Source organism: Rhodococcus sp. C3V (assembly GCF_029269915.1).
In the GTDB taxonomy this organism is placed as follows: domain Bacteria; phylum Actinomycetota; class Actinomycetes; order Mycobacteriales; family Mycobacteriaceae; genus Rhodococcus_F; species Rhodococcus_F qingshengii.
In genome coordinates, this window is record NZ_JARJBE010000010.1 from 57,672 (window position 1) to 114,060 (window position 56,389).

The following is a 56,389-nucleotide window of genomic DNA, read 5'->3' on the forward strand; positions in this document are numbered from 1 at the left end:
CCTCTCCCCCGTCAACGGCCTCTACGGCGTCCAGGATTCGATCACCGGGTTCGTCGACACCGACAACATCGGACGGCTCTTCGGTTCGGTCGGCGTAGTCCTCTTCATCATGGCGCTCGGTGCGTTCATCTCGGTCAGCTTTGCCACCCGCAGTCTCGAAACCGCTGTCTCCCAACTCGCTACCAAGCTCAGCGACAAGGGCTGGTTGCTCATCACCGTCATCATGGTGCTGTTCTCACTGCTCGGTTCGACAATGGGCTTCTCGGTCGAGACGTTCGGCTTCTACGCCCTGCTCATACCGCTGATGACGGCACTGGGCTACGACCGCATGGTCGCGGCCACCATGATCATCCTCGGCGCTCTGGTCGGAAACATGGCGTCGACCGTCAATCCGTTCTCGATCGGCGTCGCCTCCGGTGAGGCAGGCGTCTCCATCGGTGACGGCATCGTGCTGCGCGTGATCCTGTGGATCGTATTGACCGCTGTGGCAGTGGTATTCGTTCTCCGCTACGCCGCAAAGGTGAAGAAGGATCCGTCCAAGTCGCTTGTCGGCTTCGACATCGCGGACGACGAAGACGAAGAGTCGGCCGAGCCGGTGGACATCGACGGCAAGCTCACCGGAACTCAGAAGCTGGTACTGCTCATCACCGGACTCACCTTCGGACTGATGATCTTCTCCGTCATCCCGTGGTCGAGCATCTTCGGCGCCACCACCGGTCCGGCCGAGTACGACGCGTACCACGTCACGGCAACCGAGCCCTACTGGTTCGAGTTGAACTGGTGGTTCCCGCAATTGGCGATGCTGTTCATCCTCGCCGCCGTTCTCGTCGGCATAGTCGCGAAGATGGGTGAGAAGAAGATCGTCTCCCTGATCACGCGTGGAGCCGGCGACATGGTCGGACCGGCGATCGTCATCCTGCTCGCTCGCGGCGTCTCGGTGATCATGACCAACACCGAAACCCTCGACACCATCCTCAACGCGATGGAGCAATTGGTCAGCGGCGCTTCGGCGGGGGTCTTCGCGATCCTGGTGATGCTCGTCAACATCCCGCTGGCGTTCCTGATCCCGTCCAGTTCCGGTCACGCCACCCTGGCGATGCCGCTGCTCGCGCCGCTGGGCGACTTTGCCGGAGTCAGCCGCGCACTCGTCATCACCGCCTTCCAGATGGGCCACGGCCTGATGCTGATGGTTGCCCCGACCAACGTCGTCGTTGTCGGCGGGTTGGCCATGGCGAAGGTCGGCTACGACAAGTTCCTGCGCTTCGTCTGGCCACTGCTACTGATCAACTTCGTGATCGTTGTCGTGGTGATCGGCGCAGCAGCGGTATTCGAGTAGTTCAAGCGTGGTGGGCCTCGCGTGCCGCCGTCTCCAGACGGTCGGTGTACTCGGCCCACCACGCCTCATCACCGGGAGCCAGATTGTTGTCGCCCGCCTTCATCCCAGCGGCGCCGTCGATCAGCTCCCGCACGATGTCCGCGTGGCCGGCGTGCCGATGGATCTCGGTGACAACGTGAACGAGTATCCGGTGCAGTGTGACGTCGCGACGATCCTCCGGCCAGTGCTTCACGAAGCCGGGGGCGTCCAGATCGTGCTCCTCGATCGTGGCGTCGGCGAAAGCCCAGGTGCGGCGATAGGTTTCGACGATGTCGGCAGTGGACTCGTCGGCGCGGGCCCACATGTCGACGTTGAGTTCCTCCGAACGCAACCACGCGGGGAGATCGGGAACCCGACGGCCGAACGTCGGACCGAAATACCCGAGCTCGACGCCGATCATGTGTTTGACCAGACCCAACAAGTTGGTCCCTGTCCGGGTCATCGGGCGCCGAATGTCATACTCCGACAGCCCGTCGAGCTTCCAGACGAGCGCATCACGTGCTGCCTGCAGGTACCGCTGGAGATCTTCCTTTTCCGAGTTGGTGGTCATGAAACCAACCTAAACCGAGTGGAGCAGACATTGACAGCGGTCGAGGATCTGACCGAGGTTGCCTCCCGGGCCGTCGCCGCCGAGCGTGACGCCCGGTCGGTGCGCTGGCACAACCCGGCAGCCGTCCGCAAGGCTGCCGCGGCCGTCCGTGATTCGCTCGACGACGAACGATCAGCGCTGAGCCGACCGTCGTACAGCGGGTTGTCACCGTCGCCGCACATGGCGCGCCAACTCGAACTGATCACGACGTTGCAGCCGCCACTGCCCGCCGACGCCGGCATCGGCACCGCCGCGCAGGCCGAGGCCGACGCCGTCGCCGCGGTGACCACCGCACGGATAGCCTTGCGCGCCGCCCACCTTGCGGTTCTCGAAGCACGCGTCGCCGCGCTCGATGCCGGTGACACCGACACCGTCGCCGCCGCGATCCGCGGTTACGTCCCGCTGAACTCTGGCAACCCCGTCGTCCGCCACGTGCAGGATCTCGGCTCCCGGATCCGTGAGGAAGCACGGCACGTCGTGAGTGGTAAGCCTCGGTCGATCGCGTTTCGGCTGGGGCTGAGCCTCGGAATGGGCTTGGCGTACCTGGCATTCATTCGCCTCTTCCAGTGGGACACCAAGGAAGATCGACTGCCTTACCTTGCGCTGTATGCACTCTCGGGTGTGGTCGGAAGCGTCGTGTGCACCAATGCGCTCAGCTTCGACGCCGGCCGCGTGCGCGCTGCGTTGTCCGGTGGAACCAGGCTCTGGCACGTGCTCGTCGCGAAAAACGCGGTGATGCTGCTCCTCGTCGGCAGCGCCGGGTTCCTGCTCAGCGCCGTCCTCGCGTGGCGCTCCGGAAGCAGTGCTGACCTGGTGAAGGCGTGCGGCCAGGTGCTGACCATGATCCTGCTCTGGTTGGGGGTCGCGAACGTGATGTCGGTGAGCTTGCCGCTGCGGGCAGAACCGATGACGGCGCGGCGCCACGACGGCACGTGGAAGCAGTTCCTGCTGTCCTTCGTCATCTCGTACGGTGTCGGACTGATCGTCAATCTGATGCTCTACTGGCGCGTCTGGGCAAAGACGACGCTGCTCGAGCAGATGGGCGGTCCGTGGATTCCGGTCCTGCTGCTCCTCGCGAGCGCGGCCGCGACGTGGCTGTTGCTGACCGTGCTGGCCGTACTCCTGGCCGAGCAACCGCGCTTCCGGCGCGCCTTGCACCGGGAGATGGTGGTCTACCGCGAAGAAACCAACCACTTGCAGGCGACCATTCAGCACAATTCCGGCTAATGTAGCCGTGCGTGGCTGATCCGGGCACGTCGCGAGTACACGCAGTGTCGAGGAAGGCGTGACCCATCATGTCCGTAAAGCCTGGCGCGGCCGCCACAACGGCCGCCGTGAGCACCGCCTCCTGGCTACCACTCATCGTGGTGGTCCTCACCCAGATTCAGGCGTCGTTCGCCGTCAACGCCCTGACCGTCTCGATGGCCGGCATCACCACCGATCTCGACACGCCCGCAACAAGTGTCGGCACCGCGATCACCGCGGGCACCTTCGCCATGGCTGCCTTCATTCTGTTGGGGGCCAAGATCGGCGCCCGTTACGGAACGCGTCTGGTCTTCCAGATTGCCGTCGCGATTCACGGCCTAGCAATGGCCGCGGTCGCCCTGAGTCAGAGCCCGGCAATGCTGTTCGTGGCGCAAGCTGCATCCGGCGCCGTGATCGCCCTCATCGCTCCCGCGTTGACGGTCTTCATCGCCACGAACTTCAGTGGCGATCAGCAGGCAAAGGCCATCGGTTACCTGGCAGCAGCAATCCCGGCGGCCGGTGTGCTGGCGCTGCTCATCGCCGGTTCCTTCGCGACGACGATCGGGTGGCGATACTCGTTCGCCCTCGTCGTGGCTCTCGCGGTGGTCAACCTGATCCTGAGCTTCCGGGTCAAACCTGTTCCCCCGCAGAAGGACATCACCATCGACTGGGCCGGCGCCGCCATTGCTGCCGTTGCCGTCATCCTGCTCAGCTTCGGTTTCAGCGGCCTGAACTCGTGGGGCGTCATCCTGGCCACCGACGCTGCGCCGTTCTCGGTCATCGGTGTTTCACCCGCGGCCATCCTGATCGTCCTCGGCACCATCTGCGCGCAGGGATTCTTCCAGTGGACGCGAAGCCGCAAGGCGCAGAACAAGCCTCAGCTCTTCAACCTCGACGTCCTCAAGACCGGCGCCGAGCGCGCCACCACGATCTGCATGGCGACGATGATGTTCGTGGGAACCGCGGCCAACTTCCTCATTCCGCTGTACATGCAGATCATCCAGGGCCGCAGCAGCTTGCAGACGTCGTTCTCGATCATCCCGTACACACTTTCGATCTTCATCGCGAGTACCGTCGTCGCGCGTCTGTACAAGACGTACTCCCCGCGTCTGATCGCACGAGCCGGGTTCGTCGTTGTTGCCGCTGGACTCATCTTGTTGGCCTTCACCATTCGTGGCGACTGGCATCAGATCTTTGTCGTCATCGGACTGATCACCCTCGGCCTCGGGCAGGGCGCCATCGTTGCGCTGGTGTTCAACACCCTCCTCACCGCAGCCCCCAAGGAACTGGCCGGCGACGTCGGTGCCTGGCGGGGACTGGTACACAACATGTCCGGCAGCGTCGGCATCGCGGTGGCCAGCGTGTTCGCCGTCGGAATCCTGGGTACCCTCGTCAGCTCGCAGCTGATCGACAACCCCACCATCCCGGCATCGCTCAAGGTCGAGTCAGGGATCAATCTCGACCAGGTCAACTTCGTCCCCAACGATCAACTCGTCGTGACGCTCGAAAACACCTCCGCGACACAGGCACAGATCGACGAAGCCATCCGGATCAACACCGAAGCGCGCTTGCGCGCCCTGCGAACCTCGCTACTCGTCCTCGCCGGACTCTCCCTGCTCGCCATCATTCCGGCCGGCCGCATGCCCGACGAAGTACCTGCTCTGGAAGAACCGCAACCCACGAAGGGCAAGAAGTAACCGATGTCCAACCAAGACCAATTCGGTCCGATCGAATACGTTGCCGTCGAGTTTCCCGGCGGTGCACCGACCTCCGCAGGATTCGAGCAGCTGCTCACTCTCGTCGACTCCGGCGTGATCCGCATCCTCGACCTCGAGTTCGTCACCAAAGCCGCCGATGGATCAGTGGCCGTCGTACCGGCATCGACCTTCGAACTCGCAGATTTCGATCTGGCGCAGTTCGACGGCGCAGCCTCCGGACTGCTCGACGCCGGCGACATCGCCGCCGTTGGTGACGAGTTGGCCACCGGTAGTGTTGCCGCCGTGCTCGTTTACGAGGAACTGGCCATACTGCCGGTGATCGACGCGTGGACACGCAGCGGCGCAAAGATTGTCACCGAAGGTCACCTGAGCTTGGACGAACTTGCCACCGCACTCGACAACACCGCACCAGGCAATACGGAGAAGGACGCATGAGTTTCTTGAGGCGAGCCGGCCGGGTAGCCGTCGCAAGCTCCATTCACGGCAATGTTCAGCGCCGTCAGCGGACCCGTTGGGCCGCCGAAGATCAGGCTCGCGCAGCGCAGGCCCAGCCGGTGCCGCCGATTCCCGATCTACCACCCCTGCCACCGCAGGCAGCTCCGGCAGCATCGATGGACTTGAAGCTCGAACAGCTCACCAAGCTGGGCGAACTCAAGAATGCGGGAGTATTGACCGAGGCCGAGTTCGAGACCCAGAAGGCACGTATTCTCGCCTGACCTAGCTGCGCCTCCCGAGTGCAAAAGCCATGACGGGAAGCTGCGTCGTCGCGAGATTCAACAGAGATGCCACTCGCGTATCCGTGAATCCTGCGATGGCGCAGCCCGCAAGTCCCATCGCCTCGGTCACGAGGTACAGATTCTGAACCAGCACACCGGCATCCACGTGCATCGTGCGGTAGTGCCGCATCGCGTACTTCTCGAGCGGAGCTTCGACGTCGGCGACCACAAACAAAAGAACCGGGAACACGTCGACGAACTCGGGTTGGAGAAGGCTCGCTCGAAGGTGCTCTCGCACGTCGCCTGGCCGGACAGCTTCGGCACGGCCTCGGGCATATCGGTATACCCCGGCTCCGAGCTCGTCTCCGGGTCGGCTGAGAACAAACGACAGCGTCAGTTCGCGCATCCCGCCCGCCGTCGGGCTGCTGACAACACTGTGGTGCAACACGTTTGACAGCTCGCCTGCTCGGAGTGCCGTCTGTGCGGGGTCGTAGCGGCTCCGCCGTGCCTGCAAGACGTCCGCGAACCCGCAGGCCGGCAGTGGCGTCGCGGCCGGCAGTTCCACGGATTCACACGTCACCGGCGGCAGTGCGTGCTCGTCGAACGGTAGCTCCGACGGACTCACCGTCCGGTCCAACACTGCATGCAGTGATACGACGGCCTCGATTCGCTCGAGTGCGGTCACGAACCCGGGTGCAGCAGGCGAGACACCTCGCCGGCCCCGTCGATCGAGACCAACTCGCCGGCGAACCACGCCTCCGGAACGGCAAAGATCGCATTCGACGCCGCGGCGGGGGTTCCGGCAAATGCCGTCCGCGCAGCATCCAGGGTGGATTCCCGAGCCGACTCGGTGGAGTAGACGACGAGGACAGCCTTCGGCGACTTCGCGAGCACCGATTCCGTGGCTACCTGGCCGAAGTACTTTCCGTCGGGAAGGTCGTTCTCGAAAAGATTGCTTCCCCCGGCGGCCTCGAGCACACTGCTGTAGAGGCCCCTGGCCAGAGCATAGGACTGTCCCTCCGAAACCTGAACCATCACAGTGGGAACCGGCTCCTGCCCGGCGACAGATGCCTCGGTTGCTGCGAGGGACTTCTTGCCGTCGGTCAGGAGGGTTGCTGCCGCGTCACTTGTTCCGGTCAAGGCGCCGAGACCGTCGAGGTCGGACCAGACGTCGTCGATCCGCCCCTCGGTGACGGCCTTGTGGCAGTAGCCGCTGTTCACGAAGATCGGGATGCCGAGGTCACGCAATTCGTCCATGGTCTGCAATCGGTCACCGTCGAACCAGTATTCCCCGTCGGAGACGATCAGATCCGGACGGGCGTCGAGCAATGCTTCTTTCGCGGGAACTCCGGTGCTCAGTACCGGCACGGCCGCGAACTGATCAGCGAGTTCGGGGCTGGGAGGAGAGAGGTCGGTATTCGATTGTCCGACAATGCGGTCGGCGGCGCCGAGCTGAATGAGAAGTTCCGTCATCGACGGATACAGCGAGACAATCCGCTCCGCCGTCTTGGGCACCGTGACCTCGCGATCACAATTGGTGACGGTGATCTTCTCGGACGCCGACGCCGCCGAATCCGCCGTGGAGTTTCCGCATGCGGCCAGTACTGCAGTGGCGGTAACGGCCGAGCACATCAGCGCGGCAGTACGTATCGAGGATTTCAAGACACTGCTTCTTTCGTGTGTAGGAGCGGAGGTGCGAACGAGAGCAGGGGGCGCCCGGTCAACGGATGAGTGCCGAGATGCACCTGAACCCCGAATACTTCGGACAGCAGGTCCTCGGTGAGGACCTCGGCCGTTGGTCCTGTCGCGACAACTACCCCGCCGGAGAGCAGACAGACGTAGTCGCAATACGCTGCGGCCAAAGCGAGTTCATGGATCGCGACAATCGTCGTGGTACCGAGTTCGGCGACCAATTCCATCAATTCGAGTTGAGCACGGATGTCGAGGTGGTTGGTGGGCTCGTCCAGGACCAGCACCGACGGTTGTTGAGCGATCGCCCGGGCCAACATCACACGCTGTTTTTCTCCGCCGGACAGTTCGGCGAAGAGACGTGATCCAAAGCCCTGCATGCCGGTTCGCACCAGTGCGGCGCTGACGATGTCTCGGTCGATCTCGCCGATTCGAGAGAACGCGCTGTGATGCGGCGTCCGACCCGTTGCAACCACCTCGCGGACACTGAACGAGAAATCGGATGAATGCTCCTGCCCCACAACACCGATGATGCGTGCCGCCGATCGAGGCGAGAGATCGTCCCAAACATTCACCTCGTCCACCTTCACGATTCCGCTTCGAGGCTTCATCGAGCGATACAACGCGCGCAGGAGGGAGGACTTTCCACTGCCGTTCGGTCCGACGAGTCCGACCACGCTTCCCTCGGGCGCTTCGAGGTCTACACCCGAAACCACGAGGCGTCCGCCCCGAACGACGTGAATTCCGCTGGCCGACAATCTCATGACTGCGCACCGCCGTCCCGTCGAAGCAACCAGAGGAAGAACGGTGCACCCAATCCGGCGGTGATGATCCCGAGTGGTAATTCGTTGGGCGCATCCAACATCCGAGCCGCAAGATCGACGATCACCAGGAAGGTGGCACCAACCAACGCGGTCGCGGGGAGCAGCTTGCCGTGATCGGAACCGACCAGAAGTCGTACGGCGTGCGGCACGAGCAGCCCCACGAAACCGATTCCCCCGGCGACGGATACGACAACCGCGGTCAGCAACGACGCGATCACCAGTAGTAGCAACCTGGTACGGCGCACGTCCACGCCGACCGATTGCGCGCTCTCGTCTCCCATGGCCAACGCGTTGAGTTGGCGCGATTGTGTCAACAGAATTGCCGCACAGACGGTGATCACCGCGGCGGGCACACCGAGATCCGACCAACTGGCCCCGCTCACCGAGCCCAGCAACCAGAAGAGCACTCCCGAAAGCTGACTCGGATCGGCGCGCAACTGCACAAAACTTGTTGCAGCCGAGAGCAGATAGCCGATGGCAACTCCGGCCAGGACCATGCGCAGCGGGACGAGCATTCCCTCTCGCCGACCCAGTACGAGAACCGCGATCAGGGAGACCATGGCCCCCAGGAAGGCTGCCACCGGAACACCGATAGACAGGCTGGTTCCGATGCCGGTCGTCATGATCAGTACTGCACCGAAGGATGCTCCGGAACCCACGCCCAGAATGTACGGATCGGCAATCGGGTTGCGCACCAACGCTTGCAGCACGGCGCCGGCCAGCGACAGCCCGGCGCCCGCCAATGCCGCAATCAGAATGCGCGGTACCCGCAATCCCCACACGATCCGATCGAGCAACGGGTCGACCGGCGGACCGCCGACGTGTGCGTACAACACCGCGAACACGTCGGCAAAGGACACCGACGCGGCACCCGACCACACCGCGACGGTGGAGACCGCGACAAGCACAACCGCCGTGGCCAACAGAAACGGGACGTACCCGCGCACGCCGACGGGATGTGGACGCGACGGCACTCGTGGTGCTGCCTCGCTGGTCAGCGTCATCGCACTCCTGAGTCGGTGGGGTTCGCAGTCATGAACAGGTGGATCTAACCATAACGACAGTCGTTTTCATTAATAGTCACATGCTCATTTGTGCGGATAGGGGTCGGTCCGCAGCGCGCTCGCCCACGCGAAGAGCGCCCCGACCAGCGCAAAGATGCACGCAACGAAGTAGGCGGTGCCGATGTCCCAGCGTCCTGCGATTGCCCCGGCAATCAAGGCGCCGACCGGCGAACCACCCCAGGCGACCATCCTCGCCGTGGTGTTCACGCGCCCCTGCAGACGATCCGGAGTCAGGCGCTGACGTGCACCGATGCCATTGAGGATGGTGACGGTCGCACAGCCGGAGTAGACGACGAGCGCCGTGATCGCGGCGCCGGTGTTGCCGGTTGTCGCAACGACGAACAGCACCACCGGGGCGATGGTCAGCGCCCCGACAGTGATCGCCCCGACCGGCCACTGCGCCGGTAGGCGTGGAAGCACGAGCGCCCCGACCACTCCACCCACGGAGACGGCCGTCCACACGGCGCCGATCATCGGACTCGACGTCGAAATCCCAAGCCTCTCGGATGCGTACACCACCAGGAGCGCCGTAACAGCACCCTGCGTCAGCGAATTGACGAAGCCGACGCCGGTCAAGGCCCGCAGAAGCGGCGACTGCCAGAGGAAGTTGAGGCCTTCGCGTATGTCACGCGCAATTCCGGTTCCCGACTTCTTCGGCGCCGCAGGAGTAATCGAAAACGAGGCTCCGATCGAGGCCATGGCCAGCCCGGCCAGTACGTAAGCCAGTGCATCAGCACCCAATGCGTAGGCCGGGCCGATCGAGGCCACAAGCACGCCGGCTATCGCCGGAAAGACAACATCGATCAGCGTGCTGGACGTCCACAGCGCGCTGTTGGCCGCCGGTATCCTCTGCCGACCGACCAGAGCAGGCAGCGCTCCGAAAGCAGCGGCGTCGAACCACACGAAACACGTTCCGATGCAGATCGATACGCCGACGGCATGCCACGCCGTCAATACGCCGAGTGCCTGCGCTGCCGGAATACTCGCCAAAGCAAGTGCAGCTACGGCCTGCGCACACAGGATGACCGTCCGCCGGTTGACTCGGTCTGCCACGGCGCCGGCGAACAAGCCGAACACGAGATACGGCAGAACCGTCCCCGCAGCCGCGAGTGAGGTGAGAAACGGAGACCGGCTGATGTCGAACACCAGGATCGGCATGGCCACTCCGGTGACCGCCGCACCGGCTACGGCAATCGTACGAGCCGTGAAGAACAATCGAAACGATCTGTCCCGAAAGACATGTGGTTGCGCTTCGACGGATCCCCTCGTCGGGGTCTCGCTCATGTATGCACTCTCTTGTACCTGTTGCTCTCCGTGGCGATCTTTCGTACGGTGGCATCGTAATGGAAATGGTTTCCATTACGGAAGGGATGACAATGAGCAACATTTCGTTCGACAGCATCTCCAACTCGGCTCCGACCAATGCACTCCAGGGCGTCGGCACCAACGCTCTCGTCGACAACCCGTTCACCTTCGAGCCGGTTGCCGAGGCAACGTCCGCACACGCTCTGCAGGGTGTGGGCACCAACGCCCTCGTCGACAACCCGTTCAGCTTCCAGAGCTGAAACCTCCCCTGATCCAGACTGTTTCGACAGTCTGATCTGCCGATGACCCCGCCCGCATCCGACTCGTCGGGTGCGGGCACCGACAAGGAGATCCGTGTACGCCCTCGCCGACGGACACCAGCTGTATCCGACCCCGGACGGTGTTTGGCATTACCTGACACCGGACGAGAACGCGGTCACGATCGGCGCGCCGGCCGAAGACCTCGCGGAACTCGACAACTTTCTCAGGCGCTCTGGTTCGGTGCTCGGCCCGGGAGCTATCGAGATCGCCGACGCCCTCGTCTCTCGCGGCGTGCTGGCTGTTCCAGGTCAAGTGCCAGAGATTCCGCGCCCACAGCGTGTGCTGATGGACGGGATCGGGCCCGTTGCCGATGCTTGCATCGCCCTGCTCTCCAAGGCTCTTCCGCATCTCGAGGTCGTATCCACTACTGCGCCAATCGAAGACGACGTTGCGTCGTCGGACCTCGTACTGTCGGTTGCCGGTGCTCCTCCTCACGACGAGTGGTCGGAACTCGATACCTGGTGCCGCCGAAACCAAACACCGTGGCAACGCGTCCACGCGGAGCTGGGTGAGATCTGCATCGGTCCCTTCTTCGACGGCATCGACAGCGCGAGCTACCGGGACGTCTGCGGTCGGCGGCTAGCCGCGTCACGTGTACCTGATCACCTGCTGGCTCTGTGGAACCACCTCGCCGGCAGCGAAAGTCGTCCGCTTGGACTTTCACCCACCGCAGCCGCAATGGCCAGTGCGCTTGCATGTTCGGCCGTCGTGGCTGGTGTACGTGGCGCACCGCCATCACACCTTCACCACCAGATCCGGATGAATCCGCGAACCCTCATGATGACTCGCCATCCCGTGCTACCACTGCCCGGCGGCGTTCTCGAACCCGCGCCGACGCTCCGGTGATCTCACTCGGCGTGAAGATCCCGGCAGCAGACGGTTCTTCGCTGGCTACGGATGTGCTTCTCCCACCGGGTTCTTCACCGCGCGGACTGATCGTGATCCGCACCCCGTACGGGCGTGGATGGCATCTGGCGGAGGGGATCGAATGGCGATCGCGAGGAATTGCATTCATCTCGCAGGACGTACGCGGACGGCACGATTCCACCGGCTCTTGGGAACCGCACGTCCACGAGCGCGAGGACAGCGCCGCCCTGGCCGAGTGGCTGCAGGATCAGCCGTGGACACCGGAGTGCGTCATCGCGAGCGGGGCTTCGTATGCGGCAGGAACCGCCTGGGCATTTGCTGCCGAGACCAACAGCGCCGATCGGTCATTTCGTGTAGACGGCGTCGTCTCCAAGGTGCCGACCATCGGAAGCGACCGCGTCAAACGTGATCCCTCGGGGATCCTTCTCCTCGCCGAGCATCTGGCGTGGTGGGGCGAGCACGGAGATTCGTCTTCCTCTCGTGAGGGTTTCATCCCTGCCCTGATGCGCTCGGATTCGTCTTTGCTGGAACATCTCCCGGTGCAGTCGATGATCGAGAAAGTCGGTCTGACCTCCGATTCACCAGGTTGGAGGACGCCGATCAGCCGGGCTCGTGAACGCGAACCGTACGGCAGCGACGATCTCGTCTCCGCGGACGAACTGTCCGAGCTCGATGTCGCCGGACTGCACGTCGGCGGTTGGGATGATGCGATGATCCGGGAGACGCTTCGGCACTTCACGTCCGTGGGGCGCGGGCCGCAGAGTTTGATCGTGGGCCCCTGGGCGCACGACCTCCGCCCTGGAATGGTCGGCGAGACAAGTTTCGGCCGCCTTCAGGTCGAGTGGATGGAATCGGTATTCGCTGCGCGGCCCCTGACCATCAACCGGGTATTCGACCGGGGTGTCGGCGAATGGTCGACCGAACCGTTTGTCACGGGTGCGAATCGCGTTCATCTCGAACCAGATCGCAAGGATGCGGCTTACAGCTTCCTGTATGACGCCTCAAGGGCCCGAAACGACTGTGTTTTCTGGACTTTCGATATCAAGCACGACTCCGTACTCTCCGGAACACCATCGATAGAGCTGAAAGTGCACTCGCCCGAGGGCGAAGCCGATTGGATCGTCGAGCTGAGCGTCGTAGATGCCGCTGGAGTCACCAGGTCGATCGCACGGGGCGCGGGCGTCAGCGTGCAGCCGACGATGGTGACCATCGATCTGGATCCCGTGTTGCACACAGTGCGCGCGGGTGATGTCGTGTCGCTGCGGATCGCCGGCTCGGACTTCCCCCGCCTCGCACGCAATCTCGGAGACGGTGATCGCTATCGAGGAACACGCAGTACCGCACTGCACCAATCATTTTCCGGGTCGTTGACCCTGCCGATACTCGGAGGAACTGACAGTGGATGACTTGCTGGTCGACGCCCGGAGCGGCGTGCTGACCTCACTGGAACCACACATTCGCTCGGACATGCCGACGGGCTGGGTCGGTTGGGCCGCGAGGGTGGCCGACACCAGAAACTTCGGTGTCAGCGGTTCACTGTTTCGCGCGGACCCTTACGGATTCGGGGCTTCGATACGCGACGATGCAGCAGCTCGCGGGGCGGCGACCGGTGAGGCCGTCGAAAGATATTGCGGCAACGTGGTCCCCGAGGATCTGGTCCGCAGCAGTGCGTCAGCGCTGGAACTGGCCGGCTCACGGGTCGTCGATCCCGCTGAATTTGCGTTGTACAGCGAGGATCAGTACCGCCTTCCCGGATTCCCCTTTGTTCCCTTCACCTCTGATCTGAACATTCGCTGGGCACTCGGTCACACCATGGACGAAAAGGTGCCCACCTACGTGCCTGCGGCCCTGACTTATCTCGGGTACTACACAGGCACCCGTCGCTGCGAGCCACCGATCGCGTCGTTGCAGTACGCCGGAATCGCAGCGGGACGCTCACGCGACGAGGCCGAGATGTCAGCTCTGCTGGAACTTCTCGAACGCGATGCCACCGCGCTGTGGTGGTGCGGGGACCGGTCACAGCCGGCGATCGAGCTTTCCGACTGGGAGCGGTTGCCTGCGCACCGCCAACTCGGGGATCTGGAGAGCCAGACCCGGAGCGTTCGAGTGCTGCTGCTTCCCTCCCCCTTCGGCATTCCCGTCGCCGCAGCGTGGATCCGCGATGACCGACGTGGACTGGTCGCGCTGGGCACAGCTTGTCGACCGACGGTGGAGGCGGCAGTCTCGAAGGCGCTTGTCGAGGCGTATGCCGTACTTGCCATCACGATCGACCTCGCCGACCCCGACGGGCCGACCTGGCGCAGCGTGGCGGACGGAACGCTGCCGGCGCACCTGTACAAACCCTTTCGGGCCGACCGTCGTTACCGGAACGAGTTCGATCCGCAATGGAAAGACGTCGTCGATCTGCCGACCGTCGCCCAACTTTATCTTGATCCCACGATGGCTCTGGCCGCAGAGGAACATCTCTTCGACTACACCGAAACACTTTCGGTATCAAAGATTCCCGACGAAGCGCCGTTGGATCTGGCTTCTCTCGTAGCGTTTCTGACGTCACGGGGACACCAGCCGATTTCCGTCGATCTCACCACCGGCGACATCTCGATTGCCGGGTTGCACGTCGTCCGCGTCCTGACTCCGGGCCTGTACAACAACGCCCCGGCAGCCTTTCCCCTTCTTGGAGGTAGCAGATTGACCAGCGCATCGACCACCCATCTGCATCTGCCGGTCCCCCTCGCATGACATCTTCGCTCGTCGACCGCCGAACTGGGATCATTCGAGAGCTGGTCGACGCCGTTGTTCCCCAGCACTTTCCGCCCGAGTTCAAGCTGATTCACTCGTATGTCAGTGATTCAGCACGCTTTTCACCCTGGTCCAGTGACTCGGCCGGCGCCGGATATTGCTTCGATCTGGGCAACCGTGCACGGCCTACCGCAGCTGCGATAGGCGAAGCGGTGGAACGATATTGCGGCAACATCGTCGCCAAACCGATCGTCCGCGGGTCGGCCGATGCCTTGATCGGAGCAAGCATCGACCTGTCACAACTCGCGCGTTTCGACGCCGCCCAGTACGCGCGGCCACAGTTCCCGTTCGTCGAACCAACCGACGATCTGGAGATGGACTGGACTCGCGGAGCCGACCTGATCACGGGTTCGGATATCTGGGTACCGGCCGAACTCGTCTGGGGTTCGTATCCTCATTTCGTCGCCCGGACGGGTCCGGCGATCTCTCCGGTAGCTCAGGCGGGTCTCGCCGCCGGACCCTCGGTGAAGTTCGCAATCGACAATGCCTTGCGCGAGATAGTCGAACGAGACGCGATGACGCTGTCCTGGACCGGGCGGCGTGGTGTTCGGGTCGTCACCGGCATGCCCGAGGCGCTTCTTCGACTGGGCAATCACGACAGCCTCTCGACCAGGTGGATTTCATTCGAGAGTGATTTTGAGATCCCCGTCCTGGGCGCCCTGGTTTGCGACCGACTGACCGGATACTCGACCATCGGTACCGCCTGCCACGAAGAAGCGCAGACGGCTGCGTTCAAGTCACTCGGCGAAGCGCTTCAGCTGCAGCTGCTTTCCGCCGACTACGACAACCCGCAGAGCGGCATCGGTCGAGCCGCGGCCTCCCCGACCAGTCCGCTTGCGCCTTGGCGAGCTGACCGAAGCTATGCAGGCGCCTACCGATCGGATTTTGCCGACGTGATGGACTACGGATGCCACTTGCAACTTCACCTGGACCCGGAGATCCAAGCACGATTCGAGAGTGAGCTGGTCGGTGCCGTCGTCGGCGAGGTGGGACTCGACTCTCTGACATCAGCCGCCGGCACCGAAAGCGCTCTGACGGCAGCCGGTTTCCGGCCGGCATGGGTCGATCTCACCACAACTGATGTTCTCCACGCCGGCCTGCACGTCGTCCGCGTCGTCGTACCCGGTTGTCTCACCAATGCGGCCGCCGGATTGCCGTTTCTCGGCTCGCCCCGACTAGTGGACAGTCTTGCCGGACGATCGGCTCGCACCATCCCATTGCCGCACTGACAGTTCGGGAACCGCCGCTTGCAACGACTCGGTGGTTTCCACCGCGTGGAACCACGTCGGCTTCGAGATCGCGGCATCCCGAATCACCTGCACGGCGCGCGCGGCGATAGCTGCCGTCGCGACCGACTGGCTACGCCCCGAAACCCACAGCGCCGGGCCGGTATCCGCTCGGGCCATCGCTACCCAACGATCCGAGCCCCACAGCTTCTTCGGCACGACCTTCTGTAGCGCGGGTGCCCACGTCATGGCCGCAAGTCCGAGCGTCGCGGTGGACGTGTCCAATCGCAGGTACGTCCTGACCGGAACACCGAGGTCTCGCGTCAACGCATGCTGGTCCGAAAAGTCGGCCCGCACAGCAGGACCGGTGCGGTAGCCGGTCGCATCGGCCGGTATTCGAAACGTCTTCATCCCGGTGTAGTTGCGAATCGATCGTCCGTCGGGATCAGGAAACCTCGTGCCCAACATCCCGTACGTCCACGCCGTTGCGGCCGGCCCGTGTAGTTCTCCACCGCCGAGGCCGATCAGGATGTCCACGGGTCCGTCGCCGAGTCGATGCGCCTCGGTTGCAAGGACACTGGTCAATCCCGGCGCCAACCCGACGCCCATCAGAACGGGTCCGTCGACCGCTTCCAATTCTTCGCAGTAGCTCGAGGTCGCCGTGATGTCGACGAATGCCGCCCCACCGCGTACCGCTTCGTCGGCCAGGCGAACATCCTCGAAACCCGACGCATTCACCACGACATCGAAGTCTCGAACCACAGTCGAATACGCGCCTGGTTCTTTAAGATCAACGACGACGTCCGCGCGGGCAGGGTCACGGCCGGCGGAGTACGCGGAGATTTCGGGGACCTTCGCGAGTTGTTTCATCAGGGGAATCCCGACGGCACCGTAGCCACCGAGTACAAGAACCTTCGTCATTACTTCGCCTCCCGAGTCGCTAGAGTTCGACTCTAGAGTTAGACTCTAATCATGACTGAGGTTCTTCGGGAAGACACGTCGGCGCGGCGCAAGATCATCGAGGCAGCGCGTGAGGTTTTTGTCGATCCCGGCTACGCGGCCGCCACGATCAAGCAGCTTGCCGCGGCGGCGGGCGTGTCGGTGCAGAGTGTCTATTTCGTGTTCGGCAACAAGCCGAGCGTGCTGTCAGCACTGCTCGACGTGGCCGTTGCGGGCGACGAGGAAAAGACGGCAACTCTCGACCGTCCGTGGGTGGCGGCAGCACTAGGCGCCCCACATCCACTCGGGCAACTCCGGATTCAGGTTCACCACGGACGGCTCATTCTGGAGCGCACCGCAGACATCCTGTTGGCGCTGCGGGCTGCCGCTTCCGCCGACGAGGACGCCGCCCGCCTGTGGCAAATCAACCGCACTCAGCGACGCACGGTGCAGGAACATCTGATGGTCGGCATCGTCGAAAAAGCGCCGGCCGTCGACCTCGAAACAGCCGTGAACGTCGCACTCACGCTGCTCAGTCCCGAGACCTATACAGACCTCGTGGTCGGCGCGGGTTGGACCGGCCAACAGTACGAAGAATGGGTGGTCAACACCCTTGCCGCCACCCTCGGCCTGGACCGAACCGTCAAATCCCGAAAGTAGCTGGGATTACTTGGTGGGCTTGTCGTCGATGTGCCGTGGGTTGTTCCACAGGCGCTCCGTCAGATCGTGGAGGACGGCAAGGGTGATCGTGTCGTCGTCCCGTCGGAGCAGAGACTGACTGACCGTCGCGCGCACCAACGTGGAGTCGGAGTGCACGAACTCCTTGACCGAGCCCGGCTCGGAACTCAGTTCACGATGGGCCTGCTCTGCACTGACGTCGTCGGCATCCTTGTCGTAGAGGATGTCCTGCAAACGCAACGCCGAGACGGCCTTCTTGGGATATCCCAGCATGTCAGCGAAAGACGGGTTGGCAAAAACGATGCTGCCATCGCGGTGAACGGCCATGACCGGCACCGGAAGCCTGTCGAGGAGAATCAGGGCAGGCATCTGCTCCAGATCCGCAATCGGCGATTGTGGCGGCTGCGCAACGTTGCGGCGGCGTTCCATAACACGTCCTCTCAAGTTGCCCGAGTCGACAACAGTCTAACTGCCCAGCAAATCGCGGGTTGACTTCCCGCCCGGATGCAGTGACGAATGCCCGAATCGTGCCCGCCTGAGTCACGCCGCGAGCGCCTCCTGATCCTCCGCCAAGGAACCGTCAACAACACGATAGACAGTATCCATCCGAGACAGGTGACTTCGGTCGTGTGTCACGAGAAGGGTTGCCGCCTCGCGTTCCCGCACCACCCCGATGATCAGATCCATGACAGCGGCACCGCGCTCCTGATCGAGCGCACTCGTGGGCTCGTCGACCACGAGAAGCTGCGGATCGTTCATCAATGCTCGCGCGAGATTGACGCGCTGTCGCTGCCCTCCCGACAGCTGGGACGGCCGTTTTCCGCTCTGATCCGCGAGCCCGACAGCGTCCAGCAAATCCATCGCTTTTGATTTCACGGCCTTGCGACGGGCCCGTGACGTGAACACGGACTGCCCCAGATGCGCCATCACCTCGAGCTGCTCCAGTGCAGTCAGCGAAGACACGAGGTTCGACTGTTGGAAGACGATGCCGATCGACGAGCGTCGCAGCTCCGACGCCGCCCGCCGACTCAGCGCAGCGATGTCGGTGCTGCCTTCCGGCGTCCGGAGATAGACGTGCCCGGAATCCGGACGGATCAGCGTCGACGCCACCGCCAACAGGCTGGACTTGCCCGAACCCGAAGGCCCGGTGATCGCGGCGATCTCGCCGCGGTGCAGTCGCAGAGACACGTCGTCCAGCGCCGTCACCCGCGATTGCCCATCGGGAAACGTCAGATCGACGTTCTGGATGTCGAGAACTGTGGTGCCGGTTGTCATGGTCATCGTGCGCTCCCCAATGCTGTGAGTGGATCGGTGGTCGAGAGGAATCGAAGTGCAAAGGCCGCGCCGAGCAGACCGAGCCCGATCAATGCCACGGCAGGTACGACGGTGGTGGATGCGTCCAGGACAAACGGCATGGCGTCACCGATCAGCGATCCGGCCACGGCCGTCAGCCCGATTCCGACGGTGACACCGGCAATCAGAACGATGAGCGCCTGACCCAGTGCGTCGCGCACCAGCGAACCGGTAGTCGCACCGAGCGCTTTCAGCGTCGCGATGTCCGGAGTTCGCTGGATCGTCCACACCGTGAAGAACGCACCGATCACCAGGGCTGAGATCGCGAACAACATGAGCGTCATCAACGTCAACGACCCGTTCTCCGACTTGTACGAACCGATCGCGTCGAGCGAACCGCTGACCGTCGTCGACGTCGTCGCAGCCGCCTTGTCCGTTGCGGAAGCGTCAGAGGCTCCGGTGACAGCCAGTACTGTCGCAACTCCGCCGCGTGGATTGGCCGCCTGCCAGTCGTCGAGCGTCATCCAGACGACGGGCGAATGGCTGTACCAGTCGTCACCGCGAACGGCGCTGACGGTGAACTGCTTCGTACCGACGCTCACCTGATCGCCGGCGCCCGCCCCCAGTTCGCGGGCGGCACCTTCGCTCAACACCACAGTGCCTGACGCCGACGGCGTCACGTCACCGAAACCGCCATCAGCGCCGAACAGGGCCACCGACTTCTGATTTCCGTCGGCCAATCCCGCTTTCCCGCGACCGATTCCGATGGGATCGACGTCCTTCGACGTGGAGGTCCAAGCGTTGACCTGGTCCTGCGTGAGCGCCGACTCGTCGAACGACGCCCCGGCTCCGGTGTCGGCGAACACCACCGTGTCGGCATTCATGGCCTCGATGGCCGACACGCTCTGATGGCGAAGTCCTGCAGTCAACCCGCTGAGAAAACTGACCAGAAGTGCAACCAACAGAACCACGACGGAGATCAGCGCGAAACGACCTCGCGCTGCCCGTAAGTCCCTCATTGCGACAAACACTGTGAATTCCTTTCCTGTGCTTGCCTCTACGCTCTCGCGGATGCAGACTCTTTCCATCGCACCTCGGATCGACATTCCAGCGCTCGAAAGAACCATCCCGGTTTACAACTTTTGATGGATGAACCAGGCCCGAACCTCGCTAAGCTGGGCGAGATGCACCGATCGCCGCTCACGCCTGTCTTCGCCGGCCTACAACTGGGCCTGCATGTCCTTGTCATGGCGCTGGCCGGTGTGGTGTTTCTTCGAGCGCTGATCGACGAATCCGACCTGACCGCAACAATCATCGCGTTGGCCGTGATCTTTGTTGCCGTCTATCTTTTCGGGGTCGCCAAAAGGCTGCGCGGCAACGCTGCCCGCTGGTGGCTGGCCGTGCTGACCCTCGTCTGGATCGCGACGATGGCGGTATCCGCCGACGCCGCCTACCTCGCGTTCGGACTCTTCTTCCTCTATCTCCATATTCTGCGACGCCCCTGGAGTCTTCTCGCCGTCACCGCGGCAACGGCTGTCGCCGTGGTCGGCACCGGCCTGCATCGTGGATGGACGATTGCCGGCGCCGTCGGCCCGATCATCGGCGCTGCCGTAGCGGTTGCAATCGGCCTCGGATATCAAGCGCTGTACCGCGAGGCAGCCGAGCGCGGTCGTCTCATCGACGAGTTGATGAATACTCGTGAAGAATTGGCGTCGACGTCTCGCGATGCCGGAAAATTCGCGGAACGTGAAAGACTCGCCGCCGAGATTCACGACACCGTGGCCCAGGGACTTTCGAGCATCCAGATGCTCCTTCACGCTGCCGAACGCGCCGATCCGGACAGCCCGGCCATCCGTCAGATCAGCCTCGCACGGGAAACTGCCGCGGACAGTCTTGCCGAAACCCGCCAACTCATAGCCGAATTGACGCCCGCGGCCTTGGACGGTCAGTCGCTCGCCGACGCGCTTCGTCGAATCTGCGAACGCGCGAGCAGTCCTGAACTGGAAGCGCGCTCCGTGGTCGAAGGCGAGGCAGTGCGGCTGCCGATGCCCCTCGAAGCAACATTGGTACGCATCGCTCAGGGCGCGGTGTCCAATGTTCTCCGCCATGCCGATGCAACCAGAATGGCTGTGACACTGACCTATTCCGATGACACCGTCAGCCTCGACGTGGTCGACAACGGTCGCGGTTTCGACGTGGCAGTTCTCGAACGTGGCCCGGCGGAATCTTTCGGCCTCAATGCAATTCGCCGGCGCGTCGAACTTCAGGGCGGGACTTTCTCCATCGAGTCCGAGCCGGGACACACGGCCGTCGCAGTGACGTTTCCTCTCGAAGTCGGCGAACCGTGATCCGCCTGCTGCTCGCCGACGATCACGCGATCGTGCGCGCCGGGCTACGAGCGCTGCTCGAAAGCGAAGCCGACATCGAGGTAGTCGGCGAAGCGGGCACCGCCGAGGAAGCCATAGCCTTCTGCGCCACCACGCCGGTCGACCTCGTGCTCATGGACCTGCGATTCGGCCCCGGCAAGACGGGCGTCGACGCCACCCGCGCGGTGTGCGCGCTGCCGAATCCGCCGCACGTACTCGTCGTGACCAACTACGACACGGATGCAGACATCTTGAGCGCTGTCGAGGCCGGGGCCAGCGGGTACCTACTCAAGGACACACCACCGGTCGAGTTGCTGTCAGCCGTCCGCGCCGCTGCGAGCGGGGACAGCGTTCTCTCCCCCGCCATCGCGTCGAAGCTCATGACTCGGGTACGCAAACCCGAAACCAGCCTCAGCCCAAGGGAAATCGAAGTTCTGAAGTTGGTAGCGGCGGGTCGCTCCAACCGAGAGATCGGCAAAGAACTGTTCCTGAGTGAGACCACGGTCAAGTCGCACCTGGTTCACATCTTCGGCAAGTTGGGAGTGAAGTCGCGGACGTCGGCGGTAGCTCGTGCGCGGGAGCTGGGTTCGATCTGACATTTGCCCGAATTGTCGAAAGTAGCTGGACAGCAGCAATTTTCGCCTGCGATTCTCTTGTGTTCGAAACTTTGTTCGATTAGACTTTGAGCATGGACAGTCGGGAAGCGTGGCAGCTGGATGGCGAGGACCTCAAGAGTGAGGTTCTGGATCTGGCGCGCGCCCGGCACGAGTTGCAGTCACGGATGGTGTTGTTGATCGTGGAGATGTTTTCCCGTGAGGTTCTCGGCGGGAAGGGTTTTCGGGCGATCGCGCAGTGGTTGCATGGTTCGACGAATCTGGAGATCGGTGAGTGCAGTCTGCTGGTCGGGTTGGCGCGGTTGTTGATGCTCGAACCCGTTGTCGGCGATGCGTTTCACCGTGGTGACGTGGACGCGTTGAAAGCCCGTCAGGTGGCGTCGTTTTGTCAGCATCCGCCGAAGAACATGACCCTGGCGGATGTGGACAAGGCCCGCGGGATTCTGTTGGGGTTGGCGTCGAAGAACATCGCCGATTGTGATGCGGTGCGGGCAGCGATCCGGCGGATCGAGAAGCAGTACGGCAAGCGTGAGGACGGCGTTCCGGTGGGTGAGGATTCGGAGCGTAACGAGTTCTACGCCTCGAAAGGCTTGTACGGGCGGGTGTCGGTGAAGGGTGATTTGGATGCGGTGAACGGGGCGCGTCTGCTCACGTTGTTGTCGAGTCTGTCGGCTCCGACGCCGGAGAAGGACGGCGTGAAGGACACGCGTACTCCGGCGCTGCGGCGGGCGGACGGGTTCTGCGAATTGTTGCGCCGGTATGAGCGGTCGGGGTTGGGTCCGATCGAGGGCGGGGTGAAACCGCACATCACGGTGACCGCGTCCGCGAAAGACATGACGGACCTTAGAGCCTTGAAAGACCTCCTGCCGTCCACGGAGGAACTCGGGTTCGCATGGACGGACTGGGTGGGCCCGATCAGTATCGACACCGCACGGATGCTCGCCTGCGACTGCACCGTGACGCGGATCTTGTTGGACGAGAATGGTGTTCCGCTCGACTGCGGTAAGGAAGCGAGAACAGCAACGGTGCCGCAGCGGCGGGCGTTGGCAGTTCGCGATGGCGGTTGCGCGTTCCCAGGGTGCGGAACACCATCCGGGTGGTGCGATGCCCACCATATTGTTCACTGGAACGACGGCGGCCCAACAGATCTCGACAATCTGATCTTGTTGTGCGGTCATCACCACCGGACGCTGCACCACACGGAGTGGCGGGTGGAGATCGGTCCCGACCGAAAAACAGTGTTCTACCCACCCATGTCGATCGATCCGTATCAACAGCCGATCGGCGGGAACAGCCCACCGACAGCGGCGTGAACCGACATAACTGAAAAGGCCAGCGTGTGCACCGGGGAAGAATCATGCCCCGGGGCATACGCTGGCCTTTTCGGCTGCGCTCGATGTCCGTCTTGCGACAGCATCTGTCTCCACTTCGACACGCCGGACCCATAGGGTCGAGGCATGTCTTTCTGCGAACCCGCCCGCGTTGTCACCGTCACGTCCCTGACCCCGCACATGCGGCGAATCAGCATCGAGGCAGAAGGCGACTGGCACTGGCCGACCGGCGGACAAGGCGACGAGCGCATCGACCTCGCGTTCCCGAAACCCGGTGAAACAGAAGCAGAATACGACTACTTCAACAATCCCGACTACGGCAAGGCCGATCTCGGAACCGAGCCACCGTGGCGGCACTACACCGTGCGCAAGGTGCACGACGGCGGCCGACGTCTGGACATCGACTTCGTCGTGCACCCTGGCGGTATTGCAGCGGATTGGGCCCTGCGGGCCGAACCAGGTCACCTACTAGGCGTCTTCTGGTCGGACAGTTCGCGGTCCCACTACCAAGCACCGGCGGGTCCTCGCTGGCAGCTGCTGGTCGCAGACGCCACGGGTCTCCCCGGACTGGGCAGGATTGTCGAAGAACTTCGTGAAGGCGATGTCGCACAGGCGATCATCGAGGTCGAAACCGAAGAGGATCGACAGGAATTTGTCACTCGCGGCGACGTCACGTACACGTGGCTCGTGGGGAGTGGCCTCGGAAAGGCGCCGAGCGCGCTGTTCGAAGCTGTGGAGAAGGTCGAGTTTCCCGAATCCGAATCGGCCGACATCTACGCGTGGGTGGCGTGCGAAAGCGCAACAAGCCGTCGCATTCGTAAGCATCTGAGGGAAGTTCGAGGAATTGCTCGCGACAAGCACAATGTTGTCGGGTACTGGCGAGAGGGCGCCGACGGCCACGTTTCCGGCATGAACAGCGAGGAAGTCACCGTCGGCGCCTGAGCGCCGTGATCACTCTGCCGGCAGCGTGTCGGTAGATTCTGTGTGAGCCTGCTGCGCGTCAGCCGACTTTTCCGCCAGCATCTCGAACAGTGCTCGGCGCGCCTCGGCGAGAATTGCCTCGGCCTTGGCTACCTGCTCAGCGGTCCCACCTGCGGCTACCGCGACAGCGGCACCTCGGAGTAGGCCCATCGCGGGACGGAGCGCTGCGCCTGCTTCACCGAAGTGAGGCCGACCGTGTCCGCGCTGGTCAAGTCGACCGCGCCGGCCTTCGGGGCGTCCTTCTGCTCGGTCTTCGAAGCGACCCTCGGGTCGCTCGCCCTCGAATCCTCGACGGAAACCGTGTCCACGATGCGGGCCTCGGCGGCCATGCTCGCGACGTTCTTGCATTTCTGGGTTGTTGTGTGGGGCGTACATGTTGTCCTCCTGGACTGTCTGTGTTTGTTTGACGTATCGACGATATATCGACAATAGATCGAACGCAAGGGTTCGTAGAATAATTCCCGCACCCTCGTCCGGATACGCTGAAGCCGTGAACACGGATCTACAAGCCCAGGCCGCGGACGTCCTACGCCGCCTCGCACTCGACGAATCCCTGAAAGAACGCACCATGGCGGACGCCGCGACGGCAGCACTCGCACGGAAAGTCGCCGCTCGCTACATCGGCGGCGAAACCATCGACGACGCTTTCGACCGACTCCCCTCGATCTTCGCGCGAGGACACAAGGCGAGCATCGAATACACCGGAGAAAGCGTCCGGGATCCCGAACTCGCGAACGCCGAAACCGATGTGTTCGTGGAATTGGCGGAACGGATCGGCACCTCGGGCGTCGACAGCACCGTGTCGTTCGACCTCTCGCACATCGGCTTGGTCATCGATCCGGAGCAGTGCTTTCGCAATGTCGTGCGCCTGGCCGAGACCACGGAACGCGCCGGTGCCGAGCTGATCATCTCCGCCGAAGCGTCCGACCGCACCGACCTGGTCCTCGACATGCACGCGCGACTGGCCGAGCGGTTCACTCACGTGGGGATCACCGTTCAGGCCCGACTGCACCGGACCGCAAAGGATCTCGCCGCTCTGCTGGACCGACCCGGCCGCATCCGTCTCGTGAAGGGCGCCTTCCTCGAAGCCGAATCCGTCGCCTACCCGCGCGGTAGTGCCGAACTGCGAAGCGCGTATCTCGACTACGCAGCCCGAATCGTCGAATCGGGTCACCAGGTTTCCATCGCGACACATGACCGCGACATCCTCGAAGCACTACGCGCCGAGCATGATTCGAAGCTCAGAGGCGAGCACGTCGAGTTCGAGATGCTGCTCGGCCTCGGCACCGAGCAACTGGACGCACTCCGAGGAGCAGGCTTCACCACACGCGAATACGTCATCTTCGGAACACAGTGGTGGCTGTACGTACTCAATCGCATCGCCGAAGAACCGGAGCGTGTCTACACCGCGCTCATCGACGCTGCGCTCATCAGCACTGCAAACTAGATCTCCAACAACAGAAGTGGGGCCACACTCGAATCGAGTGCAGCCCCACTTGTGTCAGTTTCTAGCTCTCCAGAAACGCCTTGATGCGCGCCAGAGTAGTTTCCATTCCGGTCTGCATCAGCTGATCTCGACCCCGACCGAGTAGGCCGCTACCCGACATCATGCGCACGTAAAGCGCAGGCGTCGCATAGATCTCACGAGTCTCGGTAAGCACGGTGCCCGTTCCCGAAGGCTCGAGCACAAAGGTCCACCGCGCTTTCGGCTCGTCCGATTCGAAGGAGAACCTCCGGCAGTCGACCACGTCGACCACCGTGCAGTGCGTGCTCCACCGAATCAGACCATGCTTGTTGGTGCCCTTGAACTTTGCACCCACAGTGCCCGGAGTTCCGGAAGTCCATGTTCCACCGGTGTTTTCAGGACTGAAGCGACCCATACCTTCGATGTCGCTGACAACCTTCCACACCGATACCGGCGTTGCCTCGATGTACGCGCTGGCGGTTTCCACCCGTTACCGGCCCGGAACCCAGGACATGATCTTGATGGCGTGAGGCATGAGCTTTGCCCACACCTTGGCCGGAAGTCCGCGCGGTCCACCGAGATTCATGACGCGAGTGGTGGCAACGGTCTGCGGTTCGGTGTACTTGATCAGACCCTCCGCGCCGTGACGACGACCGACGCCCGAGACACCCATGCCACCCATCGGTGCTGCGGTGCTGCCCCAGGTGGGTGCGTAACCCTCGTCGACGTTGACGGTGCCGGCGTGGATGCGCGCTGCGATGGCTTCACCGGCAGCCTTGCTTCCCGCCCACACACTGGCGTTGAGGCCGTACTCGGTGTCGTTGGCCGCAGCGATGGCCTCTTCGACGTCCTTGACGGGGTAGATCGAGACGAGCGGCCCGAAGGTCTCGTCGCGGTAGCACTCGGCGTCTTCGGGAACCCCGGTGAGCAGGGTGGGCTCGTAGAACAGCGGTCCGATGTCCGGGCGGGCCTTGCCACCGGCAATGACGGTGGCGCCCTTGACCACTGCGTCGTCGACATGAGCGGAGATTGCCTTGACCTGCGCCTCGGAGACGAGGCTGCCCATCTCGATTCCGAATTCGTATCCGGCGGCGAGGTTCATCTTCTTGACGCGGTCACCGAACATGCGGATGAACTCGGGTGCGATGGACTCTTCGACGTAGATGCGCTCGATGGAGATGCACAGCTGACCGGAGTTGGAGAAGCACGCACGCACAGCGGCGTCGGTGACCTCGCGCAGGTCTGCGCCGGCCGCGACGATCATCGGGTTCTTGCCACCGAGTTCGGCGGAGAAGCCGATCAGTCGACGGCCGGCCTGCTCGGCGAGGAGCTGACCGGTCGCGGTGGAACCGGTGAACATGAGGTAGTCGGTGTTCTCGACCAGGGCGGTGCCGACGACGGAGCCCGGCCCGGGAACCACGGCGAAGAGGTCGCGAGGCAGACCCGCCTTGTAGAGCAGTTCGACGCAGGCGAGCGCGCAGTACGGCGTCTGGCTGTCCGGCTTGAGGACAACGGCGTTACCGGCGAGCAGCGCGGCGATGGCGTCGGACACGGCCAGCGTCATCGGGTAGTTCCACGGCGAGATGACGCCGACGACACCCTTGGGCTGGTAGCGGACGACGGTCTTCGTCAGGCCCGGGAGCATGCCGGAGACGCGACGCGGGCGCAGCAGCTTCGGCGCCACACGTGCGTAGTGACGCGACGTCATCGAGATGTCGAGGACTTCTTCCTGAGCTGCGGTACGCGACTTTCCGGTCTCGGCCTGAGCCATGTCCATGAGGGCGTCGCGGTTCTCGAGGATGAGATCGCGGTAGCGGTGGAAGACGGCAGCGCGGTCGAGGACGGAGCGCTTGGCCCATTCCTTCTGGGCGACGCGGGCACGGGCGATGGCCGCAAGTGCGTCGTCGGCGGTGCCAACGGGGATGGCCGCCAGCTCCTTGCCGGTGAACACCTCGGTGATGGACTTCGTCGGGCGATCGGCAACATTGTCGATGGCGATCAGATCGGCGAGCCGCGAGAAGGTCGCAGCGGACGGAGCAGGCATTTCAGTACCCCTACTGGTGAGTAGTTCTTGGAGTTACACACAACTTACCCCGTCGGTGGTACCGATCACAGTGCCGAATCAGACAGAGTCAACCAATACTGCCTCTTTCGGACGTTTTGCGATCAACAACGACATGACTGCAGCGATCGCGCAGAGCGCGCCGGCCACCAAGAAGGCAGCGTCGTACGAGCCGATCTGATCACGAACGAGACCGGCCAAGAAGGCCACCAGACCCGCACCGATCTGGTGCGATGCCAGCACCCAACCGAACACGATGGGGGCGTCGGCGCCGAAGTGTTGACGGCACAGCGCGACGGTCGGCGGAACCGTCGCCACCCAATCGAGCCCGTAGAAGATGACAAACGCGATCATCGGCGGATTCACGGTGTTGGCGAGCAGCAGCGGCAGGAAGAGCAGCGAGATTCCGCGGAACAGGTAGTAGATGCCGAGAAGTTTTCGCGAGTCCATGCGGTCGGTGAACCAACCCGAAGCAATGGTGCCGACCATGTCGAGGATTCCGATCAACGCCAACAGGGACGCGGCAGTCGTGATCGGCATTCCGTGGTCGTGCGACGCCGGGACGAAGTGCGTGCCGATCAGGCCGTTGGTGCTCGCGCCGCAGATCGCGAAGGTACCGGCGAGAAGCCAGAACACCTTGGTCTTCGACGCCATCACCAGCACCGAGATCGCCCGGCCTCCGGCACCGCCGCGCTGGTAGACAGGCTTGGCTGGTGGGGCGTAATCGGCGGGCGCGCCGTACGGCGTAGTACCCACGTCTGACGGATAGTTACGCAGGAACAGCAGAACGAACGGCACAACGGCCAGTGCGGCAAACGAAACTGTGAAGGCGACGCTCTTCCAGTCGTACGTTTCGGCGATCTTCGCCAGGACCGGAAGGAACACCAGCTGACCGGCAGCACCACCGGCCGTCAGGATGCCGGTCACGAGACCACGCTTCTCGACGAACCAGCGATCGACGACGGTGGCGACAAACGCCAGCGCCATCGAACCGGTACCGAGACCGACGAAGACACCCCACAGCAGAATGAGCTGCCAACTCGAGGTCATGAAGATCGTGAGACCACTGCCGAGCGAGATGAGCGCCAACGCCGAAGTGACAACCGCCCGGATGCCGAACCTTTCCGTCAGGGCAGCAGCGAACGGCGAGGTCAACCCGTACAGGATCAGGTTGACCGAGACGGCGGCCGAGATGCTGGCGCGCGACCACCCGAAATCCTCGTGCAGTGGATCGATCAGCACGGATGGGGCAGCGCGGAAGCTCGCCGCTCCGACCAACGCCAGAAATGCCACGATCGCGACGGACCACGCGCGGTGAAAGCGCGGCGGGCTCACCTGCTGTTGGCCTGATTCGGGGAGAGCGGTCTCAGAAGTCACAGAGAGAATTCTGCAGTTCGGATTCGATCGAGAACAGTGGCCAGATTGCCAATATATGAAAGGATCGAGCCATGTCTGGTCCGCATCGCGTCGTCGTACTGGCTCTTAACGGAGTCATACCCTTCGAACTCGGGATCCCCGCGCGCATCTTCGGGCGTGCCCTCGACGTCGAGGATCGGCCGCTGTACGAGATCCTGACGTGCACAATCGACGGCAATCCCGTGCGGACCGACGCTGACTTCAGCATTTCGGTCGACCATGGGAGCGAGTTGCTCGCCACCGCCGACACCGTCGTCATCCCCGCGTCGTACGAGTTGGGTCCGGCCTACGAAGACGGCTACCTCTCCCCCGAGTTGGCCGCAGCTTTCCAACACATCCGGCCGGGCACTCGGCTGGTCTCGATCTGCACCGGGTCGTACATCCTCGCCGCGGCGGGTTTGCTCGACGGACTCCGCGCCACGACGCACTGGCGCAACACCGACCATTTCCAGCGTGTCTATCCCAAGGTGAACGTGGATCCGGACGTGCTGTTCGTCGACGAAGGCCACATCCTGACCTCGGCCGGGGTGGCGTCGGGAGTTGACCTCTGCCTGCATATCGTCAGGCGTGACCACGGCATGGAAGTGGCGAACACCGTCGCGAGGCGTTGCGTCGTACCGCCGTGGCGCGACGGTGGCCAAGCTCAGTACATCCGACGCCCCCTGGCCGACAAGCCTTCGGAATCGACTGCCGACGCTCGGCACTGGGCCCTCGAACATCTCGACGACCCGATCACCCTGGCGGACCTGGCGACGCGCGCCAACATGAGCGTCCGCACGTTCAGCCGTCGATTCCGCGACGAAGTCGGAACCACACCGAACCGCTGGTTGACCAGCAGACGCGTCGATCGGGCGCGGGAACTACTGGAGGAATCCGATCTGTCGATCGATGCGATTGCTGCTCGAACCGGCTTCGGGACTGCGACATCCATGCGTCAACACATGAACGAGGCCCTCGGCGTTTCACCGAGCGCCTACCGACGCACGTTCAAGGCACCGGTGTAAGCGGCAGTACCAGGCACTATCCTGGATGCCATGGCCGAACAGACTCGCCCGAACTTTCCTCAGTACTGCGGATACCTCCTGGGGAAGACGCTCCCCGACCGGTATCAGGACTGGGTACGGAACGATCTCGTCGGCCCGGGCGCCCAGGCCCGCTACATCATCCGCTTCACCGTGCCGGCGACGCTGATCCTTCTGCTGTTCCTCTTGATCCCGGGACCGATCTGGATTCCCTTGGCCATGATGGCCTTGTTGCTCATCCCGCTCGCGTACTTCGTCGTGGCGCTCGGGACCATCTACCGCCGTCACCGCCTGCTGAGCCACGGACTCGATCCCGAACTGCTCGACGAGAAGGCCCAGCGCCGTGCCGATCGCACTCGCGAGGACTACGAGAAGCGGCACGGTCGCTGAGCACCCCTCAGCGGAACATCGTCACTGCGGCCTTGGCGAGGACCTTCGGATCCTTCTCATAGTGATGCATCTTGGTGAGCTTGTCTTCCGGAATCCCCAGGAACTTGTAGACGGCTACCTGAGCACAGCGCACCGAGTACTGCTCGGTGAACACCATGTCGAACGGCAGCTCCGCGAACTGACTGATGAACGCCAGGTTCTTGGAGTGCTTCGGCACCACCAGCGGCCGGTCGCCGACGGCGCGCCGATTGAACAGCGCACTGGCGTAAGGCATATGGCTGGGAATCGAATTCACGACGCTGTCCATAATCTCTTGTCGACGCGCGGCGAGCGCACCGCTCTCGTCGAGCGCCTCGAGGTGTCCGAGCGTCTCTTCCAGCATTTCCCGCCCGGTCATCTCGATGAACGGCTTCTTCACGTAGTCGCCGTCCTTGCGCGGGAACAGACAGTAACCCCAGAAGACTCCTTCGTTCTCCTTCTGCGCGTGGTAGTGCGGCTGATGGTGGACCACGATCGAGAGAAGCACGTTCGAGTCCACGAATGTGTTGAGCGCATTTCCGGGGAGCTGCTTGGTGATTCGGGAAATCTCGTTGATGAGCTCGTGTGACGAAGTGGTGACGGTGAAGCTGGTCCACTCACTCTGCTCCCGGTCCCCGAAGAACTTGTCGGGATTCCCGAGATCGTAGAAATGCTCGGTGGCCTGCTTCCACAGCAGCGCACTCGGTGCGTATCTCATGTCTTCGACGATCGGGGTATCCAGATCGCCGATCGAAGAACTGTCGGTGATGCTGCCGTTGGTGTCGAAGACGAAATCGCCCTCCGCCACGTCGATTCGGCCCTTCTCACCGGTGCGGACGTTTTCGTAATCGAGTCCCGTCACGATGATCTCGTCTCGTAGCGGGGTGTCCTTGAACACGAACTCCGTGATCTTCAGTTCGTTGACGAACTTCACGCCCTTGCCTTCGAGGAAGGCCCGCATCGGCAAGATGATGCTCTCGTACTGGTTGTACGGGGATCTGGTGACACCGGCAAGAGTTTGAATGCGACTGAACTCGAGAATCATTCGGTTCATGTACCGGCGCAGCTCCATCGCCGAACTCACCCGCTTGAAAGCAAATGTGGTCTCCCACATGTACCAGAAGTTGGTGGTGAAGAAGTGCGGAGTGTCCTCGAACCACTGCTCGATACTGATGTCGTCGAGTTTTGCCTCGTCCGACTCCGGCATCGTCATCAGCTTCGTCAACAAGTACCGATCCTTGTTGTCGAATTGCATGTGCTTGTAGTCGTTTTCACCCTTGTTGCGAATGCCGTCGCGATCGATCAATCGTGCGACGTCGTGCGTTGGATGCGCGTGGTCGAAATCGAGAATGTCATCCGTCACCGATTTTCCCGGGTTGTCCAGCGACGGAACCACACTCAGCACGTCCCAGAGGTTCTCATAGGTCTCCTCGTTGAGCATGCGACCGCCACGATTGATGAAGCCCGCGTCGTTGCCCAGCTCGCGATGACCGTACTGGTGCTGGAAGGTAGCGGCAGATTCGCCGTCGTTCGCTCCATGCATGTCCAGCCCCATGATGGTGATGTCCTCACCGCTCCACTCACCGTCTCGAATCAAATAGACGGCAGCCGAGAGGTTTCCGATGCCGGCACCGATCATGTAGGCCTTGTGAGACAGCTTGGAAGACATTGGGTTTCGTTCCTTACTCGAGTCGCGGTACGGATACCTTCCAAGCATGGACCCCTTTGCCCGCTGGCGCATCACCCGAACCGGATGACGTCCGTCACGGTCGCTGAAGGCGCACCAGATCCAGTGCAAAACGCGCGTAGTCGCGTGCAATTTCCTCGGGCGTTTGTGGTCCGCTCGGCCGATACCATTGCGCGACAGAGACACACATCACGACGATTGCACGCGCGGCCTGTCGCGGCCGATCCGTCCCGAACACACCGGCAGCGATTCCGTCGTCGACCTGCTTCGTCATCAACCATTGCTGGTAGTTGCGTGATTCCGTGATGCGCAACCTGTTCTCGGCTGTGAGACTGCGCATTTCGCTGGCGCCGAGGAATCCTTGATCACGCCGATAGATATGGAACAAGGTCACACATTCGACGAGGAAAGCCAGCCTTTCGGAGGGACTTTCGCCCTCGTCGATAGCCGCCAACGATCTCGTGTTCAGTTCAGCCATGGTGAGGTCGAGAATTTCGGCCAACATCTGTTGCTTGCTGGAATAGTGGTGATACAGACCCGGAACACTCATCTGCGCACGTTTGGCGATCTCACGCATCGCAGCGCCGTGATATCCGGTCTTCACCATCTCCGCGAGCGCGGCCGCCAACACCGGATCGAACGAACTCGGGCCGAACCTTCGCCACTCGTTCGGGCGAAAATGTGCGTTCGGGTCGGCGTCGTCGCCTCCCCATCGTGGCTGTTCTGGCGGACGCACTATCGCAGCCGGGAGCAGAGCGTCGAAACGCACTCCGAGAATCCCGCCGATTGCCGCCAACCTGTCGACGCTGACTCTGGTCTTTCCGGTCTCGACGGCGCTGAGGGTAGCTGCGCTGACGCCGAGACGCCTGGCCAATTCGCGCAGCGAGAGCCCACGGTGACGCCGGGCTTGCCGGATCGACGCTCCGATCAGGACGGCATTCTCGAATTCGGTCACAGTGTTCAGTATTCCCGAACATTGGATTTCCAACAATGCGATGACCACGGCAATCGGTGAACCTGTTGACTACTGATTATCGGCCTGAACATGATGTGGATCACAAAGACCCAGGTCCGCCCGAGCGATCGTTCGGTGTCGGTAGCGAGAGGATCGAATCACCATGACCGAGGCGCCATATCTTGGAGAACTCCTGCGCGACGCACCCAGCAACTGGGGCAAGTGGGGAGAGTCCGACGAGGTCGGTTCACTGAACTACCTCGACGCCGGACAGGTGCTTCGTGGCGTCGGAACCATCAAGCAGGGTTCCGTGTTCACACTCCAACGTCTTATCGGCGATCCCAAGGGTGATCCGGTGTGGCCGGGACGCAGCCCTGCCGAGCGCACACAGATCTTCGACGAGAGCAGCTGGGACGGCGACGACGCCCCCAACTTCCCCGGTGGCCTGCATTACGCGGACGACAAGATCGACGCGTTCCTGCAGGGTTCGACGCAGTACGACGCGCTCGGCCACGTCTGGTACGACGGCGCGCTGTGGAACGGATACTCCGCTGACACCACTGTCGGCGGCCTGGAGAAGGCCAGCGTCGAACCGATTGCCGACCGTGGCGTCGTCGGACGCGCAGTACTTCTCGACATGGCAAAGTTCCGCGGCAAGGAAAACCTCGACAAGGCCGAAACCTTCACGCACCATGATCTTTTGGCCTGTGCCGAAGCGCAGGGGGTCACCATCGAGAAGCGTGACATCCTCGTCATCCGCACCAACTTCCTCAAGCTGTTCTTCGACCAGGGCGAAGCCTTCTACGAGGGCTTCTGCGAGCCCGGCCTGATCTACAGCCCCGAACTCGTCCAGTGGTTCCAGGACATGGAGATCCCCAACCTTGTCACTGACACCATTGCCAACGAGGTCACCACCGACCCCGAAAACGGTGTGGCACTGGTTCTCCACAACGCATTGATGCGCAACCTCGGAGTGGTGTTCACCGAGATCTGCGATCTGGAGAAGTTGGCCGCGGACTGCGCGGCCGACGGCCAGTACACGTTCCTGTACGTCGCCGCGCCACTCAAGGTCGCAAAGGCCAGCGGCTCTCCCGTGAATCCGGTTGCCATCAAATGACATACGAAGATCGCCCTTGGTTGGCGTTGTACCGCAACGACGTTCCCCCCGACATCGACGTCGAACACCCCACGATGCTCGAAATGTTGGCAGCGGCGGTCCGCTCTGATCCGGACGCCACGGCTGTGAAGTACTTCGACGGTCAACTCAGTTACGCCGAACTGGATCAGCAGAGTGACGCGCTGGCCCGAGCACTCCGAGCCGGTGGACTGGTGAAGGGTGACCGCGTCGCTCTGTTCCTCCAGAACGTTCCGCAGTTCGTGCTTGCGCTCGCCGGAATCTGGAAAGCCGGCGGCGTCGCAGTCTCGATCAATCCCATGAGCCGTGAACGAGAACTGGGATACCAACTCGAAGATTCCGGAGCAGCGGTTCTGATCGCTCTCGAGGGGCTCTACGAGTCCGTCGGCCGCAATGTCGTCTCCGACTCGCCGGTCAGGCGAGTTATCACCACCTCGGAACTCGAGTATCAAAGTCGCAACGATCCGAGGATTTTCGACGGAATCGTCAAGAAGGATCTCGGTACCGACGATCTTGCGACGCTGATCGACGAACATCGTCTCGGCGATCCGATCACCACTGACGCTGCACCGGAAGACATTGCGGTACTGACGTATACGTCGGGAACCACGGGTCCGCCGAAGGGAGCGATGACCTCTCACGCGAATATGACCTTCAACGCCCAGGTCTACCGGGACTGGCTGGGGCTCACCCCGAAAGACACGGTTCTCGGAGTTGCACCGCTCTTCCACATCACGGGGTTGATCGGTCACATCGCGGTGTCCGTCCTGGCGAGAATGCCGCTGGTGCTGGCCTATCGCTTCCACCCCGAGGTGATGCTCGACGCGATTCGTGAGCACCAACCGACATTCACAGTCGGCGCCATCACTGCGTTCACCGCACTGCTCAACACTCCGGGATGCGCGCCCGAAGACTTCACCTCCATGCGGTTGCTCTACTCCGGCGGCGCACCCATCTCGCCGACTGCCGCCGAGGCCGTCCGCGCCATGACCGGTGCTGCGCTGCACAACATCTACGGGCTGACCGAGACCACGTCGCCGACCCATGCCGTTCCCGTTGGTGCGGATACGCCGGTCGACCCCACATCCGGAGCGCTGTCTGTCGGCGTTCCCGTACCCAACACCGTGGTCCGCATCGAAGACGAGGGCGGTGCGGTCCTGCCGATCGGAGAGATCGGCGAACTGGTCGTCCGAGGTCCACAGGTGGTGCGCGGTTACTGGAACAAGCCGGAGGAGAGTGCGTCGGCCATTCGCGACGGGTGGTTCCACACCGGCGACGTGGGGTTCATGGACGAAGCCGGCTGGTTCTACGTCGTCGACCGTAAGAAGGACATGATCATCGCGTCCGGCTACAAGGTGTGGCCACGCGAGGTCGAGGACGTTCTTGCCGAGCACCCCGCAGTCCGTGAGGCGGCAGTCGTCGGGATCGCCGACGAATACCGCGGTGAGACGGTGAAGGCGTTTGTCAGCCTCGTCGCGGGGGCGTCCGTCACCCCGGAAGATCTGATCGATCACTGCAAGCAGCGGATGGCGGCGTACAAGTACCCACGCTCCGTGGTGCTGGTGGAGGAACTGCCCAAGACCGTCACGGGCAAGATCTTGCGACGGGAGCTGCGCACGACCTCCTGATCACAGGGCAGCGGGCGGACTTCACGGTCCGCCTGCTGTCTGATCGCGCACAGTTTTAGGTCGACCACGCAATCGGGGTAATGGAACAGTAATATGTGCTGAGTACCCACGGACAAACGGGAGACTTCAGTGAGCAAGTTCGGACGTAAGAAGCAGCCCACGCCCAAGAGTTACCAGTGGCTGGCCATGACCCTCATCGCGTTGTCGCTCTCCGTGTCGATCGGGATTGCCGCCAAACCCTCCTGAGCTCCGCGAATCCGAAACTTGTAACCCCGCGTCCATCTGCACATGGGCAAATAGGAGCAATTCGGACGCTCAGCTGTTCTAACTTTCCTTCCGTCGTGTCACCTCGGCACCGACGGAGAGGATCAACTCACCATGCGAAGCTCACGCTTCGGCGTGCTGGCCGCTGCCGGCGCTGTCGGACTAGTGCTTGTCACCAGCAGCGTCCAGTCCATCGCCACGGCGTCACCGTTCGGTTCGCTCGACGCCGGTTCGAGCTCCGGTTCGACAGAGATACCAACCGTCAGCGACGGCGGCTTCACGTCCAAGACGCCCTACACTCCCGGCCAGCGCATCGCCGACTATCAGGCGCCGCCGACGGGATACTCCCCCGTGTACACGGAAAGTGTTGCGCGCCATGGTTCCAGAGCACTGTCGAGCCTGAAGTACGACGACCTGAGCCTGCAGCTGTGGGAAATCGCCGAAGCCGAGAACGCATTGACTCCCGTCGGCAAGGAATTCGGCCCGGCCCTCCGTGATCTCATGGCCGCCAACAAGAAGCTGGGGTACGGCAACCTCAGCGGACGCGGGATCACCGAACACAGACAGCTCGGCGCGCGGGTCACTGAACGCCTCCCCCAACTGTTCGACGCCATCGCAGCGCAACAGGGCACCATCACCTTGACCTCGTCGGGTGTGGACCGTGCCGTGGACAGCGCCGAGAACTTCGCGCAAGGGCTGACCGGTGCGTTTCCAGCCGTCGCCGGCGATGTTGCACCGGTGACCACGGATGCCGACCTTCTCTACTTCCACGACTCGGATGCAAACGCCGACTACAAGGACTACGAAGAGTCCGATCCTCGACTGAAAGCCGTCGACGACCAGATCGCCGATCTTCCCCGCACCCGCGAGGTCTCGCGGCACATGATGCTCAGGCTCTACTCGGAGGACTTCGTGAACCGGCTGAGTGCGGGCGAGTTCTCACTCGTCGACCGTGGCAAGGGTTCCAGCACGATCGACAACGAAGTCGACGCCGCGTACATGCTGTACAACACGTACATCATCACTCCGGGCATGGCCGAAGAAGGCAAGTGGAATTTCGAGCGGTTCATCGAACCTGCTGACGCGCAGTGGCTCGCATACACGAACGATGCCGAGGACTTCTACGCCAAGGGCCCGGGCTTCACCGGTGAAGACGTCACCTACCGGATGGCAACTGTCCTGCGCGACGAGTTCCTGCGCGGCCTGCAGAAACATACCGGCGACGACGCCGTCCCGGGAGCGGATTTCCGGTTTGCACACGCAGAAACGATCATCCCCTTCGCAGCACTCTTGAAACTGCCGGGAAGCACCGCCTCGCAGGCGGAGGGCGACCTCTACACCTATGCGAACAACCCCTGGCGCGGATCACAGGTCAGCCCGATGGCTGCGAACGTGCAGTGGGACGTCTACGCCGGACCGGAGGGTAAGCGTCTGGTCCGAATGCTTTACAACGAGCGCGAGACAGCATTTGCTGCCCCGTGCGCTCCGGTGAGCGCCGGGAGTTTCTTCTACACGCCGGACGAACTGGCCCGCTGCCTGCCGGAGATTTCACCGGCAGCCTGAGATCCGGCAACTCGGGATCCAGCCAGCGGTCGACGAGGGCGCGCCCATACCTGGTGCAATGCCAGCATGCGCGCCTTCTCGTCGTCTTCCATCAACAAGGCGTCGCAGATCCTCACGATGACCGGAGCCGAAACACCAACGGACGTACCCTGTTCCAGCCGCTGATAGTGATTGAAACTGATGTCGGCAATCTGCGCGACATCGCGCCGACTGAGGCCGTGCATTCGGCGAGCACCCTCGCAGCGCATGCCGACCATTTCGGGCGCAAGACTGTTTCGTTTTTCGACGAGCATCTGGCTCATCAACTGACGCGCGCTCGACCCGTTCACGTCGCCACCTTTTCCATCCCTGAAATATGCTTTCACCTAACATGTTTCAGAATATGGGATGGGACGGACCCGGCGGTATCTCCGAGATGACAGATAATCACGCGATACCGCCAACCCTGTGCCCGTCCAGGCTGTGACGATCAGGCTCAAGATCAGGCTATGAACCTGCCGATCGTCGGATTCGACTGGCAGATGGGACTACTGCCCCAGTTGATCGAACCGAACGCCGTCGCAACGACATTGCCGACGCCGGTGTTCACCGTCGCGGACAGGTACGGATAGGTACCGACCAGGTCGACGATTCCGGACTTGCCCGTGTCGGTGTTGACCCACGCAACAGTCACCTGACCCGCCGCCGGGATGGGTGCAGCGGCCGGGAACGAATCGAAGCGAATGTCACCCTTGGCGATGGGCGGATTGGATTCTGGCCCGGACTGGCCGGTGAGCCCGGTCAACGAGGCCAGCGACCCCTGATTCGGACACCCGATAGTGACGGCGGCGCCGCCGAAAGGGTGGGGCGGATCAGCCGAGGCGACTCCGGCGAACATGACGCTCGCGGCAATCGGTAGTCCGATGGCCGCAAAAACCCCGGCCGTGCGTGTGACGCTCATAGCTGCTCCTCGGGTCGACAACACTTTCCGGATACCCCTGGTACAACGCCCGAAACGAAGGAAAGACGACTATTCACACCCCCTAGACAACGCGTGTTGTCAGAACTACAGTCGGTGGTGCAGCTCACACCTATCTCTGCCGCGCGCAGACCAGTCCCAGGGAGTGTTCAGATGAAGCGCTACGACCTCCGCAGTCGCACGGATCAACTCGATCCCGAAACCGATTACGAAGAGATGTCGCGCATTCTCGCGGCGCAAGAGTTTCCCTGGGACATCAATCAGGCGCTCAGCTTCGCACTGTTTCGTACATACGCTGTCCCCTCGATCGGCAAGCTCCTCTTCTCCACGGGCGAGTTCACCGACAAGGTTCAGAAGCGCTACGACGACACCAGCCTGATCCTCGACGCCATCCTCGAGCACGGCCTCAGCAGCACCGAAGGCCGCAAGAGCGTGCGTCGAATGAATCAGATGCACGGCTCGTACGACATCTCCAACGACGACATGCTCTATGTCCTGGCCACCTTCGTCGTCACGCCGGTCAGATGGCTCGACGAGTACGGCTGGCGGAAGATGACCGACAACGAGATCGTCGGGTCGACGAATTATTACCGCCACCTGGGTCGGTACATGAACATCAAAGACACGCCGGACACCTACGAGGGCTTCGTCAAACTTCTCGACGACTATGAGCGCGAACACTTTTCATTCGATCCCGGCGCCCGAGCCGTCGCTGATTCCACCCTCGACCTGATGTGCACCTTCCCGCCCAACAACCTGGCACCGAAGGCTCTGGTCAAGGGATTCGCCTTCGCTCTCATGGACGATCACCTACTCGACGCCTTCCACTACAGGCACCCGAGCACTGCGATGCGCGTCGTCTCACGCGGTGCGCTGAAGGTCCGCGCGCGCCTGCTGCGGTTCTTCCCCGTGCGTACGAAGCGGAAATTCGCCCGTGAGCTGCCCAACATCCGCAGCTACCCGAACGGTTACAAGGTCGAAGACCTCGGCACCTTCCCCACGGGATGCCCGGTCAAGCACCTGCAGGCAGACCAGCAGGCCCAAGCGTAAGCACCTGGGATACTTGCACGGTGGCGCAACTCTGGATGCTCGAGGATCTCGAACCGTGGCGCGACACCCCCATGCCTGGCGATACTTGCGAACCGACGACCTATTGGGCCAGTCCCGAAATGTTGGACCTTCCCGCCGAGGTCTGCTGCGAAATCGATGCACGCATCGCGACCGTGACAATCGACGGCCGCACTGAGCACATAGCCCATCTCAGAAACGGATTTACGACACTGATCGGCGACGATGTCGGAGCCGTCGGCAAGACGCGGTTGAGAGGCTGCCTGGTGTGGGATCGCTACCTCTGGACTCGATACCGCACTCAGCCCACCGGGCGCGTGCGGGTGAAAGAGCGGCCCGGCCACCTCGTTCAACACGAAACACTCTTGACGACAATTCATCCCGGTCTCTTCAACGTCGTCTTCGACGGGCCGACGGTGTACTGCGAGACGAGTTGGGTACCTACCGATTTCGGCGTCCGCTGGAACACGCTGGTAGTCGAACTCGAGACTTGGAAGTGATCGGGCGTCAGTGCCAATACGGCGGATCGATATCCGGGTCGTCGAGCACGGCGTCGATCCGCGAATCAGCCACAATTCGAATGATGGCCTCCTCGGGGGCCGCAATGGTCGCGAAATGTGGATCGACATCATTGGTTATGCACCAGGAATGATCAGCCGGCCAGATGAAGGCCGGATCAGGGGAAGAACCCCACGGCCAACGAGCTGAGTTTTCCACGCTCCAATCGGCGTAGTCGGCAAGCGTTCCACGAAAGAGCCAGTAGTCACGATTGGGGATCTCGAACCGCGGAACGTCATCACCGACTGCCGACCCCCACCCGGTCCACATGCAGAAATAGCACTCGTCGGGTGTGGTTGTGTAACTGGACAACACATCCAGGGCGAAGCCGATCAGCACTTTCTCTTCCGGCCCGGTTTGATCGAAGTCGACATCATTGGATTTCTGACCGGGAAAGCTCGGATCGGGGATGAACCGTAAGCGCGCATACTTCGGAAATCCGATCGGGCCGCGCCCCGCCAACTGATACCAAGGAAGATCCTGATCGACCAGCCAATCGGTAGCCGCCAGATCTGTGCACAATGTCAGGCCCGTGCTGGGCTGATCCGTAATTCTCATGCCTGGGAAAGGGAAGAGCCTCGACCCGCGCGACGCAGGGTGATCAATTCATGGTTCGTCTCGGCGTCGTGTCGACGCCCCTCTTCTTCGAACTCCATCAGCGCATAGAACCTGCGGGCGCGATCGTTGAGCGTGTAGACCTCCAGTGTCACCTCGCCGTGCATGGTTGTGGCGTGTTCGACCAACGCCCGCCCGACGCCCAACCCTTGTGACGCCGGCGCGACGAACAGTCCCCCGATTTCGGAGCCGATCATTCCCAACAGTCCAACGACAGCGGAGTTGTGCTCAGCGACCCAATTGTCGGCCTGAATCAGATAGACCTCTCGCATCTTCTGCTCGCGTTCGCCCGTCCCCTCACCCGCAAGGAACGGATGGGCTTCACGGGCAGCGCGCGACCACAGGTCGACGACCACGTCCTCATCCGAGGGCTGGTAGCGGCGAATGATCAGATCCTGGTTCACAATCCGACCATACCCTCAGACATTAGAGGACTGGCTGGCGCCGAAAATGTTCAATTCGCGGATCTACGCACGACGACCCCGACGTATATCAGTGGACGATTCCGTTCGTTGCCGCTCCGCAGTTACTGCGGTGTGCAAGGGTTGTCCGATGACTGACGGTGATCCGGTAACTAAGCGCGGAGGTCCGGCATCCTGGTGGAAGGTGACAGCGATTGTCACCGCAGTGCTTGTCACTCTCACATGCGGCGTCATCGTGTGGTCCTTCATGCCGCCGGTTGTGTACTTTCCGTTCTTTGCGCTCGCAGCCTCAGTACTGCTCGGTTTGGGCGGAGTGTGGTTGATACTCAGCCTGATTGGCTGGATGAAGTACAAAACTCTGCGTTTGAGCACGATCGCGCCGGTGATCGTGCTCGTCACCGGTGCGCTCGTGACCTTGTCCGTCCCTTCGCGTGCTGCGTTTGCATTGTCGAAAGATTCGCTCGAAGCAGTGGCCGCGGATTGCCAGAAGTCGATGGACAACCAAACAATTGGCGTCTACCGGGTCCTGCAGGTCTGGCCCGTCGGCAACGGGTGCCGCTTCCACATCGAGGGTGGTCTAATCGATTCGATCGGATTGGCGTACTTACCTGACGGCGCACCATATCTCGGCAAGCCCCGCCGCGACGGCGAGATCGGATACCAGGAGTTCGACGGCGACTGGTACTCGTTCGTTCAAGCGTTTTAGCAGCGAGAAACTAGCCGACCAGCTTGGCCTTCAGAAGCGCGATCGTGTCCGCAGTGAGTCCGAGACCTTCGGTGAGATAACCGTCGACGGTTCCGTAATCGCTGGCTACCTGCGCGAGTCCAGCTTCCAGGTACGAAGCGTCGACACCGAGGGCCGGCTCGAGATTGGTCGCCACCTGCGGGCTCAGGGCCTGAGAGATCTGCGCAAGGATCTTCTCGTTGGTCGCCTGAAGGTAGGTGTTGCTCAACAGATAGTCGTCCATGATCGTCTGGGCGGGGACACCGGCGATGGACTGCAGCAACATCGCGGTCCAACCCGTGCGGTCCTTGCCTGAGGTGCAATGGAACAACTGCACCCCGTCACTCGCAGCGATGTCCGAGAGGACCTGCTTGAAGCCGGCACGGCGAACGGGATCGGTGACAAAACTGCGGTTGGTGTCGACCAAGAACTGCTTGGCCTCTTCCGGCGACTTGATAGTTGTGGCGAGCTGAGTGAGATCCTTGAACTCGATGGGGATGTTCGTGTGCGTCACACCGTCCGGGAGTTTGTCCGCGCCACCGATGAACGGGTTGGAGATCTCGGTTGCGCCGCGCAGGTCATAGGCGTCGGCAAGTCCGAGGCCGGTGAGTGTCGTCTTGTCTGCGTCGGTGGTCGCGGTCAGCGCATTGGACCGGTAGATGACGCCGCGCTTGAGGTGTGAGCCGTCGACGGTGGCGTATCCCCTACCGTCGTTGCCGGCGACGTCGCGAAAGTTGGCCACGGAGGCCAAGTTCGGTGTCGGCGCGAGGACAGGATCGAGCGAGCCGAGATCGACCGCTCCAAGCGAGCCTGTGTTGAGAGAGCCCAGGTCGAGCGGGATTGCCGTGGCGGGAGCAGCAAACATCAGACCACCTGTAACAACTAATGCGGCGGCCTTTGCAGTGCGAGCGAACAACATTCGTGTGCGTGTGGACATGTGGCAGTGCCTCTCTCTGCAGTTTGGGATTTGTGGTGTGGTGATCTGGAGTTACGGAGCGACATCACCGATGCCGGTAAATCCGTATCGCTGGTGAGGTCCGATGACTGCTACCTCGAACAGGCCTGTCCCGGTGCGGGTTACGCCGTCCTCGACGAGGGTGAACCGAGCCAAGCTGTCGACCGGGCACAGCATCTTCTTCCACGGTTCGATGTCCGAAACCTTCTCTCGCAGGCCCTGAACCACCAGTTCTCCCTGCCACATCCCGTGGCGCCAATCCTGCTCGAGTCCGTAGCCCGTACCGACACCGATGTAGTTGGGCAGAATCGGTTCGCAGGTTATCTCCAGGATGTGGTCGGATTCGCCTGGTGCACCGGGACGCCGGAAGTACAGAGTTCCGCTCTTCACCTCGCGAGTACCGGAAATGAACGTGAGCTGGTGGTCCGGTCGACCCAACCACTCCGGCTCGCGCGAGCGGTCCGCCCAGACGCGAGTCGCATCTTCGAGGATTCGGCGTCCATGCTGATCTTCTTGGACGATCGTGACGATGGTGAAGTCGCCGAATTGCATGATCGAGTAAATCCAGAAGAAGTTCTGACTGCCGGCTATCGCCGGATCTGCCTTGCGTCCAGGCGGTTCCGCTTCGCCGACCGGTCGCACACCCCAGGACCGATCGCGATTACCCCGCCACGTCTCCGGGGTGACCGGGATGACGTCGCCGTCGACGGTCAAGGATCCGGACCATGTTCCGGTCTGCACGAATCGTTGCGTGTCGAAGGTGACTCGTTCGAGCTGGCGATGGAAATGTCTGGCCTCGAGATTGGCGGGGCCGTCGGACTCGAAGGTGAGGTCGAAGCTCAGGTCCGGCGCTTCGGGACTCGGGTCCAACACCACACGTAGGCGGTGCAGACCCTCGATGATTTCGATTCGCAGCGGGCCTACTGACAGGTCCATACGATCGTCACCCAAGGCTCGGGATGCCCGGAAGACTATGTGGTCATCGCCGCGCCGAAGAACCGCAAAGCCGTCGCATACACCAAGATTGGGGTACTGACCGAGACCGATGATGAGAAACAGTGGCTCGGTGTCGCCGTCGACGCCTGCATGGCAGTTGAAGTAGTAACGGTCGTAGAAGTTTCGATCCGAGGTGCCCACGTGGCGGATGGTCTCGGCGATCTGATGTACCGGGTAGTCGTCGAGCGGGGACAGTGTCATCGTGCATCTCCTGTTGTGAGCGGGGATGTTGCGAGCGACTCCCAGTAGGTGCCGTCGAGCATGGCTTCGAGTGTTTTGTGGTGCAGGATCATCTCGTCCGGGTTGTCGGGGAATTCGGCCTGACCGAAAGCCACTGCGCGACTTTGGACTCGGAACATGATCACCGCGTGCCGCAGCGCGGCGTAAAGGATGTAGAAATCTAGATCCACAACCTGGTGGCCCGAAAGCGAGCGGTAGGCATCTGCCACGTCCTCGCGACGAAGGAAGTCCGGCATTCCGGGGAGTCCGGCCATGGCAGCGAGATCCTCGAAGAACCTGTGCTGGAAGATCATCCAGCCGAGGTCCAGCTCACGCGGCCCCAGTGTGGCCATCTCCCAGTCGAGGACCGCCGCCGGCTCGAAGTCGCGGTAGATGACATTTCCGATCCGCGAGTCACCCCAGCAGAGCACTGCGGAACCGGCATCGGCGGGGAAGTTCGCTTCGATCCAGTCGAAACCGCGCTCGATCAACGGAGATCCTGGTCCGTCGGCTGTTGCCCACTCGTAATAGCGCCGCTGGTCGTCAAGGTGCGCGCGAAGTGCTTCTGCCCCAGTCGGTTCGGCACCATCGCGGCACAACTCGGGGAGTGCGAGGTGCGGATCGGCCATAGCGTGTAGCTCGGCGAGCACCCGGACCGATGACTGCTGGAGTCGAGAACAGTCGTCGGCCGAAGCTTCCGAGAGCCAGGATCCGAACGTGTACGGCATGACATCGGGCGGGATTTCGCCCTCACGCCGTTCCATCACGAAGAACTCGCCGCCGAGCGCGTCCGGGTTGCTCTCGGACCAGTACACCCGCGGGATCGGCACCGACGTGTGAGCGGCGACGGCGCTCATGACCCGAAACTGCTGGTCCAGGTTGTAAGACGGAAAGATCGGTACCGCACTGTCCCGCGGGGCGATACGGGCGACCAAGCGATGCTCGGCTCGAATCCCGTCCTCGATCCACGTCGCATCGAAAAGCACAGTTTCGTTGGACATGCCGTTCGCGGCCGGCACCTCGACCGAGGTCACGGAAGGTTTCGAGCCTCGCCACAGCACGGTCGCGAGCCAGCCTTCGAGGCTGCGCCGCATCTCTGCCGGGTCGTTGCGGGATTCGCCGGGCCTGGCAAATTCGGCGTAGTCGGGATCTTCGCCGGAGTTTTCGGTTTCGGTTCGAAGGTTCATCACCACTCCTCGTGGTTCGGTGGCGCCGATGCGCACGTGCCGATTGTCGATACAATATGTATCGACTAAAGCCGTGACAGAATGTAACGGCCATCACAGCGATACCGCAAGGGATTTGCCCAAAATGTCCAAAGATTCCGAAACTCAGCACCGCCTGGGCCCGCAGCGAAACCCTGCAATCGACGACGCAGTACTGGACGCGACCAGGCAACTGTTGGAAGAAAAGGGGTACGCGGGCACGTCCATCGACGCCATAGCCACGCGTGCGGGAGTAGGACGTCCAGCCATCTACCGTCGGTGGCCGTCGAAGGCACACATCGTCAACGACGCGATCTATCCCGTACTCGACGTCGAACAGGGCGCGGACATCGACACCGAACTCGGCACCGAGGGCACGATCACGGATCAGATCCGCGCGCTGGTGCACGGCGCGGTTGCTCTGTTCGCAGCTCCCGCCACACGAGCCGCTGCTCCCGGATTGATGAGCGAAGTGCGAACAAACGCGGAATTACGCGACGTTCTCGTGGTGCGGCAACTGGCCGGAGTCCGCGTCGAGCTGAACCGTCGACTCGAGGCGGCGAGAGAGCGCGGCGACATCCGAAGCGGCGTCGACGCCGACGCTCTTCTCGACATCATGGCTGGCGCGGCCATCTTCGCGCTGTCGGTCCGTGACGTCTCGGACCCGGGACCGTTTGCCGATTCTCTTGCCGACATAGTGCTGAACGGCATACTCCCCGACGACAACTAGGCCCGAGCCCCGCCGACTATCCTGTGGGGCATGACCGAGCCTGTAGCGACCGCTGACCTTGCCGACGAGATCGGACCCGACATCCGTAGCTGCGACACGCAGTTCACCCAGTTCGGTGGACGTGAAGTCTTTGCCGGCCCCATCACCACCATCAAGTGCTTCCAGGACAACCTGCTCGTGAAGCAGACCCTCAGTGAACCGGGCAACGGCGGAGTCCTCGTCGTCGACGGTGACGCGAGCATCCACACCGCCCTGGTCGGCGACATCATTGCCGGCCGCGGCGTCGACAACGGCTGGGCCGGCGTCATCGTCAACGGAGCCGTCCGCGACTCCGCGATCCTGCGCACCCTCGACATCGGCGTCAAGGCTTTGGGCACCAACCCGCGCAAGAGCACGCAAACCGGTTCGGGCGAGAAGAACGTGCCGATCGAAATCGGCGGAGTCACCTTCAACCCCGGCGAGATCGTTTACAGCGACCAGGACGGCGTCGTCGTTCGCGAAAGCTAGTCAGAAGTCGCGGGATCAGGCGGGGGCTTCCACTTTGGCGGCCATCCCGCCGATCTCGACGACATCGCCGTCACGAAGCTGACGGCCACGGCGATCTTCGACCTCACCGTTGACCGAAACCATGCCGTCGGCGATCACTTCCTTGGCCTCCGCGCCCGATTCGATGAGGTTCGCGAGCTTGAGAAACTGACCGAGCCGAATCATTTCGTCGCGGATGGGTACTGCTGGAATGTTGTCGGTCATGTCAATCATCTTCCTCCTCCCACAAAACTGGACACGACAGACCACACTTAGCGTGAGGATCTGATCGACCGGTAGGAGAGGAAGCTCGATGGCACCATTGACCGAGGTATCGGACACCACTGCAGAGTTGGTGGAATCGCCACCCGAAAATCCGCGCCAGGCGCGTCGATTCCGCAAAGGGCGGTTCAGCCAGGTTCCCCATATCTCGGGACTGATCCTCGGAGTCTTCTCCGTACTGGTGTTCCTGTGGAGCATCTCGCCGGTACTGCGGCATATCCTCCGCGTCCCACGCGAATACATCGACAGCTACTACTTCGACGCACCGGATACGAGCCTGTCGTGGGCGCTCGTCGTCGCCCTGCTCGCCGCCGCCCTCGCGAGCCGCAAGCGCATCGCCTGGTGGCTGCTGACGATCTACCTGTCACTGATCACCCTCACCAACATCGCCTCCGCGATCGTCGACAAGAACCCGAACAACGCCGTGGCCGTTGTCGTTTTGCTTGTCGTGATCGGAATCCTCATCGCGGCGAGGCCCGAGTTCTACACACGCGTACGGCGCGGCGCCGGCTGGAAAGCACTCGGCGTGCTGATCGGCGGCATGGCTGTAGCGACCGTGATCGGTTGGGGCCTTGTCGAACTCTTCCCAGGTGACCTACCGCAGAACCAGCGATTCCTGTGGGCCCTGAACCGCGTCACCGCGGCGGCTTCGGTCGACAACGAGGTGTTCGACGGCCACCCGCGTGTCTTCGTCAACACGGTCCTCGGTCTCCTCGGTGCCATCGCGCTACTCGCCGCCGTCATGACGCTCTTCCGCGCGCAACGCTCCAACAACGCCCTCACCGGAAATGACGAGTCCGCGATCCGCGGGTTGATCCAGAACTTCGGTGCCGACGACTCTCTCGCTTACTTCGCCACCCGCCGCGACAAGGCGGTCATCTTCGCGCCGAGCGGCAAGGCCGCGATCACGTACCGCGTCGAGATCGGCGTCTGCCTCGCCAGTGGTGATCCCATCGGTGATCCTGAAGCGTGGCCGCACGCCATCGAAGCGTGGCAGGGGCTCGCGTCGCAGTACGGCTGGGCGACGGCCGTCATGGGCGCCAGCGAAACCGGGGCGACGGCATACAAGAAGGCGGGCCTGAGCGTCCTGCAGCTCGGCGACGAAGCGATCCTGCGCACCCGCGAGTTCAATCTCAACGGACGCGACATGCGCCCGGTGCGCCAGGCGGTCACCCGCGTGAGGCGTCACGGCGTCACCGTGCGGATGCGACGCCATCGCGACATCCCGCCCGAGGACATGGCAGCCGTCATCATCCGCGCCGACGACTGGCGCGACACCGACACCGAGCGCGGCTTCTCCATGGCGCTCGGCCGACTGGGCGATCACCTCGACGGCGATTGCCTCCTCGTCGAAGCCGTCATGGGTGAAGGCACCGAGGACGAAAGCGTCGTCGGCATGCTCTCGCTCGTGCCGTGGGGACCGAACGGTGTTTCGCTCGACCTGATGCGCCGTAAGCCGACGGCGCCCAACGGTGTCGTCGAATTGATGGTCTCGGAGTTGGCCACACGTTCGGACGAGATCGGCGTCGTGCGAGTTTCGCTCAACTTCGCCGTGTTCCGCTCGGTGTTCGAGGAAGGTTCGCGCATCGGCGCGGGCCCGATCCTCCGCATCTGGCGCTCGGTGCTCGTCTTCTTCTCCCGCTGGTGGCAGCTCGAAGCGCTGTACCGCTCGAACGTGAAATACCAGCCGGATTGGGCGCCGCGCTTCCTCTGCTTCGAGGACAACCGCGAACTGCCGCGCGTCGGATTCGCGTCGGCCATCGCCGAAGGCTTTGTGGTGCTGCCCAGTTTCGGGCGCAAGTCCAGCCAGGTCGTCAAGCACACCGGTACGCATGCGGCGGTGCCGGCAGCTCTGGTGACGTCCGAAGGACTGCATGCCGACGGCAGCCCGCCGGACTCGGCGCCGACGGTCACGACCAACGGTCCGCGTCGACCCGAGCAGGTCCGCGTGCGCATGAACAAGCTCGCGCAACTGGCCGACGAAGGGATCGCCGCGTACCCCGTCGCCTATCCGCCGACCCACACGATTGCCGCCGCAGCGAAGTCACCGGAGGGCACCCGCGTGCGAATCGCGGGACGCCTCCTGCGGGTCCGCGACTACGGCGGAGTGGTGTTCACGGACGTGCGCGACTGGTCCGGCGACATCCAGGTTCTGGTCGACCAGGACAACGTCGGCCGCGAGAAGTTGGCGGAGTTCGCTGCCGAGTTCGATCTCGGTGACCTGATCGAAGTCAGCGGAACCATCGGGCGCAGCCGCAAGGGCGAGCTGTCGCTCATCGCCGTCGAGTGGCGCATGAACGGCAAGTGCCTGCACCCGCTGCCGGACAAGTGGAAGGGCCTCTCGGATCCCGAGACCCGCGTCCGCCAGCGGTACCTCGACATCGCCCTCAACCCGAAGGCCCGCGAACTGCTCGAGGCTCGAAGCGCCGTCGTGAAGTCGCTGCGCGATTCACTCGGTGGTCGCGGATACCTCGAAGTCGAGACCCCGATTCTGCAGCAGGTGCATGGCGGCGCGAATGCCGCTCCGTTCCTGACACACATCAACGCGTACAACCTCGACCTCTATCTCCGCATCGCACCCGAGCTGTACCTGAAGCGGTTGTGCGTCGCCGGTATGGAGAAGGTGTTCGAGATCGGCCGCGTGTTCCGCAACGAGGGCGTCGACTTCAAACACAATCCCGAGTTCACGATCCTCGAGGCCTACGAAGCCCACAGCGACTACGAGGGCATGATGCGGATGTGCCGCGAGCTGATCCAGGCGGCGGCCGTCGCAGCATTCGGTCGCGAGATCATCATGCGTCCCGGCCCGGACGGCGAACTGGTCGAGGTCGACATCTCCGGTGAGTGGCCGGTGAAGACGATGCACGGCGCCGTCGCCGAAAAACTTGGTGTCGACGTCTCCCCCGAGACAAGTCTCGAAGACCTGCAGAAGTTGTGCGACGCCAATGAGATCCCGTACCAGTCCAGCTGGGATACCGGCGCCATCGCGCAGGAAATGTACGAGCATCTGGTCGAGGACTACACGGAGTTTCCGACGTTCTACACCAACTTCCCCACCTCGATGTCGCCGCTCACCCGGCCGCACCGCAGCATCCCCGGCGTCGCCGAGAAGTGGGACCTGGTGGCGTGGGGCGTCGAACTCGGAACCGCATACAGCGAGCTGACCGACCCTGTGGATCAGCGCAACCGGCTCACCGAGCAGTCGATGCTCGCGGCCGGCGGCGACCCGGAAGCGATGGAATTGGACGAAGACTTCCTCCAAGCCCTCGAACACGCGATGCCGCCGACGGGTGGTCTCGGGATGGGCGTCGACCGAATCGTCATGCTGATCACGGGTGGCAGCATCCGCGAGACGCTGGCCTTCCCCCTCGCGAAACCGCGTCAGTAGTCCGGATTCTCGCGTGCCGGAATTGTTCCACGTGAAACCACCGGGCGAGATCTTGCAGGTCGGCGAGAGCCGACTGCATGTTCTTGCCGAGGGCGACGGCCCCGTCGTCGTCCTGTGCGGTGGGCTGGCGGGCAATTGGTTCGACTGGGATGACTGCGCGCGTCATCTTCAGTCGGACCACACCGTCGTCCGCTTCGATCGCCCGGGCTTCGGGCTCAGCGAGCCTACTTCCGAAGTTCCGACCGTCCGCGGCGAAGCTCAGCGGATCCGCGACGTGCTCGACACTCTGGGACTGAGTGGTCCGGCCGTGGTGGTCGGCCACTCCATCGCCGGCTTCTACGTCGAAGGCTTCGCGCGCCTGTTCCCCGATCGGGCGGCGGGGATGCTCCTCCTCGATTCCAGTGCCGAGAAGGAGCCGAAACGTCTTTTCCCCCGCGACCTGCTGCTGATCGCCTCCCGAGCCGCCGCGGCTTCGTTCAGCACCACCGGGCTCCAACGACTCCTCGGTACGACGACGCGCAAGATCCTCAACCAGTCCGTGCCGCCGAGTGGGTCGTCCGAAGCCACTCTCGAATGGGTCCGGAAGATCTACCGCGAGCCTCATTATCTGGAAGCGGCGATGATCGAATACGTCGCGTACACCGATATGGCGCTGGAGCTCACCGCTTTACGACGCTCGAGCAAGCATCCACTGCCCGACATCGACCTCAGCGTCGTAGCCGCACACACTGGCCACACCACTCCCTGGTCCATCGCCTGGATGGCAAAGCAGCAGAAACTCGCCACCTACCTCGGTGGGAGTTTTCACGTCCTGCGCCCGGCGCATCACCACGCGATGATCGACCAACCCGAGGAGTTGGCGAACTTGATTCGGCGCCTCACGCAGCCGAACCGTCGGGGATGACACTTAAAGTTACAACTCGGACAGTAGCCGGATCATTGCTAGTCTCGGACAGCTTCTGCTTTCTACGACAGGCTGACCATGGACCGTTCGACACGTCGGGTGCGCTCGTGCCTGATTTTCGTGGCGATCCTCGTTGTCGCCCTGGCGGGCATCGCCGCCCGTCCGCCCGGTTTTCTGTCGACCTTCTGGCCCGCCAACGCGATCCTTCTGGGCATTCTCCTCCGTAACCCGCGCTCGTTTGCGCCGATCGGACTCGCTGTCGGCGGCGCCGCGCTGCTGACGGCGGATCTTGCGACCGGAAGCCCCGTGCAGAGGGCCTTCGAACTGAATGCGATCAATCTGGTCGGCGTCACGACAGGATTGATCGCCGCGAACTTGCTCGGCTGCTTTCCGCGGCGAATCTCCGAGACGAAGTACACGGCCAGAATCTTCCTCATCTCGGTTCTGGCGTCGTTCACGGCCGGGTCCGCCAGCGCACTACGCACTCAACTCCACGAAGGAAGCGGTGCGGCAACGGAATTGGTGGGGTGGTTCTTCGCCGACCTGTGTACGTATCTGATCGTGCTGCCGATCGTTCTGTCGGCACCGACGCTCGAACACATTCGAAGAACCTGCGGGCCGTCCGTGCGGCAGAGTCTGCGCTTGAGGCGGCTCGCACAGATCCTGGCGCCTCTGGCCGCTCTCCTGGCCTGTCTGCCACTCGCCCTGGAGGTTCAGGGAGCCCTTGCGCTGCTGCTGCCGATGCCGGCGCTCCTGTGGTGCGCAATGCGTGTCTCACTGTTCAGCACTTCACTCCTGGCAGCCGGATGGAGCGCGTGGGCACTGGTCATGGCGGGTAAGGGACGTCTGGCACTGGCAGATCCGGTGCACCTACTCAGTGAGGGGGTGACCACCCGGATCTCCGTCATCTTGATGGCACTCTCCCCCATCGCCGTAGCCGTCGCCACTGGCGCACAGCGGCGCGCTGAGCGAGAACTCCAACGCATCGCCGAATGCGACGCCCTCACCGGAACGCTGAGTCGCCACGCGTTCTGGACCCAATCGCAGGAACTCCTCGACGCCCAGCACGCGGCACAACGACCGATCGCCGTCATGATGCTCGATCTCGACCACTTCAAATCGATCAACGACAACCTCGGTCACCTCACCGGCGATTCGGTCCTCGAACAGTTCGGAAACACCCTCCTCGCCGCTACCGAAGGGCTGGGACTCTCCGGCCGACTGGGTGGTGAAGAATTTGCCGTCGCCGCCGCCGACTGCACCTTCGAGGAAGCCATCCACCTCGCGGAGCGCATCAGAGAGGCGCAAGAGGCCCACGCGCGATCCATTCGCGGTTTCGCGGGAACGGTCAGTATCGGCGTCGCCTGGGCCGATCGCGCGATGCCGGGCATGGAGACTCTGCTCGATATCGCCGACAACGCGATGTACCAGGCAAAACGCGACGGCCGAAACCTCGTGGTGGCGTTCGATCTCTACATGGCAAGGTGACGTAGGTGCAACTACTCCTGATCCGACACGCGCTCCCCGAACTGGCCGAGGTCACCGAAGGCCGCGCAGATCCCTCGCTGACCGACGAAGGTCGTGCCCAGGCACTACGGCTGCCCGCAGCACTGGCGCCGTACCGGATCACCGGACTCTTCAGCAGCCCGCAGAAGCGCGCACTCGAGACCGCAGCCCCGGTAGCGCAGATATTGGGCCTTCCGGTCACCCAGCGCGAGGGTCTGGCGGAATACGACTACGAGCAGCCGCACTACATCCCGATGCACGAGGTCCTGGAGCGGGCGCCGGAAACCTATGCGCGAATCAAAGCCGGCTGGCTCCCCGAGTCGGTGGACGGCGACGCCTTTCGTGCGCGAGTCCTCGGTGCGATCGACGAGATAGTCGCGGCAACGGACAACGACGCCACCGTGGCGATCTTCTGCCACGGCGGCGTCGTCAACATCGTTCTGCAGGAACTGCTCGGACTGGAGCGCCCGTTGACCTTCCCGATCGAGTACGTGTCCGTCACGCGCATTCTCGTGTCGCGAAACGGAAGCCGCAGGGTCGGGTCGATCAACGAAACCGGTCACGTACGCAACATGCTTCGCGTGTAGTCACACGTTGTGGCACGCCACCTGATGGCCGCCCTCGACGAGACGCAGCTCGGGAACTACCTCGGCGCAGAGATCAGTAGCCAGCGGGCACCGCGTGCGGAAGCGGCAGCCACTGGGCGGATTGAGCGGCGAGGGCAGTTCGATGACCTTCTGCTCGACGTTCTGCGCCGCAGTGACGGTGGCGTCGGGATCGGGAATCGACGCCAGCAGTAGCTGCGTGTACGGGTGCAGCGCGCGGTTCTGCATGTCTTCTGCGGGAACGATTTCGCAGACGCGGCCCAAGTACATGATCATCACGCGGTCACTGATGTTCTTCACGACGGCCATGTTGTGCGCAATGAACAGCAGCGACAGCCCGTGACGCTTCTTCGCGTCCTCGAGCAGGTTCAGAATCTGCGCCTGCACGGAGACGTCGAGGCTCGAGACCGGCTCGTCACAGATCAGGACCTTGGGGTCGAGCATCAATGCGCGGGCGATGCACACGCGCTGGCACTGACCACCCGAGAGTTCGCGTGGGGTTCGATCCCACACCATGTCCGGGTCCAACCCGACCTCGGCAAGAACCTCGCGTGCCCGAGCGTCGATGGCGGCCTTGTCTTTTCCACCCCAGATCGACGGACCCTCGGTGATGAGAGCCTTGACCTTGCGACGGGGATTCAGGGAGGAGATGGGATCCTGAAAGATCATCTGCAGCTGAGTACGGCTGCGACGCAATTCTTCCGCGCCCAGTGCCGTCATTTCCGTCTCTCCGAGGCGGATCGAGCCCGACGTCGGTGAGGGCAACTGCATGATCGCCCGGCCCGCCGTGGACTTGCCACAGCCGGATTCACCGACCACGCCCAAGGTTTCGCCCGGCGCGACGGTGAAGCTGATTCCGGACACGGCGTGAACCGTCTGCCCCTTGCCGACGTTGAATTCGACAACCAAGTCCTCGACCGTCAAGGCCGCGTCCACCGTCTCGGACTGCCTGGTATCGGTTGCTGCAGTCATCAGACCATCTCCTTCACCGCGAGCGTCAGGCCCGCTGCGGTAGTGCCGGCCTTCTCGTTGGCGACCAATGCCGTTGTGCCTTCAGGGGTGTCGACCGGGTAGTGGCACGCGAACGTGTGGCTTTCGGTTGTGTTGTCCCCCGGTCCGCCGGGAGCCAGGGCCGGGTCGCCGGTCAGGCAGTCGTCCTGGGCGTAACGGCAGCGAGCCGCGAAGCGGCAACCGGTGATCGGCTTCGTCATGTCCGGGAGTCCACCCGGAATTGTCTGCAGCACTGTGTGCGTCGGCGATTCGAGTCGCGGAATCGCGGCCATCAGCGCTTCGGTGTACGGATGACGCGGACGAGTGAACAACTCTTCGGTTGCCGACGTTTCCACAACGGAACCGGCGTACATGACCGCAACACGGTCCGATCGACCCGAGACCACACCGAGGTCGTGGCTGATCAGGATGACGGCCATATTGAGCTTGTCGTTGAGTGAGGCGAGCAGATCGAGAATCTGCTTCTGCACCGTCACGTCGAGAGCGGTGGTCGGCTCGTCCGCGATCAGCAGTTTCGGCTCGCAGGCCAGGGCCATCGCGATGACCACGCGCTGTCGCATACCGCCCGAAAGTTCGTGGGGGTACTGGTCGAGCCGACGCTTGGGCTCGGGGATACCCACCATCGACAGGAGTTCCGCTGCGCGATCGCGGGCCGCGTCCTTCTTCAGACCCAGGTGGAACTTCAAGGATTCGGTGATGTGGGTACCGATGCGCTTGAACGGATTGAGCGAGGTCATCGGATCCTGGAAGACCATGGCGATCTCGGGTCCCCAGAAGTGCTTCATCTCCGACTTCTTCATCGTCGACATGTCGCGGCCGGCAAACGTCACCGTCCCGCTGATGTCGAGAGCCGGACCCTTCTGGAGCAGTCCCATGATGGTGCGCCCGAGAACCGACTTGCCGGAACCGGATTCACCCACGATGCCGAGAGTCTCGCCGGCGGAGACGTGGATCGAGACACCGTCGACTGCTCGCAACTGGCCACGGGGAGTGGCGAATACGGTTCTGATGTTGTCCGCCTGCAGCAGCGGAACGCCGTTCTGAGCTGAAGTGGTCACAGCTTACTCCGATACTTCTCGCCGATGAGGTTGAAGGAGAACACCGTCAGGAAGAGGAAGACGCCTGGTACCAGGACGATGAACGGATGCTTCTCCACGATCCCGCCCTGACCTTCCGCAATCATGTTGCCCCAGGTCGGATCAGGTTGTGCGATACCGAGTCCGAGGAAGCTCAGTGATGCTTCCGCGACGATCAGGCCGGAGACGGCCACCAGGCCGAGCGCGGCGACGGGAACGAGGACGTTGGGAACCAACTCGCGCCAGATGACGCGCCATTTGGTGGCGCCCATGGCTCTCGCGGCAAGCACGAACTCCCGTTGGGCGACGACGATGGTGTTTGCCCTGGCGATTCGAACCATGCTGGGAATGCAGAGAATCGACAGTGCGAGGGTGATGTTGCGCAGGTTCGACGTGAGCACCGCGGCCAGTGCGATGAGCAGCACCAGAGAAGGAATGGCCAGCAGCGAGTTGGTCAGGATTCCGACCACGGCGTCGACCTTGCCACGGAAATAGCCGGCCATGACGCCGATGGTGCCACCGATGATCATGCCGATCAGCACGGCGCAGATGGCGACAGTCAAGGAAGCGCGCGCACCGAACAGGGCGCGGGCGAGCAGGTCGAGACCGAAGTTGTTGGTACCCAACGGATGATCGGAGAGCAGGCTCGGCGATGCGAAGCCCGGCTCGGCCAAGGTCTTGACCGTGTCCTTGTACTCACCGAGCGGCAGCAGCGGCGCGAAGATCGCGGCCAGGATCAGCGCGACCAGCCAGATGCACGCCAACCAGTACGAGAGATCGAACTGACTGCCCCACTTGGACGTACCGAGTTTGCCGAGCCCCTTGAAGAGGAAAACCAGGGCAACGAGCGCGAGCACGATGCGGACGGTCATCATGATCGCTGAACCGAAGAGTGCGGTGCCGAGCAGCGCAACGCCGACCACTGTGAGAATCGATCCGATCAGGACCAGATTCTTGGGCTGTTCCAGCGTCTCGACGGGACCGGGAGCCAGCAGGACTGTCTGCTGCCGGTATGTCATCACCTCGGACGGGGCCGGCGACGGGGCCGCTCCGTCTGGCGTCACTTCAGACATGGACACGACGACTCCTCGGGTCAA

At 62.7% G+C, this 56,389-nt stretch carries 59 protein-coding genes (2 of these 59 only partly in view); 30 read left to right on the forward strand and 29 right to left on the reverse strand.

All coding sequences use genetic code 11. The features are described 5' to 3' along the window. On the forward strand, positions 1 to 1,336 hold the 3' portion of the coding sequence (locus tag P3G66_RS23745) for a TRAP transporter large permease subunit (protein WP_276117185.1). 227 nt of this gene lie to the left of the window's left edge; only the last 1,336 of its 1,563 coding nucleotides appear in the window; its start codon lies off the left edge, out of view; its stop codon occupies positions 1,334 to 1,336. 1 nt (position 1,337) lies between these two features. Here P3G66_RS23745 and P3G66_RS23750 read toward each other — a convergent pair whose 3' ends face one another. Beyond that, the gene (locus tag P3G66_RS23750; protein ID WP_003944177.1) at positions 1,338 to 1,925 is read right to left on the reverse strand and encodes a DinB family protein; all 588 of its coding nucleotides are present in this window, start codon (positions 1,923 to 1,925) and stop codon (positions 1,338 to 1,340) included. An 18-nt stretch (positions 1,926 to 1,943) separates the two neighbouring features. On the opposite strand from P3G66_RS23750, the gene P3G66_RS23755 reads away from it, so the two are divergent. The 4 genes from P3G66_RS23755 (at position 1,944) to P3G66_RS23770 (ending at position 5,643) form a co-directional block, all read left to right on the forward strand. Then, entirely contained in the window at positions 1,944 to 3,191 is a 1,248-nt protein-coding gene (locus P3G66_RS23755) for a hypothetical protein (RefSeq protein ID WP_042920625.1), read from the forward strand. Positions 3,192 to 3,259: 68 nt separating this feature from the next. Further along, positions 3,260 to 4,906: an MFS transporter gene (locus tag P3G66_RS23760; protein WP_054188693.1), complete on the forward strand. Its 1,647-nt coding sequence runs from the start codon at positions 3,260 to 3,262 to the stop codon at positions 4,904 to 4,906. Positions 4,907 to 4,909: 3 nt separating this feature from the next. Further along, positions 4,910 to 5,362 carry a DUF6325 family protein gene (locus P3G66_RS23765; RefSeq protein WP_007735911.1) on the forward strand — a complete coding sequence of 151 codons (453 nt, stop codon included), beginning with the start codon at positions 4,910 to 4,912 and terminating at the stop codon, positions 5,360 to 5,362. Beyond that, the gene (locus P3G66_RS23770; RefSeq protein WP_007735909.1) at positions 5,359 to 5,643 is read left to right on the forward strand and encodes an SHOCT domain-containing protein; all 285 of its coding nucleotides are present in this window, start codon (positions 5,359 to 5,361) and stop codon (positions 5,641 to 5,643) included. Before P3G66_RS23765 ends, P3G66_RS23770 begins: the two co-directional genes overlap by 4 nt. A 1-nt stretch (position 5,644) precedes the next feature. Here the strand turns inward: P3G66_RS23770 and P3G66_RS23775 are convergent, their stop codons facing one another. The 5 genes from P3G66_RS23775 to P3G66_RS23795 form a co-directional block, all read right to left on the reverse strand. Further along, positions 5,645 to 6,328: a SagB family peptide dehydrogenase gene (locus P3G66_RS23775; RefSeq protein WP_064073623.1), complete on the reverse strand. Its 684-nt coding sequence runs from the start codon at positions 6,326 to 6,328 to the stop codon at positions 5,645 to 5,647. Then, complete coding sequence (locus tag P3G66_RS23780) at positions 6,325 to 7,305, reverse strand: ABC transporter substrate-binding protein (RefSeq protein WP_276117186.1); 981 nt, start codon at positions 7,303 to 7,305, stop codon at positions 6,325 to 6,327. Before P3G66_RS23780 ends, P3G66_RS23775 begins: the two co-directional genes overlap by 4 nt. After that, complete coding sequence (locus P3G66_RS23785; protein WP_030535877.1) at positions 7,302 to 8,096, reverse strand: ABC transporter ATP-binding protein; 795 nt, start codon at positions 8,094 to 8,096, stop codon at positions 7,302 to 7,304. Before P3G66_RS23785 ends, P3G66_RS23780 begins: the two co-directional genes overlap by 4 nt. Continuing rightward, positions 8,093 to 9,160, reverse strand: a complete 1,068-nt coding sequence (locus P3G66_RS23790; protein WP_276117187.1) for an iron ABC transporter permease — start codon at positions 9,158 to 9,160, stop codon at positions 8,093 to 8,095. The genes P3G66_RS23785 and P3G66_RS23790 overlap by 4 nt, the downstream gene beginning before the upstream one ends. An 84-nt stretch (positions 9,161 to 9,244) precedes the next feature. Next, complete coding sequence (locus P3G66_RS23795) at positions 9,245 to 10,504, reverse strand: MFS transporter (protein WP_276117188.1); 1,260 nt, start codon at positions 10,502 to 10,504, stop codon at positions 9,245 to 9,247. 92 nt (positions 10,505 to 10,596) lie between these two features. Between P3G66_RS23795 and P3G66_RS23800 the strand changes: the two genes are divergently transcribed. The 5 genes from P3G66_RS23800 to P3G66_RS23820 all read left to right on the forward strand — a co-directional run bounded on the left by P3G66_RS23800 (position 10,597) and on the right by P3G66_RS23820 (position 15,741). Then, on the forward strand, positions 10,597 to 10,785 hold the full coding sequence (locus P3G66_RS23800; protein WP_228401636.1) for a streptamidine-related RiPP repeat protein: 189 nt from the start codon (positions 10,597 to 10,599) through the stop codon (positions 10,783 to 10,785). Positions 10,786 to 10,879: 94 nt separating this feature from the next. After that, positions 10,880 to 11,692, forward strand: coding sequence for a hypothetical protein (locus P3G66_RS23805; RefSeq protein WP_276117189.1), 813 nt, complete (start codon positions 10,880 to 10,882; stop codon positions 11,690 to 11,692). Beyond that, the gene (locus P3G66_RS23810) at positions 11,689 to 13,119 is read left to right on the forward strand and encodes a CocE/NonD family hydrolase (protein ID WP_276117190.1); all 1,431 of its coding nucleotides are present in this window, start codon (positions 11,689 to 11,691) and stop codon (positions 13,117 to 13,119) included. The genes P3G66_RS23805 and P3G66_RS23810 overlap by 4 nt, the downstream gene beginning before the upstream one ends. After that, complete coding sequence (locus P3G66_RS23815; protein WP_276117191.1) at positions 13,112 to 14,452, forward strand: YcaO-like family protein; 1,341 nt, start codon at positions 13,112 to 13,114, stop codon at positions 14,450 to 14,452. The genes P3G66_RS23810 and P3G66_RS23815 overlap by 8 nt, the downstream gene beginning before the upstream one ends. After that, positions 14,449 to 15,741 carry a YcaO-like family protein gene (locus P3G66_RS23820; RefSeq protein WP_276117192.1) on the forward strand — a complete coding sequence of 431 codons (1,293 nt, stop codon included), beginning with the start codon at positions 14,449 to 14,451 and terminating at the stop codon, positions 15,739 to 15,741. Before P3G66_RS23815 ends, P3G66_RS23820 begins: the two co-directional genes overlap by 4 nt. On the opposite strand, the gene P3G66_RS23825 is transcribed toward P3G66_RS23820, so the two are convergent. Further along, positions 15,688 to 16,659 (reverse strand): hypothetical protein, encoded by a 972-nt coding sequence (locus P3G66_RS23825; protein WP_042453287.1) that lies wholly within the window; start codon positions 16,657 to 16,659, stop codon positions 15,688 to 15,690. The genes P3G66_RS23820 and P3G66_RS23825 overlap by 54 nt on opposite strands. Positions 16,660 to 16,710: 51 nt before the next feature. On the opposite strand from P3G66_RS23825, the gene P3G66_RS23830 reads away from it, so the two are divergent. Then, positions 16,711 to 17,337 (forward strand): TetR/AcrR family transcriptional regulator, encoded by a 627-nt coding sequence (locus tag P3G66_RS23830; protein WP_042453289.1) that lies wholly within the window; start codon positions 16,711 to 16,713, stop codon positions 17,335 to 17,337. Between the two features lie 6 nt (positions 17,338 to 17,343). Here P3G66_RS23830 and P3G66_RS23835 read toward each other — a convergent pair whose 3' ends face one another. The 3 genes from P3G66_RS23835 to P3G66_RS23845 form a co-directional block, all read right to left on the reverse strand. Beyond that, positions 17,344 to 17,784: a PAS domain-containing protein gene (locus tag P3G66_RS23835; RefSeq protein WP_003943598.1), complete on the reverse strand. Its 441-nt coding sequence runs from the start codon at positions 17,782 to 17,784 to the stop codon at positions 17,344 to 17,346. A gap of 111 nt (positions 17,785 to 17,895) precedes the next feature. Then, on the reverse strand, positions 17,896 to 18,636 hold the full coding sequence (locus P3G66_RS23840; protein WP_003943539.1) for an ABC transporter ATP-binding protein: 741 nt from the start codon (positions 18,634 to 18,636) through the stop codon (positions 17,896 to 17,898). Further along, on the reverse strand, positions 18,633 to 19,679 hold the full coding sequence (locus P3G66_RS23845) for an ABC transporter permease (protein WP_276117193.1): 1,047 nt from the start codon (positions 19,677 to 19,679) through the stop codon (positions 18,633 to 18,635). The genes P3G66_RS23840 and P3G66_RS23845 overlap by 4 nt, the downstream gene beginning before the upstream one ends. Positions 19,680 to 19,793: 114 nt before the next feature. Here P3G66_RS23845 and P3G66_RS23850 point away from each other — a divergent pair, with 114 nt between their 5' ends. The 4 genes from P3G66_RS23850 to P3G66_RS23865 all read left to right on the forward strand — a co-directional run bounded on the left by P3G66_RS23850 (position 19,794) and on the right by P3G66_RS23865 (position 23,901). Further along, entirely contained in the window at positions 19,794 to 20,996 is a 1,203-nt protein-coding gene (locus P3G66_RS23850) for a sensor histidine kinase (RefSeq protein ID WP_003943587.1), read from the forward strand. After that, the gene (locus P3G66_RS23855; protein WP_003943536.1) at positions 20,993 to 21,610 is read left to right on the forward strand and encodes a response regulator transcription factor; all 618 of its coding nucleotides are present in this window, start codon (positions 20,993 to 20,995) and stop codon (positions 21,608 to 21,610) included. Before P3G66_RS23850 ends, P3G66_RS23855 begins: the two co-directional genes overlap by 4 nt. A 92-nt stretch (positions 21,611 to 21,702) precedes the next feature. Next, positions 21,703 to 22,941 (forward strand): HNH endonuclease signature motif containing protein, encoded by a 1,239-nt coding sequence (locus P3G66_RS23860; RefSeq protein ID WP_276117194.1) that lies wholly within the window; start codon positions 21,703 to 21,705, stop codon positions 22,939 to 22,941. 144 nt (positions 22,942 to 23,085) lie between these two features. After that, complete coding sequence (locus P3G66_RS23865) at positions 23,086 to 23,901, forward strand: siderophore-interacting protein (RefSeq protein WP_007735878.1); 816 nt, start codon at positions 23,086 to 23,088, stop codon at positions 23,899 to 23,901. A 9-nt stretch (positions 23,902 to 23,910) separates the two neighbouring features. Here P3G66_RS23865 and P3G66_RS23870 read toward each other — a convergent pair whose 3' ends face one another. After that, entirely contained in the window at positions 23,911 to 24,090 is a 180-nt protein-coding gene (locus tag P3G66_RS23870) for a hypothetical protein (RefSeq protein ID WP_003943560.1), read from the reverse strand. Beyond that, positions 24,057 to 24,269 carry a hypothetical protein gene (locus P3G66_RS23875; protein WP_047272698.1) on the reverse strand — a complete coding sequence of 71 codons (213 nt, stop codon included), beginning with the start codon at positions 24,267 to 24,269 and terminating at the stop codon, positions 24,057 to 24,059. The genes P3G66_RS23870 and P3G66_RS23875 overlap by 34 nt, the downstream gene beginning before the upstream one ends. A gap of 161 nt (positions 24,270 to 24,430) precedes the next feature. Here P3G66_RS23875 and P3G66_RS23880 point away from each other — a divergent pair, with 161 nt between their 5' ends. After that, positions 24,431 to 25,387: a proline dehydrogenase family protein gene (locus P3G66_RS23880; protein ID WP_276117195.1), complete on the forward strand. Its 957-nt coding sequence runs from the start codon at positions 24,431 to 24,433 to the stop codon at positions 25,385 to 25,387. A 61-nt stretch (positions 25,388 to 25,448) separates the two neighbouring features. On the opposite strand, the gene P3G66_RS23885 is transcribed toward P3G66_RS23880, so the two are convergent. From P3G66_RS23885 to P3G66_RS23895, 3 genes are all read right to left on the reverse strand, one after another. Beyond that, on the reverse strand, positions 25,449 to 25,892 hold the full coding sequence (locus P3G66_RS23885; RefSeq protein WP_003943564.1) for an SRPBCC family protein: 444 nt from the start codon (positions 25,890 to 25,892) through the stop codon (positions 25,449 to 25,451). 3 nt (positions 25,893 to 25,895) lie between these two features. After that, positions 25,896 to 27,449, reverse strand: coding sequence for a succinic semialdehyde dehydrogenase (locus P3G66_RS23890; protein WP_276117196.1), 1,554 nt, complete (start codon positions 27,447 to 27,449; stop codon positions 25,896 to 25,898). Positions 27,450 to 27,527: 78 nt separating this feature from the next. After that, the gene (locus P3G66_RS23895) at positions 27,528 to 28,844 is read right to left on the reverse strand and encodes an MFS transporter (RefSeq protein ID WP_276117197.1); all 1,317 of its coding nucleotides are present in this window, start codon (positions 28,842 to 28,844) and stop codon (positions 27,528 to 27,530) included. 71 nt (positions 28,845 to 28,915) lie between these two features. Here P3G66_RS23895 and P3G66_RS23900 point away from each other — a divergent pair, with 71 nt between their 5' ends. Both P3G66_RS23900 and P3G66_RS23905 read left to right on the forward strand, forming a co-directional pair. After that, positions 28,916 to 29,887, forward strand: a complete 972-nt coding sequence (locus P3G66_RS23900) for a helix-turn-helix domain-containing protein (RefSeq protein WP_158170493.1) — start codon at positions 28,916 to 28,918, stop codon at positions 29,885 to 29,887. A gap of 30 nt (positions 29,888 to 29,917) precedes the next feature. Further along, a complete protein-coding gene (locus tag P3G66_RS23905; protein WP_003943558.1) occupies positions 29,918 to 30,295 on the forward strand; it encodes a DUF5313 family protein in 378 nt (125 codons plus the stop codon). A 7-nt stretch (positions 30,296 to 30,302) separates the two neighbouring features. Here the strand turns inward: P3G66_RS23905 and P3G66_RS23910 are convergent, their stop codons facing one another. Then, a complete protein-coding gene (locus tag P3G66_RS23910) occupies positions 30,303 to 32,054 on the reverse strand; it encodes an oleate hydratase (protein WP_346349162.1) in 1,752 nt (583 codons plus the stop codon). Positions 32,055 to 32,076: 22 nt separating this feature from the next. Continuing rightward, positions 32,077 to 33,003, reverse strand: coding sequence for a TetR family transcriptional regulator (locus tag P3G66_RS23915; protein WP_192712824.1), 927 nt, complete (start codon positions 33,001 to 33,003; stop codon positions 32,077 to 32,079). A gap of 115 nt (positions 33,004 to 33,118) precedes the next feature. Here P3G66_RS23915 and P3G66_RS23920 point away from each other — a divergent pair, with 115 nt between their 5' ends. The 3 genes from P3G66_RS23920 to P3G66_RS23930 all read left to right on the forward strand — a co-directional run bounded on the left by P3G66_RS23920 (position 33,119) and on the right by P3G66_RS23930 (position 37,545). Then, positions 33,119 to 34,072, forward strand: coding sequence for a cyclase family protein (locus P3G66_RS23920; protein ID WP_007735859.1), 954 nt, complete (start codon positions 33,119 to 33,121; stop codon positions 34,070 to 34,072). Beyond that, positions 34,069 to 35,718 (forward strand): long-chain fatty acid--CoA ligase, encoded by a 1,650-nt coding sequence (locus tag P3G66_RS23925; protein ID WP_192712823.1) that lies wholly within the window; start codon positions 34,069 to 34,071, stop codon positions 35,716 to 35,718. The genes P3G66_RS23920 and P3G66_RS23925 overlap by 4 nt, the downstream gene beginning before the upstream one ends. 378 nt (positions 35,719 to 36,096) lie before the next feature. After that, the gene (locus P3G66_RS23930; RefSeq protein WP_209910734.1) at positions 36,097 to 37,545 is read left to right on the forward strand and encodes a histidine-type phosphatase; all 1,449 of its coding nucleotides are present in this window, start codon (positions 36,097 to 36,099) and stop codon (positions 37,543 to 37,545) included. Here the strand turns inward: P3G66_RS23930 and P3G66_RS23935 are convergent. Both P3G66_RS23935 and P3G66_RS23940 read right to left on the reverse strand, forming a co-directional pair. After that, entirely contained in the window at positions 37,491 to 37,874 is a 384-nt protein-coding gene (locus P3G66_RS23935) for a helix-turn-helix transcriptional regulator (RefSeq protein WP_143542652.1), read from the reverse strand. The genes P3G66_RS23930 and P3G66_RS23935 overlap by 55 nt on opposite strands. Positions 37,875 to 38,026: 152 nt before the next feature. Then, positions 38,027 to 38,485 carry a hypothetical protein gene (locus tag P3G66_RS23940; RefSeq protein WP_003943607.1) on the reverse strand — a complete coding sequence of 153 codons (459 nt, stop codon included), beginning with the start codon at positions 38,483 to 38,485 and terminating at the stop codon, positions 38,027 to 38,029. Between the two features lie 171 nt (positions 38,486 to 38,656). Here P3G66_RS23940 and P3G66_RS23945 point away from each other — a divergent pair, with 171 nt between their 5' ends. Beyond that, positions 38,657 to 39,553 (forward strand): oxygenase MpaB family protein, encoded by an 897-nt coding sequence (locus tag P3G66_RS23945; protein WP_003943533.1) that lies wholly within the window; start codon positions 38,657 to 38,659, stop codon positions 39,551 to 39,553. A gap of 20 nt (positions 39,554 to 39,573) precedes the next feature. Beyond that, positions 39,574 to 40,071, forward strand: coding sequence for a hypothetical protein (locus tag P3G66_RS23950; RefSeq protein ID WP_064442920.1), 498 nt, complete (start codon positions 39,574 to 39,576; stop codon positions 40,069 to 40,071). A 7-nt stretch (positions 40,072 to 40,078) separates the two neighbouring features. Here P3G66_RS23950 and P3G66_RS23955 read toward each other — a convergent pair whose 3' ends face one another. Further along, on the reverse strand, positions 40,079 to 40,687 hold the full coding sequence (locus P3G66_RS23955; protein WP_003943589.1) for a hypothetical protein: 609 nt from the start codon (positions 40,685 to 40,687) through the stop codon (positions 40,079 to 40,081). Then, a complete protein-coding gene (locus P3G66_RS23960) occupies positions 40,684 to 41,148 on the reverse strand; it encodes a GNAT family N-acetyltransferase (RefSeq protein WP_003943603.1) in 465 nt (154 codons plus the stop codon). Before P3G66_RS23960 ends, P3G66_RS23955 begins: the two co-directional genes overlap by 4 nt. A 148-nt stretch (positions 41,149 to 41,296) precedes the next feature. Between P3G66_RS23960 and P3G66_RS23965 the strand changes: the two genes are divergently transcribed. Then, on the forward strand, positions 41,297 to 41,872 hold the full coding sequence (locus P3G66_RS23965; RefSeq protein ID WP_037130951.1) for a hypothetical protein: 576 nt from the start codon (positions 41,297 to 41,299) through the stop codon (positions 41,870 to 41,872). Between the two features lie 10 nt (positions 41,873 to 41,882). Here P3G66_RS23965 and P3G66_RS23970 read toward each other — a convergent pair whose 3' ends face one another. The 3 genes from P3G66_RS23970 to P3G66_RS23980 are packed head-to-tail and all read right to left on the reverse strand — an operon-like array spanning position 41,883 to position 45,247. Beyond that, positions 41,883 to 42,827: a tyrosine-protein phosphatase gene (locus tag P3G66_RS23970; RefSeq protein ID WP_276117199.1), complete on the reverse strand. Its 945-nt coding sequence runs from the start codon at positions 42,825 to 42,827 to the stop codon at positions 41,883 to 41,885. Between the two features lie 51 nt (positions 42,828 to 42,878). Further along, complete coding sequence (locus P3G66_RS23975) at positions 42,879 to 44,042, reverse strand: hypothetical protein (RefSeq protein ID WP_125050150.1); 1,164 nt, start codon at positions 44,040 to 44,042, stop codon at positions 42,879 to 42,881. Continuing rightward, a complete protein-coding gene (locus tag P3G66_RS23980; RefSeq protein WP_054188744.1) occupies positions 44,039 to 45,247 on the reverse strand; it encodes a phosphotransferase family protein in 1,209 nt (402 codons plus the stop codon). Before P3G66_RS23980 ends, P3G66_RS23975 begins: the two co-directional genes overlap by 4 nt. A gap of 124 nt (positions 45,248 to 45,371) precedes the next feature. On the opposite strand from P3G66_RS23980, the gene P3G66_RS23985 reads away from it, so the two are divergent. Both P3G66_RS23985 and rraA read left to right on the forward strand, forming a co-directional pair. Beyond that, on the forward strand, positions 45,372 to 45,995 hold the full coding sequence (locus P3G66_RS23985; protein ID WP_003943532.1) for a TetR/AcrR family transcriptional regulator: 624 nt from the start codon (positions 45,372 to 45,374) through the stop codon (positions 45,993 to 45,995). 30 nt (positions 45,996 to 46,025) lie between these two features. Continuing rightward, entirely contained in the window at positions 46,026 to 46,502 is a 477-nt protein-coding gene (rraA, locus tag P3G66_RS23990; RefSeq protein WP_003943552.1) for a ribonuclease E activity regulator RraA, read from the forward strand. A 15-nt stretch (positions 46,503 to 46,517) separates the two neighbouring features. Here rraA and P3G66_RS23995 read toward each other — a convergent pair whose 3' ends face one another. Then, entirely contained in the window at positions 46,518 to 46,745 is a 228-nt protein-coding gene (locus P3G66_RS23995) for an RNA-binding S4 domain-containing protein (RefSeq protein WP_003943569.1), read from the reverse strand. An 88-nt stretch (positions 46,746 to 46,833) separates the two neighbouring features. On the opposite strand from P3G66_RS23995, the gene lysX reads away from it, so the two are divergent. From lysX to P3G66_RS24015, 4 genes are all read left to right on the forward strand, one after another. Continuing rightward, positions 46,834 to 50,190, forward strand: coding sequence for a bifunctional lysylphosphatidylglycerol synthetase/lysine--tRNA ligase LysX (gene lysX / locus P3G66_RS24000; protein WP_042453336.1), 3,357 nt, complete (start codon positions 46,834 to 46,836; stop codon positions 50,188 to 50,190). Positions 50,191 to 50,203: 13 nt separating this feature from the next. Then, positions 50,204 to 51,094, forward strand: a complete 891-nt coding sequence (locus P3G66_RS24005) for an alpha/beta hydrolase (protein WP_007735816.1) — start codon at positions 50,204 to 50,206, stop codon at positions 51,092 to 51,094. Between the two features lie 78 nt (positions 51,095 to 51,172). Next, a complete protein-coding gene (locus tag P3G66_RS24010) occupies positions 51,173 to 52,582 on the forward strand; it encodes a diguanylate cyclase (RefSeq protein WP_054188716.1) in 1,410 nt (469 codons plus the stop codon). A gap of 5 nt (positions 52,583 to 52,587) precedes the next feature. Further along, positions 52,588 to 53,187: a histidine phosphatase family protein gene (locus P3G66_RS24015; protein WP_003943544.1), complete on the forward strand. Its 600-nt coding sequence runs from the start codon at positions 52,588 to 52,590 to the stop codon at positions 53,185 to 53,187. Here P3G66_RS24015 and P3G66_RS24020 read toward each other — a convergent pair whose 3' ends face one another. The 4 genes in view from P3G66_RS24020 to P3G66_RS24035 are tightly spaced (each overlapping or abutting the next) and all read right to left on the reverse strand, a layout consistent with a single transcriptional unit that may run on beyond the window. After that, positions 53,188 to 54,177 carry an oligopeptide/dipeptide ABC transporter ATP-binding protein gene (locus P3G66_RS24020; protein WP_054188717.1) on the reverse strand — a complete coding sequence of 330 codons (990 nt, stop codon included), beginning with the start codon at positions 54,175 to 54,177 and terminating at the stop codon, positions 53,188 to 53,190. Continuing rightward, complete coding sequence (locus P3G66_RS24025; protein WP_003943600.1) at positions 54,177 to 55,274, reverse strand: ABC transporter ATP-binding protein; 1,098 nt, start codon at positions 55,272 to 55,274, stop codon at positions 54,177 to 54,179. Before P3G66_RS24025 ends, P3G66_RS24020 begins: the two co-directional genes overlap by 1 nt. Next, the gene (locus P3G66_RS24030) at positions 55,271 to 56,365 is read right to left on the reverse strand and encodes an ABC transporter permease (RefSeq protein WP_007735813.1); all 1,095 of its coding nucleotides are present in this window, start codon (positions 56,363 to 56,365) and stop codon (positions 55,271 to 55,273) included. The genes P3G66_RS24025 and P3G66_RS24030 overlap by 4 nt, the downstream gene beginning before the upstream one ends. After that, positions 56,358 to 56,389, reverse strand: partial view of an ABC transporter permease gene (locus tag P3G66_RS24035; protein ID WP_003943571.1) — the final stretch only. Its footprint extends 925 nt past the window's final position; only the last 32 of its 957 coding nucleotides appear in the window; the start codon falls outside the window, past its right edge; it ends in the stop codon at positions 56,358 to 56,360. Before P3G66_RS24035 ends, P3G66_RS24030 begins: the two co-directional genes overlap by 8 nt.

Coding starts and splice junctions, on each gene's coding strand:
- P3G66_RS23900 (WP_158170493.1), top strand. CDS start 28,916: ATGTCTGGTCCGCATCGCGTCGTCGTACTGGCTCTTAACGGAGTCATA.
- P3G66_RS24020 (WP_054188717.1), bottom strand. CDS start 54,177: ATGACTGCAGCAACCGATACCAGGCAGTCCGAGACGGTGGACGCGGCC.
- P3G66_RS23890 (WP_276117196.1), bottom strand. CDS start 27,449: ATGCCTGCTCCGTCCGCTGCGACCTTCTCGCGGCTCGCCGATCTGATC.
- P3G66_RS23955 (WP_003943589.1), bottom strand. CDS start 40,687: ATGAGAATTACGGATCAGCCCAGCACGGGCCTGACATTGTGCACAGAT.
- P3G66_RS23945 (WP_003943533.1), top strand. CDS start 38,657: ATGAAGCGCTACGACCTCCGCAGTCGCACGGATCAACTCGATCCCGAA.
- P3G66_RS23840 (WP_003943539.1), bottom strand. CDS start 18,636: ATGACCATGACAACCGGCACCACAGTTCTCGACATCCAGAACGTCGAT.
- P3G66_RS23860 (WP_276117194.1), top strand. CDS start 21,703: ATGGACAGTCGGGAAGCGTGGCAGCTGGATGGCGAGGACCTCAAGAGT.
- P3G66_RS23925 (WP_192712823.1), top strand. CDS start 34,069: ATGACATACGAAGATCGCCCTTGGTTGGCGTTGTACCGCAACGACGTT.
- P3G66_RS23905 (WP_003943558.1), top strand. CDS start 29,918: ATGGCCGAACAGACTCGCCCGAACTTTCCTCAGTACTGCGGATACCTC.
- P3G66_RS23920 (WP_007735859.1), top strand. CDS start 33,119: ATGACCGAGGCGCCATATCTTGGAGAACTCCTGCGCGACGCACCCAGC.
- rraA (WP_003943552.1), top strand. CDS start 46,026: ATGACCGAGCCTGTAGCGACCGCTGACCTTGCCGACGAGATCGGACCC.
- P3G66_RS23770 (WP_007735909.1), top strand. CDS start 5,359: ATGAGTTTCTTGAGGCGAGCCGGCCGGGTAGCCGTCGCAAGCTCCATT.
- P3G66_RS23865 (WP_007735878.1), top strand. CDS start 23,086: ATGTCTTTCTGCGAACCCGCCCGCGTTGTCACCGTCACGTCCCTGACC.
- P3G66_RS23835 (WP_003943598.1), bottom strand. CDS start 17,784: ATGGAACGCCGCCGCAACGTTGCGCAGCCGCCACAATCGCCGATTGCG.
- P3G66_RS23850 (WP_003943587.1), top strand. CDS start 19,794: ATGGATGAACCAGGCCCGAACCTCGCTAAGCTGGGCGAGATGCACCGA.
- P3G66_RS23830 (WP_042453289.1), top strand. CDS start 16,711: ATGACTGAGGTTCTTCGGGAAGACACGTCGGCGCGGCGCAAGATCATC.
- P3G66_RS23870 (WP_003943560.1), bottom strand. CDS start 24,090: ATGGGCCTACTCCGAGGTGCCGCTGTCGCGGTAGCCGCAGGTGGGACC.
- P3G66_RS23975 (WP_125050150.1), bottom strand. CDS start 44,042: ATGACACTGTCCCCGCTCGACGACTACCCGGTACATCAGATCGCCGAG.
- P3G66_RS23820 (WP_276117192.1), top strand. CDS start 14,449: ATGACATCTTCGCTCGTCGACCGCCGAACTGGGATCATTCGAGAGCTG.
- P3G66_RS23875 (WP_047272698.1), bottom strand. CDS start 24,269: ATGGCCGCCGAGGCCCGCATCGTGGACACGGTTTCCGTCGAGGATTCG.
- P3G66_RS23825 (WP_042453287.1), bottom strand. CDS start 16,659: ATGACGAAGGTTCTTGTACTCGGTGGCTACGGTGCCGTCGGGATTCCC.
- P3G66_RS23970 (WP_276117199.1), bottom strand. CDS start 42,827: ATGTCCACACGCACACGAATGTTGTTCGCTCGCACTGCAAAGGCCGCC.
- P3G66_RS23750 (WP_003944177.1), bottom strand. CDS start 1,925: ATGACCACCAACTCGGAAAAGGAAGATCTCCAGCGGTACCTGCAGGCA.
- P3G66_RS23930 (WP_209910734.1), top strand. CDS start 36,097: ATGCGAAGCTCACGCTTCGGCGTGCTGGCCGCTGCCGGCGCTGTCGGA.
- P3G66_RS23790 (WP_276117187.1), bottom strand. CDS start 9,160: ATGACGCTGACCAGCGAGGCAGCACCACGAGTGCCGTCGCGTCCACAT.
- P3G66_RS23910 (WP_346349162.1), bottom strand. CDS start 32,054: ATGCGCCAGCGGGCAAAGGGGTCCATGCTTGGAAGGTATCCGTACCGC.
- P3G66_RS23785 (WP_030535877.1), bottom strand. CDS start 8,096: ATGAGATTGTCGGCCAGCGGAATTCACGTCGTTCGGGGCGGACGCCTC.
- P3G66_RS24030 (WP_007735813.1), bottom strand. CDS start 56,365: ATGTCTGAAGTGACGCCAGACGGAGCGGCCCCGTCGCCGGCCCCGTCC.
- P3G66_RS23995 (WP_003943569.1), bottom strand. CDS start 46,745: ATGACCGACAACATTCCAGCAGTACCCATCCGCGACGAAATGATTCGG.
- P3G66_RS23985 (WP_003943532.1), top strand. CDS start 45,372: ATGTCCAAAGATTCCGAAACTCAGCACCGCCTGGGCCCGCAGCGAAAC.
- lysX (WP_042453336.1), top strand. CDS start 46,834: ATGGCACCATTGACCGAGGTATCGGACACCACTGCAGAGTTGGTGGAA.
- P3G66_RS23980 (WP_054188744.1), bottom strand. CDS start 45,247: ATGAACCTTCGAACCGAAACCGAAAACTCCGGCGAAGATCCCGACTAC.
- P3G66_RS24010 (WP_054188716.1), top strand. CDS start 51,173: ATGGACCGTTCGACACGTCGGGTGCGCTCGTGCCTGATTTTCGTGGCG.
- P3G66_RS23765 (WP_007735911.1), top strand. CDS start 4,910: ATGTCCAACCAAGACCAATTCGGTCCGATCGAATACGTTGCCGTCGAG.
- P3G66_RS23800 (WP_228401636.1), top strand. CDS start 10,597: ATGAGCAACATTTCGTTCGACAGCATCTCCAACTCGGCTCCGACCAAT.
- P3G66_RS23940 (WP_003943607.1), bottom strand. CDS start 38,485: ATGAGCGTCACACGCACGGCCGGGGTTTTTGCGGCCATCGGACTACCG.
- P3G66_RS23965 (WP_037130951.1), top strand. CDS start 41,297: ATGACTGACGGTGATCCGGTAACTAAGCGCGGAGGTCCGGCATCCTGG.
- P3G66_RS23795 (WP_276117188.1), bottom strand. CDS start 10,504: ATGAGCGAGACCCCGACGAGGGGATCCGTCGAAGCGCAACCACATGTC.
- P3G66_RS23760 (WP_054188693.1), top strand. CDS start 3,260: ATGTCCGTAAAGCCTGGCGCGGCCGCCACAACGGCCGCCGTGAGCACC.